Source organism: Gemmata obscuriglobus (assembly GCF_008065095.1).
GTDB lineage: Bacteria > Planctomycetota > Planctomycetia > Gemmatales > Gemmataceae > Gemmata > Gemmata obscuriglobus.
The window spans coordinates 4366288-4421507 of sequence record NZ_CP042911.1 but is presented as its reverse complement, the minus strand read 5'-3'; the positions used below and the strand labels follow the sequence as shown (position 1 = coordinate 4421507).

The following is a 55220-nucleotide window of genomic DNA, read 5'->3' as shown; positions in this document are numbered from 1 at the left end:
GAGCGCGCTGGTCGGGAGCACGGTGGCCACGTCCTTGTACACGTTGTCCACGTTGCCGCCCGGGGCGGTGTACTGGGTGAGCGCCAGGGCCCGCTTGAGGATGATGCCGAGCTTCAGGTTGCACGCCAGCACCAGGTTCCCCGGGGCCGGGTCCCAGCCCTCGTGCACGAACAGCTCGTCGTCCACGTCGTTGGCCTTGGGCAGCTTGAACGACCGGAACCCGTTGATCAGCTGCTCGACGATGGCGTAGCACTCGGCCACCGTCGGGGTGTCGCTGATGGTGAGCTGGATCGCGTCCCACCAGAACCCGTACCCGAGCCCGAACCGGCAGTCCACCCAGTACTCGTACTCCTTCTGCTTCCGGGCGTTGGCCTCGTCCGCGTCGGTGTCCAGCGCGCTCAACGGCTCGCGGTCCTGGAACAGCACCGGCTTGACCACCGGGTTGTCGGTGATCAGGGCGATGATCTTGTGCGTCTGCCCGTCGTTGGACGCGGCGTCGAACGTGTCCAGGTTGTCGCCGGTGCCGAACAGGTGGCTGTTGGCGAAGAAGTTGGTGCCGTCGAAGCACTTGGTGCTGGCCCCGGCCGCGAGGTGCGCCAGGATCAGGTGCCCGGTGTCCTTCTTGGCCCGGGTGGGGAGCCCCTGGATGGTGCTCATGTACCCGCCCGTCTGGTCGTCGTCCACGTCCTCCTTCTTGACCGACACGCCGACCCGGAACGTCTTGTTGGCGACCGTGTACTCCTTGTTCACCAGCCGCGCGAACGGGGTGTACCCCTTGAACTCGGTGAGCCGCGGCAGGTTCGACATGTACGTGTGCGTCTCGACCTTCGACTTGCTGTCGAGGCGGAACGTGAACGGCTCGTGGTTGGCCGGGAACGGCTTCTCGTCGGCGGCCAGCTTGCCCTTGGCGAACTCGGCGCGGGCCAGCGCGGTGAACTGGGTCACTTCCACGGGGACGTCTCCGGCTTGGGGCTTGCGGGTGGGCGGGGCGGTTACGCGATGTCGCGGTTCAGCACGACCCACTCGGTGCCGGTCGAGACCAGCTCGGCGCAGTCGTAGCGGGCGTCGATGGTCGCCAGGGTGGCGCCGTTGTCGATGGTCTCGGCGGCGTTCCCGTCGAGGGTCGCGGCGGCCGCGTCGGCGGTGGTCTTGACGAACGTGAGCCGGTCCCCGGCCTGGGTGTCGGCCACGGCCGGCAGGGTGATCGTGTACGCCGCCGTGTTGGGGACGATGATGACCTTGTTCAGGTCGCACCGGGTGAGGCTCTGGGCGCCGGTCGCGGCCAGCACCCGGGTGACGCCGTACCGGGCGTGCGCGGCGACCCCGTCGTAGCACAGCTCGACCAGCGCGATGCCCGGGGCCACGATCTCGACCACGTGGCCGATGAAGTTGCCGAACGTGGTGGCCGCGGCGCTCAGGGTGCCGGTCTGGTCGTCGAGCGCGTACACCTTCTTGCCGAGGTCGGTGACCGCCACCCCGGCGATCGACACCTCGAGCCGGTACGGCATCTCGATGTCGAGGTCGAGCTCGGGGGTCCCGGCGGTGCCGGCCGGGAGCAGCGGGTTCCCCTCGTTGCCCCGGACCACGCCGGCGAACACCCAGGACTGGCTGTCGTCGCCCTTGCACAGGTACCCGGTCACGTCGGTGCCGACGAGGGCGTGCTGGTAGTACCGGGTGGCGGCGCCCAGCGTCTCCGAGGACCGGCGGATGAACCGGTCCTGGATGCGGACGACGCGCTTCTTGACCCGGTCGGTTGCGTTGGCCACAGGATCGCTCCCGGTTAAGTGGTGGTCGGAGGGGTGCGGGCGCCGGCACCGGCGGCGGGGCTCAGCGCGCCCCGTACTCCTTGGCCGTGATCCGCGGCTTCTTCTTCTGCAGCTCGGCGAAGCTGGTCACGTACTGCTCGCGGTGGGACTCGGGCACGGCCGCGGCGGCGAACTGCTTCACCTTGGCCAGCTCGGCCTCGCCGCTGAACTCGCCGGCGGGCGGGCCGGCGGCGAACCGCTCGCCGAACTTGACCGTCACCGGCATCTGCGCGAGCTGGGCCTTGCGGGCCTCGTAGGCGGTGAGGTTGCGGGTCCGGCCGTTCTCGGTGAACCGGTGGACGGCCCGGGTGTCGTCGAGCCCGAGCAAGAGCGGCAGGTACGCGGCCGTCACCTGGGCCGGGGTGGCCCGGCCCTCGGAGACGAGCTGGTCGCAGAACTTCGTCGCGTCGTCGCGCTTCCGCCGCTCGTTGCTGACGCGGAGCCGAGACAACTCGTTGTCCAACGCGGCGTTCAGCCGCTTCGCCTTGATCGCGAGTTCGCTGTTCACGGTGACGCCCCTGCGGGTGGCGGGTTTGGGCCTGGGTTTGCGCCGCGGCTCGCTCATCGGGACGGCGGCCGGGGCCGGCGCGGGGGCCGCGGGCGGTGCGGGCGGGTCGGCGGTGAGCTGGGCGTACAGGGCGCGGAGCTGGTCGTCGGGCATGGCGTCGAGCGCGGCCGCGTCCTGCCCCTGCGCCACCAGGTCCGCGATCATCTCCTCGCGGGTCACGGCCGCCGGGTCCGCCATCGTCTCAACGGGTTCCTCGCCCTCGCCCTCGGTCTCGGTGCTTTCGCCGATCACTTCCTCGTACAGGGCGCCGAGCTCCTCGTCGCTCATCCCCTCGAGCTCGGCCGCGTCCTCGCCCTCGTCCACCAGGGCGGCGATCATCTCCTCGCGGCTCGGCTCGGCGAACATCCCGGTGGCCGGCGCGGGGGCGGGGTTCGCCGGCGGCGTCGGAGTTCCGGCCCCGGTGGGGAGGTTCTTGACCAGGTCCGCGAGTGCCTCGTCGGTCATCGCGTCGAGGGTGGACTGGCTGATCCCGGGCATGTCCGCCTGGATCGCGGCGATCATCGACTGGCGGTCCATTCTGCTCGTCTCCGCGAAGGTGATCAGGGCGCCGCGGCGGCCCCGGACGGTGTGCTCCCGGATCCGCACCCCGGGGCGCTCGCTGAACCGCATCGGCGCGGGCATCGGCTCGGGCCGCGGGAGCGGCCCCAGGCGCTTCACCTGGGGCACCTCGCCGCCGAGGTAGCTGAACTTGCGCAGCACCTTGCCGTACTTGCGGCCGAAGTCGTCGAGGAACGAGTCGTAGATCTCGGCCGAGCCGAACCGGTACTCGCCGCTCTCGATCTTCCGGGCCATCGCCTCGGGCACGTTGACCACGTTCCCCTTGAGGATCACGTGGCCCGCGTGCTGCGGGTCCGGGACGGCGCGGAGGCTGTTGGGGTCGACCCACCCGGCCGCGGGCTCGTCGGTCGGGACGAACTCGCGCCACCCCTCGTCGTCCTCGTGCCCGGGGGCCGCTGGCGGGGTGTGCAGCTTCGCGCCGCCCGGGCCGAGCTTGCGCCCGGCCTCGGCCATGTTCCGCACCCAGTGCGGGAACCAGCGCCGGCCGCGGTACACCCCCGACGCGAACAGGTTCACGTCGCGGAGCATGTAGTAGCGGGGCTGGGTCGCGGTGCGGGGCTGGGTGGCGGCGCCGGGCATGCCCCCACTGTGCGCGGGAGGGTTGCCCGGATGAAAGAAGACCAAAAAAGAGTTGGGCCGCACCAATCGGTGCGGCAACGCGTCGGCTCTCATCACTCCTTCGTTTGCTCTAACTAAATCGCCATTGCGTCCTCGGACCCGAAGCACCACCCACCACGTGAGGGCTCTGATGAACCGGCTTTGTTTCTGCGTGCTCGCGGCGCTCTTCACCACCTGCGTTTCCTTGGGCGAAGAGCAGCCGAAGGCCGTGAAGGACGAACTCAAATTGCTGGAAGGTGAGTGGAAGGTCGTCAAAGCCGAGAGCGGCGGAAAGGCGGTCAAATCGAAGTCGGTTGTCGTGTACACCGCGGACGGGAAGTCCTCCATTTCGGACCCCAACTCGGGGCTGCCGCCGCTGAAGACAACGATCGCGCTCGACCCAACGAAGAAGCCGAAATGGATCGACGTGACGAACGCCCGGGGCCGCACCGATAAGGGCATTTATGAGTTGAACGGCGATCAGATGAAGGCCGTGTTCCGTGCCGGCGGGGACCGACCGACGGAGTTCAAAACGGAAGCCGAGGGCGAGGTGATGTACACTTACGAGCGGGTCAAACCCAAGTGAGGGTCGTACCGAGTCAAACGGCGGTCTCGACCTCAAGGGCGACCGCACCTCGACAGCTGTCGTCGCGATGCGACTAACCGCGGCGCCGACCGTGAGATCAGCCCGCCAGCGCCCGGCACAGCGCCCGCACGCCTACCAAGCGCCCGCGCAGTTCCGCGAGCACGGCCCGCTCGCTCATGTGGGCCGTGCGCCCCTTCGCTCGTGCGCCCGGGTCGAGCAGGTCGAGCGTCTCGCCCACCCAGGCCTTGAGCTTCTTCACCGCGTCCTGGGTCGAGTCCGGGGCCTCGCCCGTCACCTCGCGCGCGAGCGGGGCCAGCCTCCGCGGGAACTTCCGGGCGTAATCGTCGATCTGCTTTTCCGCGGCTTTCAGAGCGGCCCGGGCCGCGGTCGTTTCGTAGTTCCACCCCAGCGCGCGGCCGGTGGTGATGCCGTCGTCCACGCTCTTCTTCAGCGCGGGTAGGTCCGGGCTGCCGTCGGCCCGGGGCGGGACCGCGGGCGCGCCCGTCGCGGTCGCGGCCGCTTTCACCCGGCCCGCCGCGGCGCCGGCGCGGTTCGTGGCCGGCCCCTTGGGCGCCGGCCCGACGCGCGGGGGCTGACGCACCACCGCGTGCGGGTCCGCGACCTTCTTCTTCGGGTCGAACTCCGGGGCCGCCGCAGGCGGCTTCGGTTTCGCCGGCGGGGCGGGTTTCGGTTTGGCCGCGGGTGCGGGCGCCGGCACCTCCTTCGGGACCGCGGGCAGGCTCGTGTCCGGGAGCGTGGGCGACGGCTTCGGCCCGGCCTTGAGTTCCGCCTCGGCGGCCTCGGCCCGCTTGCGGAGCGGCTCCAGCTCGGCGGCCGGGAGCTTCGCCCGGACCGCGGCGTCGTAGGAGTCGCGCGCGACCTTGGCCTTCATCGTCAGGATGCGCTCCTGCTCGCCGGGTTTGGGCCCGCCCTTCCCGGCCGCGGGCGCCTTCGGCCCCTTCGGCGCGGACCGCTTCTCACCTGGTTTGCGGCCCTTGAGCCGGTTGAACACCTCCACTGTGAGCGACCGCTTCCCGCTGGGCGACACCATGCGGAGACCGGCGGCGGTGTTCTTCTGGGTCCAGTCGTCGAAGCCGGCGAACGCGTCCCACACGTTCGCGGCGCACGCCCGGAGCGCGAGCAGGTCGGTCAGGTCAGGCACGGCGTACCCTCCGCGAAGCGCCCACCAGTCCCCGGACCGGTTCGGCCATCCGGGCGAGCGCCGCGGCTCGCTCCTGCGCGTCGTCGTCCTGGGCGGCCAGTGCGAGGGCCGCCAGGATCGGCTCGTCGTCGATCGGGATGTCCGACGGCTTGCCCTGACGCGCGAGCAGGGCGCGGATCCGGGCCTTGATGAGCGGGACCGGGTCGAGGTCCGCGGGCTGGGCCTCGGCGAACCCGGCCCGCTTCCCCCCTTTGGCGGGCCGCTTGGCCGCCTTGAGGATCTTCTTCCCGCCCCAAGCCCCGAGCTTCCCGCCGAGCCCGCCCCCGACGGCGGTGCCGAGCGCGAGCCCGAGCGGGCCGCCCAGGGCACTGCCGGCGATCGCGCCCCACGCCATCCCGTTGAGCCCGGCGAGGATGCCCACCGCCCCGGCCGTGGCCTTCTTCAGGAAGTCGGCCACCTTCGCGCCGAACCGCTGCTTGTCCCGGCCGTGCTGGGCGGTGATGTACGCGCTCTCCGCGGGCGTCGGGTCCGGGAGCTTCTGACCGCCGGGCAGCGGCGGGGCCTTCACCGGCGGCGTGATCGGCCGGGTGTAGTCGACGTCCGCGGCGTACGGCCCGAGCCTCTGGCCGCCCGCCCGGACCCGGTCGTACGCGGCCCGGTTCGCCGCGGCGGACGGGTCCCCGGACCGCGTTTTCTTCTTCCTCTTCGCGGGGGCGGCGATGGCCCGGGGGCCGGCGGGCGCGCTGCCGCCCTCCGGCGCCGCCCAGGCGGCCGTTCCCGTGGGCCAGCCGGCGGGCGCGGCCTCTGAGGCGGACGGCTTCGGCGCCGCACCCTTTGGCGCCGGGGCCTTTTTTGCCCCGCCCTTCGCCTCGCGGCTACCGACCCGCTGCTGGTGGCGCTGGTAGGCCTCGTTGGATAAGACCCTGCCTCCGGCCGATTTCCACTTGCCCCCGTCGATCTGCTGCCACTTGACAGCGGCAAAGCAGTGCACGAGCAGGTTCGAGGCGCGGAGCAGCGGGTGCTGTACGGTGCGGTTCATGGGCGTTGCTCCCTCATCTCTTGGATCTTGGCCCGGAGCATGGCGTTCTCGTCCGTCAGCAGGCTCAGCGCCCGCACGTCGCCCGCGGGATCGCACCGCGTCTCCAAATCGTGGATGTACCGCCGCACGGGTTCCGGGAGGGCGTTCACGTTGTCCGGCGTTGGCGTCCAGTGCGGATCGACCACGGCTACCAGCTCCTTTCCACACGGATCCCGCTCATCAGGTGCTTCGACACCGGGGCGAAGCTGCACCGGCAGTTCCACACCCGCGAGCCGCGCACCGCGGCGAACGGGACGCTCGTCGGGAAGTACTTGCCGATCTTGGGACGGTGGTCGTCGCCGGTCCGGTCGTCGAGGATCCCCAGGTACTCCCAGGCCGGGAACCGCTCCTGCATGTCCGGGTCCGCGATCTCGTCCTGGGCGCCCTGGTTGTACGCGTCGAGCACGTTGGTCCGCACGACCATGTCCGCGTACTGCGGGTTCGCCACCGACACGCCGGCGTCGTCGAGGACCTGCTCGACGTCCGGCACCGCGCCCGCCCCCGTTTGCAGTTGCTTCAGGATCGCCGCCTTGACCTTCTCGAGTACCGTCTGATCCGACGCCACCGCGAGCGTGAACGCGTGCCGGTCGAGCTTGGCGCCGTACCGCGCCGTCCCCCCGCCCAGCGTCGGCACGAGGCGGCGGAAGTACTCGAGCGCCGTCGTCGGTTCGAGCACCGGGACCGCGTCGGCGAAGTCGTGGAACGGGTCGTCGGTGCCGGCGTCCGCGAACGCCACCCGCTCGGCCATCTCGGCCCGCCGGCGGATCCGCGCGCGGCCCATCAGGTCGGCGCTGGCCACGCACCGCGCCAGGGCCTCGGCGATCTGCCCGAGCTCCTGGTCGTCGAACAGCACCGGCGCCCCGAGCGGGTCCCCCGAGGCGAGCAGCCGCCGCACCGCCGACTCGCTGGCCGTGGCGAACACCTCGGCCCCGTCGGCCCGGGCGCGGGCCAGGAGCTGCGCGGCCCGGGCGCCGTCCGGCCCCGCGGGGGCGAACGCGTCCCCCTCCGCGAACCGCGCGAACGCCGACGTTTCGGAATTTCGAGAAGCCGAAAGTCCGGCGCCGTCAGTCAAAAAGTCCCGGACCTCGCTTCGCCACGACCGGAGCTGCTCCGGGGTCGCTGCCGGATAGCACGTTTCGCACTGCGGCGAGGGTTTTGGCCCGGAGCTGGGAGCGCCCGGCGTTGGTGGCGTCGGCATAGTGCACCGCGTACTCGTTCAGGAGGTCGGAGAGCGGCCCCTTGAGCCGGGCGCCGCGGTCGAAGTCGTCGAGGGCCGCGTCCGCGCGGTCGGCGATCGTGCGGTTCTGCTCGGTGGCGAGCCGGTTGCCGGCCACGGACTCGAGGGCCTGGGCGCGGCGCACGCTCGCCCCGAGCCGGAAGTCCTTGGCCTCCTTCGCCAGCTCGGCCCGCACGTACGCCTTCAGCTCGGCGCGGTGGAAGTAGACGCTCTCGTCCTGCTCGATCGGGCCGAACAGCGACTCCTGCGTGCGGCTCACCTTGGGGGCGTCGCGCATCTCCTGGGCCATCGCCTCGACCACCCGCGGGCCCGCGGGCCGCCCGGTCCGCTCCTCCTGCTTGGCCAGCGCCGACAGGAGCCGCTGCTGGTCCAGGTGGTCGTCCAGGTGCCGGGCCACCGCGGCCGCGCGGTCCGGGTCGAGGGACCCGTGGGCCACCTGGCGGAACAGGTCCGGGGCGAGCTTCACCAGGTCGGCGGCGTCCCGCGCCACCTGCCCCTTGAGCGAGATCCCGGCGGCCGCGAGGTCGGCGGCCGAGCGGCCCGTGTCGCGCAGGAACTTGGCCGCGTCCACCGCGGTGCCCCGGCCCTCGGCGATGTTGATCAGCGCCCCCTTGGCCCGGGCCTCTTCCGCCGTTTTCGCGGTCACGTACCGGACGCTCACGTCGCGGGCGCCGGTGCGGTTCGCGAGGTCGAGCCGGTGGTGCCCGTTCACCACGTACGTCCGCCCGTCGGCCGGGTCCTTCCAGACCGCCAGCACGCCCGCCAGCTCCGGGTCGAACGTGGTCACGTGCGCGAGCTCGGTGCCGACGCCCCGGGCGTTGGTGTTGAGCTTGAACTGGAACCGGCCCGGGTCCACCGCCACCCGCCCGGGCGCGACCTGGTACACCCGCCCGGGCTGCGGGCTCGCCGGCGGCGCGAACGGCGACCGGCCCGGTGCGGGCGCCCGCACCCCCGCGGCCCCCGGAGCCGGGGTGCCGCCGCGGCGCGCGCTGAGCTTCTGGAACGCGTCCAGGGTGAGCGACCGCTTGCCGCCCGGCGACACCATCCGGTCGCCCTGCCGGGTCCACTCGTGCCACGCGAACGCGTGCACCCGCTCGGAGTGGGGCACCACCTCGTCGTTCCCGGTGGCCCGCATCCCGGCGTCGGCGGCCTTGCGCCCGATCTTGCGGCCCAGGTACACGGTGCCCGCGACCGCCGCGGGGGCGGCGAGGAACCCGGCCAGCGGCGGGATCAGCCCGGCCCCGGCGGCCAGCACCGGCGCGGCCATCACGGCGGCCCCGCCCACCAGCGCCGCGCCCCACCACAGGAACGGCCGGGCCGCCCGCCCGAGGCGCGAGTTCGCCAGCCATTTGGCCGCGCCCCAGCCGGCCCGGACCGCCTTCGGGGTGAGCCGCAGGGTTTCGCGGGCGAGCGCCAGCAGCCCCTGGCCCGTGCCGACGGCGGTGGACACGGCGGCGTCGGCCGCGTGCCCGGCCAGGGTGCGGGGCACGGCCAGCGCGGCCCGGCCCGCCGCGGTCACCGCCCCGGCGGCCCCGGAGATCAGGTTCGAGGCGGTCTGCCGGTCGTGGGCGCCGGCACGAACGACGTCGCCCACCACCTCGCCGGCCAGCCGCTTGGCGGTCCGCGGGGCCTTGACCGCCGCCCGCACCAGCCCGCCGGCGAACCGCCCCAGCGCCCCGACCACCAGCTTCGCGCCGCCCGCGGGCAGCTTGGCGAGGTACCCGCCGAGCTTGAGCGCGAGGTCCCCGGCCGCGTCCACGTCCCGGCCGAGCGTGTCCTCCAGCAGGTTGCCGACCTCTTTGCGCTGGCCCTTCGGCATGCCCCGGGCGGCGTCGAGCCACGTGGACCGGATGACGGGCCGCACGGCCTCCGGGAGCGGCCCGAGCTTCTTCAACTCGGCCGCGGCGTGCGTCACCGCCTGCTTCCCGGCGTCGGCCACCTTCGCGGCCGCGGCGGGATCGCTCCCCGCCCGGGCGGCGGCCGGGGCGAGTTCGGCGGCCTGCGCGGTGACGGCCTTGCGGATCCGGGTCCGGTTGATCTTCACGAGCCGCGGGGCACGCGGGTCCGCGGGGCCGTCCTGGGCGTCGCGGCGGGCCTGCTGGGCGACCACCTCGCGCGCCCGCTCCGGGCTCACGCCGCGCTCGACCGTGCGCTTCACGCCCCCGCGCGGGCCGACGGTCTCGAACGTCAGGGTCCGCGGGGCCGTGGCCCGGCGGCCGACGCCGGCCTGGCGCTCGAGCGCGGCCCGGGCCCTGTCCCCATAAAGAACCTGCCCCTGATGCTCCGCGGTACCGACGGCCTTCACGCCCCCGGACCGGGTCCGCGCCGGCTGCCACCCGAACACGGCCCATTCGAGCCCCTGCTCCGCCGCCCGCTCGGCGAACGACTCGGCCTGCGGGGGCGCGTCCTCGTCGAGCGCCGCGGCGGTCGCCTCGTCCAGGTACTCGAGCAGGTCCGCCAGCAGCGCCGCGAGCTGCTCGTCGGTCAGGTCCACCGGGCGGCCGATCGCGCGTTCGGCCTGCTCGCGGAACGCGACCACGAACCCGAGCGGGTCGTCGCCGGCGGCCTCGGCGAAGAACTTCCGCTGCGACGCCTGCCCCGGGCCGCGGTAGAAGTCCCGCCCGCCGGCCCGGTTGTTCGCGTTGCGGGCGGCGCCCACGGCCGCGCTCGGCCCGGCCACCATGCCCGCCCGGGCGGCCTTCAACTTGGCCCGGGCCTCCGCGCGGGCCACCGCCTTCGGCCCGCGGGTCTTGAGCAAGAGGGCGCGCTTCGCGCGGGAGAGCAGCCCGCCGGTGTTGGTGCCCAGGTCCTGGGCGCGGCGGGCCTCCATCGCGGCGTCCGCCTTGCGCACCGCGGTCCCCGCCCCGCGCGTGCCGCGGAGGTTGTTCCAGCGGCCGTAGAACGGCGCCTGGACCGCCTTGCGGATGATCCCGGACACGGCCCCGGACAGGTACGTTTTCGCCCCGGCCCCGAGGAGCGCGGTCGCGGTCAGGCCCTTGCCCGCGACGGTGCCGACGGCCAGCCCCGCGACGCCGGGGGCGCCCGCGAGCCCGGCCAGGGCCAGCGCCCCGCCGACGGCCGCGGTGCCGAGGGTGAACGACAGCGCCAGGGTGCCGGCCTCCATCACCAGCGCCTTGCCCAGCCCGTGGATCTTGTAGTTGCGGTAGAAGTCCGGGGCCGCGGCCTTGAGCACCCGCTTGACCGCCTTCCGGGTGGCCGCGCCCTTCTGCCCGCGGATCATGGCCTGGATGGCGATCGAGCGGGCCTCGTCCTTGAGCGCCTTGCCGAACCGCTCGAGGGGCGCGCCGACGGAGTCGAGGAGCGGCACCCGGCGGATCGCCTGCCCCAGCTTCTCGGCGGCCCACCCCGCGCCCTGGACCGTGGACGACCCGCCGGCCAGCCCGAGCGCGGCCGCGTCCCCGGCCGTCCGCGCCGCCGCCTTCGCGCCCCGCCCCGCCGCGGCCGCGGCCCGCCGGGCGGCGAGCGCGCCCCGGGCGGTCGTCGGCGCGGGAGCAACGGAGGCGGGCGTCGGAGCGGCCGGCGCCACGGGCGACGCGGGCGGTTTCGGCGCGGCCGGGGGCTCCGGCGCGGCGGGCGCCTGGGGCGGTGCGGGCGCCCGCACCGGGGCCGGGCCGGCGCCCCGGGCCTTCGGCAGCGCGCCGCCCGCGCGGGTCCGGGAACTCAACCGCTGGAACGACTCGAGTGTGAGCGACCGCTTCCCGCTGGCGCTCACCATGCGCGGGCCGGCGGGCGTGTTGGTCTGCTTCCAGTCGTCCCAGCCGAACACGTGCACCCGCTGTTCCGCGAACGGCACCGCCGCGCCACCGCCGGCGGACGGGTCGCCGGGCGGGAGCATTGCGGGGTCGCCCCCCATCGACGGGCCGGGCGGGAACCCACCGCCCATGCCGCCCATGCCGCCCATGCCCATGCCGCCCATCGGGTCGGCGCTTGGGCCGGGCAGCTGGAGCGCGTCGTCGGGGTCGTTCGGGTCCGCGAGCTGGAGGCTGAACGCCTTCGCGTAGTGCTTCTTGGACAGCGCGTTCGGGCCGGTGAACCCGATCGCCTGCGCCCCCTGCACCACCTGGAGCAGCTCGAGCAGCTCCTGGTTGCTGGCCGCCCCGAAGGTGAGCTTGGGGTACGCCCCGCCGGCCGGGTACGGGTAGTTGAAGTCGACGAACTTGGGGGCGAGCTGCTTGTTGACCGCGTCCGTCACCAGCGCCATCAGGAGCCACGGCACCAGGTCGGCGATCGACTTCTGGACCTTCGAGTCCCCGCGCAGCTCGGGGGCGGCGCTCACCAGGCTCTGGAGCGTGGCGAACGTGATCCCGCTGACCACCTCGTCCCGCTTGCTCTCGGCGAAGCTCTTGTAGTCGGGCTCCGAGGCGGCCGACAGGTTGATCGCCTCGATCCGCACCCCCTCGGGCACGGCGATCCAGGTGGCGCTCTTGGCCTTCCGCAGCGCGTCCTCCAGCGCCGGCTTGTCGTCGTCGCTCTGGTACGTGCCCATGAGCATGCCGGCCATGCGCTTCTCGTGGTGGATCACGCGGAGCTTGTCCACCGTGTCCAGCATCCACCACGCGCCGTACGCCGGGCGGTACGCGGCGAGCCCGAGCGGCTCGTCGAACACCGTCATGTACCGGCTGAACACGAAGTCCTCAATGGGGTACGCGGGCTGCTCCGGCGCGCGCCGGGCCTGCACCCACTTCACGTTGCCGAACGTGTCGCCGCCCAGCCGCACGTCGCCGCACGTGTCGTCGGTGTCCTTGGCCGACAGCTTGGTGCAGACGATGTGCTTCGCGAGCTTCCCCTGCCGGCCGGGGTTCCAGACCGGCTCGGCGAGCGAGTGCCCCTCGCTCCCGAGCGGGGCGCAGACGGCCCGCACGACCGAGATGATGCCGCCCGCCAGGTAGTCCTCGATCATCGCCTTGAACGCGTCCGCCTGCTCCTCGCTCTCCGGGTTCCCGGGCTCCGACGCCTGCACCTGCCAGTCCTCGGCCGCGACCGTCAGGATCGCCGGCTCCCAGGCCGTCGCGACCCACGGGCTGCGGCGCATGAGCCGCATGGCGGCGCGGATCTCGGGCGTGTCCCGGGTGCCCGAGTCCAGGTACGGGTGGAACCACACCTTGCCGGCGATCCCGCCGCTGTAGTTGACCGGCACCTTCTCGTCCGACGACGGGCGCGGCCGCCGGCGGGACTGCTCGATCTGGGCCTTGGCCGCCGCGATGACCCGGGCCGCCCGCTCCTCGGGGGTGGCCACGGCCGGCGCGTAGGTGCGGCGGTACGCGGGGAACAGGCTCGCGAGGCGGGACAGGACGGACGGCACGGGAGGGCCTCGCGGCGGATGAGAGGGGTGCGGCTCGGCCGGGTGCGGCTACTTGCCCGGCTTCTCGGCGGGCCGGGCCGCAAGTTGCTTCTCCAGTTCGGCGACCTTCCTGGTCAGGTCCGCGATCTCCTTGCGCCGCCCCTCGTCCACCTGGGCGGCCGTGTCGGCGTACGTCTTCTGCTGCGCCGCCTCGGCGCGGAGCCGCTCGACCTCGTCGCCCAGCACCCGCGCCTGCCGCCGGAACTCGTCCCGCTCGGCGCGGAGCTCCTGCAGCTCGGTCTCGTCCGGCTCCGGGGCGGCCGCGCCGTCCACCGCGGCCAGCACCCGGCCGCGCTCGTCCGTGAACGTGACGGTGCCCGCGTTGGCCCGGCCGTTGTAGTGCCGGGCGGCGTGCTGCCCGAGCGCGTCCGGGAACCGCCCGGCCCGGCCCGCGTCCGGGCTCCACTCGGTCACCTGCCCGGTGCCGGTGACGACCTGGACCCCGCTGCCGTCGCTCGACAGCCGCGCGTCCAGGCTCACCGCGTAGTGCACCTGCCCGCCCTTCTCCCGCCTGATCGACACCGCCATGACCCGCTCCGTGTGGGGCGCGCGCGGGCAGCACGCCGCCCGGAAACGCTGGAAGTAAGTGCGTTCAGTGTGGCGAGCCGGGTTGCCCGGATGAAATGACGAGCGGCGCGACGGGTGATGTGCCGGCGGAACGAGACGGACGAACGGGCGCGCGGGCACTGGACCGAAAAGAAATGAGGGTCTTGAGCGCAGGCGACGACGCCGGTAGACTTCTGGGCGTGCCGGCTCGGGCGGCGCGGAAGAACGCGTCGGCTCGCACGAGTGGGGCAATTGTTACCGGGCGAAGTATCGAAGTGCTCTTCCCGTTCGCGCGAGCCGTTACCGTGTTATTGTGCGAGCCGTGAAGGCCGAGTCGAAGTTTCGCACGGCCCATTACCCCGTTATTGCGCATATTGTGAAGACGCCCTTCACACGGTAACGATAAGGCCGGTCAGTAGTTCGGTTCCCGGCGCGTGGTGCGCCGAGTGAAATAGTCCCGTGTTATTGTGCGAAGCCTCGCACACTAAACACTGGTTCGGCAACCATCGCGTTCTGGATCGCGCGTGCGGCGGTGTGCGTGTGGTCCGCGGTGGTGAACCGCGCGCGTCGGGCTTCGCGTGGTGCCGGTCGGGTCTGGCGCGACTCATCGCCGCGAGCTTGCGGTTGGGCGTGGCCTCCGATGTGTCGGGACACGGCGGTGCGGGTCGGTGGTGCTCCGCGTGTGGCCCGTGGGTGGTCGGCGCGGCTCATCGCCGCGAGGTGCGGTGGTGGGCGGCCTCCGGTGTGCCGGGACACGGCGCGTCGGGTCGGTGGTGCTCCGCCCAGCCGCGTCGGTGCCGCGGGCTCTGCGGATGCGCGGCGCTCGGCGTGCGACCCCGAACCGCCGAGGGCATCGAGCCGAACCCGGCGCTGCACCTGACACCGCCCGCTGACTTGTGACGCACCGCTCATCGTGTGATGGCGGTGCAGGTGAGCTTTATGTTCGGCACCCGACGCTGCTGGATCGCGCGTGCGGTGGTGGTGGGCGCGTGGTCCGCGTAAGTGAACCCCGGGTGTCGGGCTTCGCATGGTGCCCGTGGGTGCGGGCGCGGCTCACCGCCGCGAGGTGCGGGTGGGCGTGGCTGGCAGTGCCTTGGGACACGGTGGTGCGAGTCGGTGGTGCTCCGCGTGGTGCCGGTCGGGGTTGGCGCGGCTCACCGCCGCGAGGTGCGGTGTTGGGTGGCCCCCGGTGTGCCGCGGCACGGTGGTGCGGATCGGTGGTGGCTCCGCGGATGTGCGACGCGGGCGCGGGCTCCGCGGAACCGCAAATGCCAGCGCAGAAGCCGAACCGGGCGCTGCACCGGACCGCTGTAAAGTGCGTACTTCGGTGACCGTGTCGCGGCGTGCGCGGCCGGTGAGCTTATTGTTCGGCAAGAAGAGGGTGAGGATGGCGCGCGGCACTTTGACTGATCGTGTCGGCGAACTGGCCGACGCCGTCCTCGCTGACTGGCGTTGGGTACGTGACGACCTCAATGTTTCTGTCCTCGGTATGCTCCTTTACGGGTTCGGGGTGGATACCGGGCGGGCGATGGGACTCGCCGTGGCGGATGTCGATGCGGCCGTGTTGCGGTGCATGATTGAGCGGGTCGGGGCGGCCGCCAAGTGGAGCGGCGGGTTGGTCGAGGAGGCGAACGCCGCCGCCCGCAGCAAAGCCCACCACCCCGGCCACCACGAGTTGATCGGGGTCGGCCGCACGTACTACGGGGTCTCCGACTGGCGGGTGCTGGTCGATAACGTGTATGCCAACTTTACCAGCGTCCGCCGGCGGGCCGGCCTACCCGAGTTGACCGTTCCGGTGTTCCTCAATCCGCTGGCTATGCTCCTACGCGCTCGGGAGAGGCAGAAGGGGGCGCCGCTTACCGAGGCCGAGGTGCTGGAGGTCCGGGATACGGCGGCGTGTACCTCCATGCCGTTGTCTCAGGCCGAGCGGTTCTACGCCTCGCTGGATGCACAGATGCCGATCCCGCGCCTGCACCCAGAACGCCTTTGGGAGCAGTGGCAGGCGGTGCGGGAGCAGATTGGGTAGCAAAGACAGCCGAACCCGGCGCTGCACCTGACACCGCCCGCTATACTGCGACGCACCGCTGACGGTATGATGGCGGTGCAGGTGAGCTTTATGTTCGGCCACCCAGAGCCGCGCGAGTGCGCGTGCGGCGGTGTGCGTGTGGTCCGCAGTGCATCAGGCGGTGGTGTGGCGCTCTGCGTGGTGCCCGTGGGTGCCGGGCGCGGCTCGTCGCCGCGAGGTGCGGTGGGCGCGGCCGGTGGCGGGTGCGGACACGGCGTTTCGGTTCGGTGGTGCTCCGCGTGCCGCCCGTGTGTGGTTGGCGCGGCTCGTCGCCGCGTGTGGCGGTGGGCGTGGCCTCCGGTGTGCCGGGACACGGCGGGTCGGGTCGGTGGTGGCTCCGCTCGGCCGCGTCGGTGGGCGGGCTCCGCGGATGCGCGGCGCGGGGCGCAGAAGCCGAACCCGGCGCTGCACCTGACACCGCCCGCTGACTTGGGACGCATCGCTCCTTGGGAGGGGCGGTGCAGGTGAGCTGTTCGTTCGGCACCCAGAGGGCGCAAGAATGCGATCCCGCGTCGCGGTCCTGGCGGTTGCCACCACCCTCTCGGTCGTGGCCGTCGTAGCGGTTCGTCAGCGGTCAGCCGCCCCACCTGAGGCCATCGCGGCAACAGAGCGCGTGGCCGCCGCGGTTGTCGCCTCGGATCGCACCGCGCTGGCCGCCGAGCCGCTGCTCCACGGGCACGCGGGAACGGTCGATTGGCTCCTCCAACATCAGCCGGCTCTGGTCGGTGGGTACCGTGTGTCGGTCGTCCGGAATGGGGCCAGTGGTTATCACCTGCTTTCCGAGGAACTGGTGTCGCACCTGGGCGTAATTGACACGCCGACGGGTACGGTGAGCCTGGGCTTCCGCTCAACCGCGGACGGCGCGCTGGAGTTCGTGACGGCTTCGTTTTCGGACTTCCCAGCAGCTCGATAGGAGCCGAACCCGGCGCTGCACCTGACACCGCCATCTGACTTGTGACGCACCGCTCATCCGGTGATGGCGGTGCAGGTGAGCTGTATGTTCGGCACCCCGAGGGCGCTGGATCGCGCGTGCGGCGGCGGTGTGCGTGTGGTCCGCGTGAGTGAACCCCACGCGTCGTGCTCCGCGTGGTGCCGGTCGGGTCTGGCGCGGCTCACCGCCGCGAGGTGCGGTTGGTCGTGGCCGGGTGCGGGTGGGGACACGGTGATTGCGGGTCGGTGGTGCTCCGCCGATACGGGTCGGTGGTGGGCGCGGCTCATCGCCGCGAGGTGCGGTGGTGGGTGGCCCTCGGTGGGCCGGGACACGGCGGTTCGGGTCGGTGGTGGCTCCGCGGATGCGCGGTACGAGCGCGGGCTCCGCGGAACCGCAACGGCCCGCGCAGAAGCCGAACCCGGCGCTGCACCTGACACCGCCATCGGCCACCGTTGTGATGCTCACTCGATCCTGGCGGTGCAGGTGAGCTTGTTGTTCGGCCACAGAGGGCTTGCATGTGAACGAGCGACTGCGGCAACTCCTTGTCGCGGCGTGGCACGCCTGCCCTGAGGAGGAACGCCACCCGCCGGCCGCCGAGGGCGACCTGCGGGCGTTCGAGGTCGAGTTCGGGACGATCCCGCCAGCGTTCCGCGAGTACCTGACGGTGTGCGGCGGGCGCGTGGGCGGTGACGGCGAGTGGATCGACGGGCTGCCCGAGTTGGCCGATTCGCACCGCCAGTTCCGAGCGGACAACGAGTTCTGGCACATGCGAGGAGTGTTCATCATCGGTTGGGATGGCGGCGGCAACCCGTTCGGCATCGAGCTCTCGTCCGGGCGAGTGCTGGTCGAGGATCACGACTTTGGCGGCATCCACGAGATGGCCCCTTCGTTCCCCGCGTTCCTGGCCGCCGGGTTATCCCCAAACGCCGAACCCGGCGCTGCACCTGACACCGCCGGCTGATTCGGGACGCACCGCTCATCCGGTGAGGGCGGTGCAGGTGAGCTTTATGTTCGGCCGCCGCCGTGAGGTGGTTGCATTCGCCGCGGATCGGCGGGCGGTCGTAAGGTTGTCGCCACCTCCCCCCTGGTGAAGGCGACCGGCGAGGGCCCGCCGATCCGAGCGGCCTGAGGTCGCATGGTGATCTCCCGCCGTGCGATGTCCCCGGTGGGCTGAGCTCATCCGGCGGCGGCCGAACCCGGAGCTGAGCTGCAAGGCTCACTCATCCTCTGGCGGAAGGAGGCGGCCGTCGGCCGAACCCCCCGCTGGAGCTGACCAGCCGTCGCGGGAGCAAGGGGAGACCGTCCTGAGAGGGGCGGCTTGCAGCTCAGCTCCTGGTTCGGCAAGCAGAGGGCGAACGGTGGCAGAATGGCGACGAAGAACATACCGGCACGGATTGACAGTTGCCGCTATCCTGTTCTTCGGCGGATTACTGCTCTCGCAGATGTGGCCTCTGTCGCTGATGTTCACCGGTCTTGGCGCTGTGGTGGGGGCTATCGCGGTAGCAGTCGGGGTGCGACGGGCCGTGTGCCTGTCGTGTCGCCGGGTGTCGATCCTGGTTGGACCGAGCCTCACCCGTTGCTCGTTCTGCGGCGCCCGGCTTCCGGGCACGTCGGAGACTTGAACAGAGGCTTGCCTCGGCGGACTTCGGCGGCCAGGCGGGTGCAGCAGATGCGCGGTCGCGGCTCCGCGGACGCGCGTCGGTGGTGGCTCTACGGATGTGTGTCGGTGGAGCGGGCTCCGCGGAACCGCTACGGCCGACGAAGAGCCGAACCCGGCGCTGCACCTGACACCGCCCGCTGATTCGGGACGCATCGCTCATCCCATGATGGCGGTGCAGGTGAGCTTTCTGTTCGGCCACAGAGGGCTTGCATGTGAACGAGCGACTGCGGCAACTCCTTGTCGCGGCGTGGCACGCCTGCCCTGAGGAGGAACGCCACCCGCCGGCCGCCGAGGGCGACCTGCGGGCGTTCGAGGTCGAGTTCGGGACGATCCCGCCAGCGTTCCGCGAGTACCTGACGGTGTGCGGCGGGCGCGTGGGCGGTGACGGCGAGTGGATCGACGGGCTGCCCGAGTTGGCCGATTCGCACCGCCAGTTCCGAGCGGACAACGAGTTCTGGCACATGCGAGGAGTGTTCATCATCGGTTGGGATGGCGGCGGCAACCCGTTCGGCATCGAGCTCTCGTCCGGGCGAGTGCTGGTCGAGGATCACGACTTTGGCGGCATCCACGAGATGGCCCCTTCGTTCCCCGCGTTCCTGGCCGCCGGGTTATCCCCAAACGCCGAACCCGGCGCTGCACCTGACACCGCCGGCTGATTCGGGACGCACCGCTCATCCGGTGAGGGCGGTGCAGGTGAGCTTTATGTTCGGCAACAGAGGCAGTGCGAGATGCGGCGGTGGAAGTGTGTCGTCGGCTTGCTCGCCCTGGCCGCGTTGCTGTTGGCCCGCGGGTGCGTGGCCGGGTTCGTCGCGCTCGACCGGTATCTCGACCCGTTCGACGACCGCCCATTCAGCCCGGCGGCGTGGGCGGCCGCCGACGAGCGGGGGCGGGGGCCGATGGCCCGTGACGCCATCCGCCACCTGCCCGCTGGGACGCCCAAAGAGCGTGTGCGGGAACTGCTGGGCGAGGGCGAGCCACCGTCGCGTGACCCGCGGGGGCCGGTGGACGGGTACGGCGTTCGACTGGACCACCCGGAGACGTGGGTGTACTGGCTGGGATGCTGGAGCGGCCTCGGCCCATACGGCTTCGACGACGCCTTCCTGTACGTTCACTTCGGCCCGGATGGTCGGGTCGTGGCGGCCGAGGTCAACGGCGGGTAGCTGGGGGCTGCGCAGATGCCGAACCCGGCGCTGCACCTGACACCGCCCGCTGATTTGTGACGCGTTGCTGACGGTATGATGGCGGTGCAGGTGAGCTTTATGTTCGGCAGCGGAGGTTGCGCGTGTCCCAGAAAGCCGCGCTCACGATCCTGCATGTGGTGATGGGTGCGCTCATCACGCTCGGCGGGATGCAGGTAGCCGGGTCGATCGCGTCCGAGCAGCCGTTGGGTGCGCTGATGGTGCTGGCCGTGTCGGCCGTCATGCCACCACTGATCGCAACCCGCGTGGCATGGGCGAGTGGCTTCGCGGCCGGGCGTGTCGTCAGGAACACTCGAGGCGCCGAACCCGGCGCTGCACCTGACACCGCCATCTGATCTGCGTTGTGTTGCTCACTCGATCCTGGCAGTGCAGGTGAGCTTTATGTTCGGCAACCAGAGGCGCAGATGTGGTGTTCACCCGGCAAGAACTGATCGCCGAGCTCCCTCGCGTTGCAGCCACTGATTCTCCGCGACTGGAGGTTACGCAGTTCGAGGGCCAAGACTTCGTCTCACCGGACTGCGAGGAGTCCATCTGGGCGTTCCTCGGTTGGAAGCGTGACTTCGCCAGTGGTCTCCGGTTCTGGATGGAGGCACTTCAGGCGCAGGGTTGGTCGGGCAGGGAGACGTACTTCCGGCCATATGCCGAAGCCGGGCTCTGCGAGCCGATCACCGCGCATGAGTTCGCCCGGCTGGTCGCGGAGTACGGCAGCGGGCTGCGTCGGCCCCTCCCGCCATACCTGGTCGAGTTGACCGGATATCGGTCGGGCCTGCGGATGTACGCGGACTGGAATGACGTGGCGGCGGTGGCGGCGGTGGCCGAGACGTTCGTAGCGTTCTTCTGGTCCACAACCGCGTAGGTGGCAGTGCCGAACCCGTCGCTGCACCTGACGGCGGGCTCAAAGCCGCCCGCCGCAGGTGAGCTATTTGTTCGGCAACCATCGCGTGCATGAGGGCGCGCGTGCGGCGGTGTGCGTGTGGTCCGCGGTGGTGAACCGCGCGCGTCGGGCTTCGCGTGGTGCCGGTTGGGGCTGGCGCGGCTCGTCGCCGCGAGCTTGCGGTGGTTGTGGCCGGGTGCGGATGGGGACACGGTGGTGCGGGTCGGTGGTGCTCCGCTGAGACCGATCGGTCGCGGGCGCGGCTCATCGCCGCGTGTGGCGGTGGTGGGTGGCCCCCGATGTGTCGGGACACGGCGCCGTGGTTCGGTGGTGCTCCGCCCGGTCGCACCGGTGGGCGGGCATCCGCGGATGCGCTGCGCGGATGTGAGCGAGCCGAACCCGGCGCTGCACCTGACACCGCCCGCTGACTTGTGACGCACCGCTCATCCGGTGATGGCGGTGCAGGTGAGCTGTTCGTTCGGCTACCATCGCGTGCATGAACGCGCGTGCGGCGGTGGTGGGCGCGTGGCCCGCGGTGCGTAAGACGGTTGTGTCGCACGAGGTGCCGGGTGTCGCCGCGGCCCCGGTTGAGATGCAGCGGCGGGCCGCACGGCACCGCGCATGTCGCGGCCTCGGGCACGGCCGATGCGCGGCGCCGGCGCGGGCTCCGCGCAGCCGCGTGCGCAACGGCGCAGAAGCGAACCGCGGTGGTGCGCGCGCCGAACCCGGCGCTGCACCTGACACCGCCACGGAGTTCGGAACGCATCCCTCCCTTGGAGGGGCGGTGCAGGTGAGCTGTTCGTTCGGCCCTGGGGGGCACGCGGTTGGACAACTGGCCCGACGCGAAGATCCGCTCGACGGCGCTCTGGTACATCGGCAAGCACGCGATCAGCACGCCGGAGTACCGGTACACGCTGGTCGGTGACGCCCACCCGGAGGCGCTGGCCCGTGCCGCGCTACAGCCGGGGGAGTTGGTCATCGTCAGCTTCTTCCTCGCAGCGGACGGCTGGTTTCTGCTCACCACCCGGCGGGTGCTCGGTGCCTATGCTGGCCGGGAGGTGGCGGCCGCCACCCTCGATGTCCGCGACACCTGGTTCGGCGACTTCAAGACCGGCGGGCGGGTGGGGCTGGGGGTCATGTGGCTTCGGCTCGCCGGGAGCGACGAGGCCGTCCTCCAGTACGAGACGTGGCGGGCGTCGATGGCCCCGATCTACTACTTCCGGTACTGGGCGATCAAGTACCCGGTACTCGACCAGCTCGCGGCCGAACCCCGCGCTGCAGCAGATGGCGGGGGTGTGTAGGGTCTCCGTGACGTGGAGCTCAGCCGGGCCCCGCCGCTACTGAGCTTCCTGTTCGGCCACCATCGCGTGCAGGAGCGCGCGTGCGGTGGTGGGCGCGTGGTCCGCGTGAGTGAACCGCGCGTGTCGGGCTCCGCGTGGTGCCGGTCGGAGCGGGCGCGGCTCGCCGCCGCGAGGCGCGGGTGGGGACACGGTGGTTCGGGTCGGTGGTGCTCCGCGTGGTGCCCGCCGGTGGTCGGCGCGGCTCGTCGCCGCGAGTTGTCGGTGGGCGTGGCCCTCGATATGCCGGGACACGGGGCGTCGGTTCGGTGGTGCTCCGCTCGGCCGCACCGGTGGCCCGGGCAGGGCAAACGCACTCAATCCTCGGGATTTTTCAGTAGTACCTGTTCGAGGTAGGTATTATCCCATCCGGCCTTGAGTCGCCGGTTCTTGATCCCACATTTGGCGTTTGCCTTCTTCAACATCGCCAAGGCGATCTTGCGCACGAGGGCCATATTCTGCGGGCCGTGCCCTTCACGGAGTCGGTGGTCGTCTTCTCGGAACGCGACATCCAGCACCCAATGGCATGAATTCTCGATGCACCAATGAGCCCGGATCCACGTTTGGAACCGCTTGGCCGATGCCTTCCGCGAGCTGATGTAATACCGCACCTCGTCGCTCGTCCTACCGGCGACCGTGCGGCTGCTGACGAGCACCACGACGGACCGCAACCGGGGCCACACATTCCGGTCCCGGATCGACTCCAGGTCGTCGATCACGAAACAGAACCGCATCTCCTCGCGCCCGTGGCCCGTTCCTTCGTTGAGGTCGGTCGAGCGGCCCGCGTAGCTCGCCTCTAGGGCCCCCTCGGCCAACCGCTGGATGTCCTCGAGCAGCCGCGGCTGGTTGTCCTTGACCGCCAGCAGGTAGTCCCCCTTGGCGGCCACGATCTGCTGGGCGATGTCCTTCTGGGTGCCCATCGCGTCGATGCTCACCAGGGCCCCCGCGAGGTCCAGCCGCTCCAGCAGTTCCGGGATCGCGGTGATCTCGTTGGACTTCTCGTCGGTCTTCACCTGGGCCAACGTGAGGCCCAACTGCTGAGCCCATGCGCTGACGATGTGTGTGGCCTTGCGAGCCCCCGTGCCGGTGACCCGCTTGGACCCCCGCATGGTCTTCCCGTCGATCGGGATGTGGGGCACCCGGAGGCCCTCGGCGGCGTCCGCGACCCACGCCCGGAAGCACCGCCCGAACGCCTCCGGGCGGACCAGCGCGAACACCCGGTTGAGGGTGTCGTGGGACGGAATCCCGTTGCGCAGCGTCAGCCCCAGCCGGTCCCGGAACCAGGACTCCTTGGCCCGCGCGAACTCGGCGATCGACACGAAGTCATCGGCCCCGACGATCGTCCCACAGGTCACGATCATGAGTACATCAATCAAGTCGTGGAAGCACTTCAACTCGACCCGCGGATCCGGGATCTGGGACAGGTACTCGATTAACGGGCGTGGGCCGGGGGCGGCACTCATCGGCAGACTCCGAGGCGGTGAGGGCGCGCCAGAATCATATGGAGGCGGGGCCGCACATGCGCAGGAGGCGAGCGATGGCCGCTCGATCACACGCCTCAAAATTAGCTAGAATCCAGCGATTCCTAGGGGATTGAGTGCGTTTGCCCTGGTGGCCCGGGCATCCGCGGAGCCGCGGCGCTCGGCGTGTGCCCGGAACCGCGGAGGTCCGCGCGCCGAACCCGGCGCTGCACCTGACACCGCCATGCGGTATTGCGACGCACCGCGGCCCGGGATCTCGCGGTGCAGGTGAGCTGTTCGTTCGGCAACCCCAAGGCGCTCGATCGCGCGTGCGGCGGCGCTGAACGTATGGTCCGCAAAGGTGAACAGTGCGTGTCGGGCTCCGCGTGGTGCCCGTGGGTGTGTGGCGCGGCTCGTCGCCGCGAGGTGCGGTGGGCGCGGCCGGTGGCGGGTGCGGACACGGCGTGTCGGTTCGGTGGCGCTCCGCGTGGTGCCGATCGGGTCTGGCGCGGCTCGCCGCCGCGAGGTGTGGTTGGGCGTGGCCGGGCGCGGGTGGGGACACGGCGGTTCGTGTCGGTGGTGCTCCGCGTGGCGCCCGTAGGTGGCGGGCGCGGCTCATCGCCGCGGGTGGCGGTGGTGGGTGGCCTCCGATGTGTCGCGACACGGCGCATCGGGTTGGGGGTGCTCCGCCCGGCCGCACCGGTGGCACGGGCTCCGCGGAGCCGCGGTGCGGCGCGTGTCGCCCGGAACCGCGGAGGTCAGTGAGCCGAACCCGGCGCTGCACCTGACACCGCCATCGGCCGCAGTTGTGATGCTCACTTCATCCTGGCGGTGCAGGTGAGCTGTTCGTTCGGCAACCATCGCGGGCACGATCGCGCGTGCGGCGGTGGGCGTGTGGTCCGCGTTGGTGAACCCCGGGTGTAGTGCTCCGCGTGGTGCCCGTGGGTGGCGGGCGCGGCTCGCCGCCGCGAGGTGCGGTTGGGCGCGGCCGGGAGCGCGTGGGGACACGGCGGTGCGGGTCGGTGGTGGCTCCGCGTGGTGCCCGTGGGTGTCGGGCGCGGCTCATCGCCGCGGGTGGCGGTGGTGGGTGGCCTCCGGCGTGCCGCGGCACGGCGCGTCGGATCGGTGCCGCTCCGCTCGGCCGCACCGGTAGGCGGGCTTCCGCGGATGCGCGGCGCGGATGTGAGCAAGCCGAACCCGGCGCTGCACCTGACACCGCCATGTAGTCTGGATGGCACCGCTCCCTGGGAGGGGGCGGTGCAGGTGAGCTGTTCGTTCGGCAAGAGAGGGCTTAGGCGGTGGCAGACCTGTGGCGGGACTGGCCCCACCGATGGTTCGGCTTCTTCTGCTGGGAGTCCACGCAGGACGATGTGTTCCCGTCCCTCGGTCGTCTCCTCGATGCGTCCTGGCAGGTGGCGGACCGAGCGGAACTGCTGGAGTACCTGCGGCAGACGCCGGTGTGCTGGTCCACGCAGCCGAGCTACTGCCCATGTTCGCTGTGCGGCGAGTCGCTGACCGACAATGCGACCTGGCGGTGGGATGGGGAGTGGCTCTGGCCGCACACGCTGGCGCACTACGTCGAGCGGCACGGGCTGCGGTTGCCCGACGCGCTCGTCGCCCGGATCCGCGGCCGGGGGCATGTGCCGCCGCAGCTCCGAGCTTGCGACTTGGACGCAGCGTGGCGGGTCAACGCCACTATCGACGAGGTCGCGGCCGGGCGGGAGCCGCCTGCCGAGTAAAGGCCCGCCGAACCCGGCGCTGCACCGGACCGCTGTAAACTACGCACTCGGTAGACCGTGTCGCGGCGTGCGCGGCCGGTGAGCTATTTGTTCGGCCACCCCGAGGGCGCAGAGCGTGCAGTCGCTGGAAGAGGTCGAGACATGGCTCGGGCGACCGCTGCCGGAGCCGTACCGTTCCTTCCTAGCGGGGACCGCCGTGTCGTTCCTCGCGGCCAATGGGCGAACGCTGGTGTACGGTCGCAACGCCGTAATGGAGCGGAATGACACCTATGAGTCGCGAGCGTACTGCCCAGGGCACCTGATGATCGGCGACAACAGCGGCGGGGCCGCGCTCGTGCTGTCGCTCGCGGACGGGCAGGTCCACAGCGTCGGCATGGGGGCAATGACGCCGGACTGCTTTGAGCCAGTAGCCCAGAGCTTTACGGCGTGGCAGGCCGCGGATTTCCTGTGCGCGGAGTAAAGGCCCGCCGAACCCGGCGCTGCACCTGACACCGCCGGCTGATTTGTGACGCCTCGCTGGCGGTATGATGGCGGTGCAGGTGAGCTTTATGTTCGGCAACCCGAGGCCGTTGGCGGATTACCCATGAAGGCACTGTCCATCGCCCTCGTGTTGACAATCACCGTCGCCGGTGCTGCTGCTGGCGGTGAGAAGTACACCTCGAAAGAGGGGCAATTCGCGATTGCCTTCCCGAAGGGCGCGGAGGCCAAAACGCACAAGAATGAGAAGGGGCGCGCTTCCCTCGACGCCGTGCTCGTGGAGAGCCAAGGCACGCTTCACGGGGTGGCCTACGGCGAGGTGCCCGCGGCAGAGCTAAAGAACCTGGGCACGTTCTACGACTCAGTTGAGAGTGGGCTCGTCAAGAGGACCGGGGCGAAGGTCACCGAGCGGAAGGAGGTCACGTTCGGGCCGGACAAGTTGCCCGCGCGGGACCTGCTCACCGAGAGGGACGGGGTACATGGCCGTCTCGTGCTGGTCGTCAACGGCACCCGCATCTACGCAATCATGGTTCGGGGTTCAAAGGAGTTCGTCAGCTCGACGGAGGCCGCTGCGTTCGTCGCCTCCTTCGAGTTCAAATAGGGGCGGCTCGCTTGGCGTGCCGGGGCCTTCCATTCGCAAGCAGCGAAAGGCACGCCGAACCCGGCGCTGCACCTGACACCGCCCGCGGATCTGGGACGCACCGCTCATCCGATAATGGCGGTGCAGGTGAGCTGTTCGTTCGGCCACCCGAGTCGCTCGATCGCGCGTGCGGGCGGCGCAGAACGTGTGGTCCGCGTGGGTGAGCCCCGCTGGTCGGGCTCTGCGTGGTGCCCGGGGGTGATGGGCGCGGCTCACCGCCGCGAGGTGCGGTTGGGCGCGGCCTCCGGTGTGCGGCGGCATGGTGATGCGGGTCGGTGGTGCTCCGCGTGGTGCCCGTGGGTGGGCGGCGCGGCTCGTCGCCGCGAGGTGCGGTGGTGGGTGGCCTACGGTGTGCCGCGACACGGTGGCGCGGGTCGGTGGTGGCCCCGCGGAACCGCGACGCGGGCGCGGGCTCCGCGGAAACGCAACTGCCAGCGCAGAAGCCGAACCCAGTAGTTTCAAGTTGGGCGATTTATGAGTAGCGGGCCGCATGGGTTTACCGGTCAATGGTGGTTACCACGCCTCCACTGTCGGAGCCCCCATGCGACCCAAACGTCAGTCTATCCGAGCCACCCCGGCCCACGCCACCCGGCACCTCCGTCCGGTCCTGACCGACTGGCTCGGCCGTGCGGTCCAACTGCCCAAGCGTCGCCGCACCTGTACACCCGAGGTGGTGTGGCGGGTGGTGCTGTTCGCCGCGGCGTTCGCCCGCTCGGTGGCCGCGGCCTGTGCCGCGATCGCCGACGCCCCGTCCGGGCAGGCCATCTGGGATTGCTTGTACCTCACGCTGCCCAAGCGGCGCCGCACCCTCGAGCGGCGGTTGCGGCCGGCCCTCCACGCCCCGCTCGGCAAGCGGAAGCGGGCGGCTCGGGTCGCGATCGACTACCACCGGATCGGGTACTTCGGGACGCCGAACCGGGACACCACCCGGTCCAAGGGGGCCGGCGGCACCCACACGTTCCACACGTACGCCACCGCGTGCCTCGTCGGGGGACCGGACCGGTACACGCTCGGGTTGACGGCCGTGGGCGAGAAGGAGCCGATGACCGCGGTGCTCACCCGGCTGTTGGATCAGGTGACGGCGGCACGGGTTACGGTCCGGGTCGCGCTGCTGGACAAGGCGTTCTTCTCGATCGCGGTGATGCGGTTGCTCCAGGCGCGGGGTGTGCCGTTCGTGATCCCGGCCGTGGTCCGGGGCCGCAAGCCCCGGCCCGGGGTGAAGGGGGTCGGGTTGCGGGCCGTGCGGCGGCGGGGCGCGGGTCGATATGCGTACACCCACGCGGATCGGGGCACCTCGGTGCGGGTGCACGTGGTGATCGCTCACAAGAGCTACCGGTACCGGCGGACCGGGGGCCGGCGGAGCAAGAAGTTACTGTACGCGGTGTGGCGGGTGAGCGGGAGCCCGGTGGCGATTCGGGACCTGTACCGGACCCGATTCGGGATCGAGAGCAGCTACCGCCAGTTGGGGCAGGTTCGGCCCCGGACCTCGACCACCGATGGGGTCGTGCGACTCCTGTGGGTGGCCGTCGGGCTGATCCTGCGTAACGCCTGGTTGTGGTCCCGCTCAGCCCGCGGCCTCGGGTGGACACTGGCGGCGGTATGCCTGATACTGTTGGCCGATGGGCTGGCACCTACAGATGGCGAAAATAAGTCCATTACTACTGCACGATCGGCCAACAAAACCAAGCCGCCAACTTGAAACTACTGGAACCCGGCGCTGCACCTGACACCGCCCGCTGTATTGTGACGCACTGCTCATCGTGTGGTGGCGGTGCAGGTGAGCTGTTCGTTCGGCAAGAGAGGGCTTCCGGGTGGCCGTGACGTGGAAGAACGATGTGGCTCGCGATCGACTGGAGTCGTGGTTCGACCGCTTCCGGGACCGCATCCTGGGTTCGGTCGAGAGCCGCGAGGTGCCGACGCGGTACGGGCCGAATCAAGTGCTACTCGCCGGTCGCACTGATGGTCCGCCGCTCGTCTGCCTGCATGCCATGCGGACCGGCTCGGCCTTCCTCGTTGCCGAACTGAGTCCCCTCCTCGAACGGTTCCGCGTCGTTGCCCCCGACCTGCCGGGCCAATCGGTCCGCGGTCTGCAAGTGAAACTACCCCTGACCGACGACTCCCACGCCCGGTGGCTTGGGGACCTGCTCGACGGGCTGGGCCTCGGTGCGGTGAACCTGTTCGGGGTGAGTTGGGGCGGGTTCGTCGCACGGCAGGCCGCCTCGGCGGCACCCGAGCGGGTCTGCCGTCTGGCCCTGCTGGTCCCCGCCGGGATCGCCAACGGCTCACACTGGAAGGGGCTGACCAAGATGGCCCTGCCGATGATCCGGTACCGGGTGTGGCGGACGGAGCGGAACCTACGGCGGCTGCTCGACCCGCTGTTCACAACCTGGGACCCCGACTGGGCCGGGTACACCGGCGACGCCATCCGGGACATGCCGTTCGACTTCCGCATCCCGCCGCTAGCGACCGACGACGAGCTGCGGCGGCTGACAATGCCGGTGCTGGTGCTCGGGGCGGCCGACGACATCTCGTTCCCCGGCGCGGCGGTCGTGGGGCGGGTGCGGGCGATCGTCCCGCACGCCGACGGTGAGGTGATCGCCGGGTGCAAGCACTGCCCGCCGACAACGCCGGAGTTCCGCGGCTGGCTGGCTGCCAAGCTCGCCGCCTTCTTCGAGTGAGACGCAGGCGCCGAACCAGGCGCTGCACCGGACCCGGCCACGTAGTCGGTTTCCCGTGGCTCCCTGCGCGTCTCTGCCGCACACTGGTGTCGCGGCCGGGCCGGTGAGCTGTTCGTTCGGCCACCCCGAGCCGCGCGAGCGCGCGTGCGGCGGCGCTGACGGTGTGGTCCGCGAAGGTGACGCCCGCGCGTCGTGCTCCGCGTGGTGCCGATCGGGTCTGGCGCGGCTCGCCGCCGCGAGGTGCGGTTGGGCATGGTCCGTGATGTGCGGCGACACGGTGGTGCGGGTCGGTGGTGCTCCGCGTGGTGCCCGCCGGTGGTGGGCGCGGCTCATCGCCGCGGGTGGCGGTGGTGGGCGGCCACCGGTGTGCCGCGGCACGGCGCGCAGGGGCGGTGGTGGCTCCGCTCGCACGCACCGGTGGGTGGGCTCGCGCGGATGCGCGGCGCGGACGTGAGCGAGCCGAACCCGGCGCTGCACCTGACACCGCCCGCTGATTCGAGACTCGCCGCTCATCCGGTGATGGCGGTGCAGGTGAGCTATTCGTTCGGCAGGAAGAGGGCGCGGATGGGGAACGTCCGGCTGAGAACGGTGACCTATTCGGACCTCTCCGCTTTGCGGCACGAAGTGGCGGTCGTCGATGGCCCGCAGTTCCAACCTCCCGAGTTCCTCGTCGTTCGCTACTTCGGCTCCTATCGCGATGGGTCCGAGGGCACGCCGGACGCCAAGTACATCCTCGCCGCGTCCGCAGCCGCCCGGGAGGCGTGGTGGTCACGGTGTACCGTCCTCGACTTCCGTGAGCTCGTGTACCGCTGGGGAGACAACATGGCGTGGGTCACTCAGATCGGGCGCGATGGGGTGACCAAGCTCCAGTGGCCGCTCGCCATCGTGGTTGGGGACGGTTGTCGTGATGCACTCCGGTCACTGTTGCGGGACGAGTATGCGGGTCTGTGCGTGGAGTCGCTGGACGAGGCGTTTACCCTCTGCCGAGTTAAGGCTGAGGAGCATGAGCGACAGCTCAAGCAGTGGCGGCCGCGGGCCGAACCCGGCGCTGCACCTGACACCGCCGGCTAACTTGTGACGCATCGCTCATTCGATGATGGCGGTGCAGGTGAGCTCTTTGTTCGGCAAGACGAGGCATGCGGATGTCGTGGCGAGCCGGAGCCGAGCTATTCGCGGACGTGTGGCCGCTGATCCAAGCCCGTGTCCGCAACAAGCGGCAGCGGCAGGAGGTTACCGCGGGCTTGCTTCGGCTTCTGGTCGAACACGACGTTGATCCGTCGGACGTAGCGGATGTACACCCGGAGGTCCGGGCGGCCCTTGCGGCGATCGGTGCCGAGGTACCGGAGTCCGTAACGGACGCACCGGACGAAGCGGTCGTTGGCTGCATCCGTCAGCTCGTCGCCACGGACGCCAAGAATCGGGCGGCGGCAGCCGAGGCCTTGCGGCACTTCGTTCCTGAAGCCCGCGAGCCGAATGATGCTGCCGCAGCCGCACTGCCAGCGCTCGCCGGACTGCTGCGCGACCCGGTGCCAAAGGTTCGGCGTGAAGCAGCGATGTCAATCCGGGTTCTGGTTCGGGCCGGATGCCCTCTCCCGGCCAACGTCGTGTCGAACCTCCGGGCCACCACATGGGATGACGAAGTTGTCGCGAGTCGGATACGCGAGGCACTGGTCGCCGCAGGTCGTTAGGCCGAACCTGGCGCTGCACCTGACCCAGCCACGTGATTGGTTTCGTGCTGCTCGCCGGCGTGTCGTTGTCGTGATTGGTGTGGTGGCCGGGCCGGTGAGCTGTAAGTTCGGCCACACAAGGCTGCATGAGCGCGCGTGCGGCGGCGGTGGGCGCATGGTCCGCACCGCGTCCGACGGTCGTGTGGTGCTGCGCGTGGTGCCCGTCGGGGCGGGCGCGGCTCATCGCCGCGAGGTGCGGTTGGGTCTGGCCTCCGGTGTGCGGCGGCACGGCGCGTCGGGTCGGTGGCGCTCCGCTCGGCCGCACCGGTCCCGCGGGCACAGCGGATGCGCGGTGCTGAGCGTATGGCCCGGAACCGCCGAGGGCATCGAGCCGAACCCGGCGCGGCGCTTGACACCGCCATCTGATCTGGGACGCATCGCTCATCGTGTGATGGCGGTGCAGGTGAGCTTTATGTTCGGCCGCGCCGCGAGCTTCACGCGACACACGCTCCGGTGTGGTGGGCGTGTGGTCCCCAGCACGGTAGGCGGTTGTGTCGCACGAGGTGGCTTGCATCGCCGCGGCCCATCGGAGAGAATGTGGTGGCCGCACGAGTCCGCGCGTGTCGCGGCCTCGGGCTCTGCGGATGTGCCCCGGTGGCGCGGGCACAGCGGATGCGCGGCGCTCCGCAGAACCGCAGAACCGCAGTCGTGGCGCGCGGACGCGATCCGCGGAGGTGCCCCGAGGCCGAACCCGGCGCTGCACCGGACCGCTGTATACTGCGCTGTTTTTAGACCGTGTCGCTCACACCGCGGCCGGTGAGCTTTATGTTCGGCAACCAGAGGGGAATGCGCGGATGGAATCGCCCAAGGTCCGATGCGCTAACTGTGGGTTCCTCTCCGGGAAAGTGGATCACGACCCCGAGTTGAAGCTCGTTGACTTGGAGTGGCGCCGCACCGGCAAGTCAACCTCTTTTCCTGGTGCTCGACATTCGCCGTTCTGTTTCCACGGCCACGCCGGACCCGAAGAGGATTACAAACGCCAGTTCGAGGATACGCGGGACAAGCAGAAATCGTATGTAGCCGCCATCAACTCAGAGCGAGCATGTTCCGATTACTGTGCATTTGAATCTGGGCACAGTCCAAAGGAGCATGCCGAAATGATTACCGCAAGAGAGGTCGCGCGAGAAGTGCAAGAGAAGAACGCGACCGAAGCCGACAAAAACCGCGCTCACCAAGCCGCCGAAGCCGAGAAGGCGCGACAGTGGCAGAATGAACGCGACCGCAAGCAGGACGAGAAGGATGAGAAGAACCGCCAGTGGCAAGAAGCCCAAGAGAAGGATCGCCGCGCGTGGCAAGAGTCGCAAGAATCGAAGCGAACGGCTCAGGATTACAGCTACAAGAAGCGTCTCGCGGTCATCACGGCAGTTACCACAGTCCTTCTCGCGGGCATCGCCTCGGTCGTGGCGTTCTTCGGCGGTCGCTACTTCGCAGAGATTGACAAGCACAAACAAACACCGAATACCCAAGCCGCTCCGCAGTCATCAAGCATGCCCTGATCCCAATCCGCCGAACCCGGCGCTGCACCTGACACCGCCATCGTCAGCAGGTGCGAGCCTAAAGGGGGCATGGCGGTGCAGGTGAGCTGTCCGTTCGGCCACCGGAGGGCGCAGGGCGTGCAGTCGCTGGAAGAGGTCGAGACATGGCTCGGGCGACCGCTGCCGGAGCCGTACCGTTCCTTCCTAGCGGGCACCGCCGTGTCGTTCCTCGCGGCCAATGGGCGGACGCTGGTGTACGGTCGCACCGCCGTGATGGAGCGGAATGACACCCACGAGTCGCGGGCGTACTGCCCAGGGCACCTGATGATCGGCGACAACAGCGGCGGGGTCGCGCTCGTGCTGTCGCTCGCGGACGGGCAGGTCCACAGCGTCGGCATGGGGGCAATGACGCCGGACTGCTTTGAGCCAGTAGCCCAGAGCTTTGCGGCGTGGCAGGCCGCGGGTTTCCTGTGCGCGGAGTAAAGGCACGCCGAACCCGGCGCTGCACCTGACACCGCCATGTAGCTTGGATGGCATCGCTCCCTTGGCAGGGGGCGGTGCAGGTGAGCTTTATGTTCGGCCACCGGAGGGCGACACGTGAGTGCGGACGTTCTCGAACCACCGCCTTTCGAGGCTAATTCGCGACCCGACCGCGAGTTCCTCTTCCCGCCGTCCGTATTGGATATCTTGGCGTCGCCGGAGGAGGTCGAAATTCTGTCCGTCGACCCTCACCTGCCCGATCACGACGGGAGCGACGAGGATGAGGAGTACGACGACCCGCCGATGCGAGAAGGTCCAGGGTTCATTCGAGGGTATCGTATCCGCGGCGTCGCTCGGGTGCCAACCGCAGACCGGAGGCGTGCGGTCGGGCAGGCGCTTGTCGCGGCCAACCGCGAGGGCCTCGGGTGGGCGCTGTGCTTCGACCCGCACTACGCGGTCCGCGCCTCCCGCGGCGGTCAGGTCGCCGAGTTCCTGATCTGCTTCTGGTGCGGCAACGTCCGCGTAGTCGGGCCGGGTTCGCATGCCCAGACGTATCCAATCGGGCAGTCGGCCGCCCGGCTCCTGCGGCGGGAGTTGCGGCGCGGCGGAGTCGGGTGGCTGTGGTTTTGGCGGCGTTGGCTGGGGTGACCCGCGGGCGAGCAAAGGCCTGCCGAACCCGACGCTGCACCTGACACCGCCATCGGATTTGTGACCCATCGCTCATCCGGTGAGGGCGGTGCAGGTGAGCTCATTGTTCGGCCATAAAAGGTGAGGTATGCGGAAGCGCTTACTGTTCATCGGCGCGTGCGCACTCTCCTCCGCCGTGGCTGCCGCGGTCCTGTGGTGGGGTGTGCACGCGATGAAACCACCACCTCAGGCCTCGGCACAGGAGCCCGACTCGGAAGTGGAGCAATTGATCGCCCGATTGCGCGAGCCGGCCGGGCGGGTGCAGTTCTTCGGCACGCTCATCCCCGGCGGGGAAGTGCTGCAGTTCTCCCCGCCGATGAAGGAGCTGATCCGGCTGGGTGCTCGCGCACTCCCGGCGCTCCACCGGCTCGTGGGTGAGGAGGCGATCCGGAACGAGGTTGTTCTGGTACTCGGTGCGATCGGCGATCGCGAGACGGTGCCGCTGCTGATCGACGCCTACCCCACCGACGACGTGCGCGGCCTCGGGTCGGATGATCCCCGCTGGGTCCGGGTCATGTGCTTCTCGTTCGCGCTCCCGTACCTGACCGGCCAGCAGATCGGGCGAGATCGCAGTGGCGCAGACTTCGATCCGGAGAACCGGCAGCTGTGGCGGCGGTGGTGGGCGGTATACGGCTGGGGGTTCAGTGTGTCGGCAGACAAGCCTAACGCTACGTGGGTACCTCACTACCCGTCGCCGTAACGCAGAGCCGAACCCGGCGCTGCACCTGACACCGCCATCTGATTTGGGACGTACCGCTCATCCGGTGGTGGCGGTGCAGGTGAGCTGTTCGTTCGGCACTGAAGGGCGGGAGTCGCATATGGGGCAGCAGTTCACGCGCGAACTCATGGCCGAGTTCGAAGCCGTTAGCGGCGACGGGACGACATACACGGTCAAGGCGCATCGGAACCGAGCCCTGCCCGGCGCGGCGTTCGACATCGGTGAGCCGAGCGCCGACCCGGCCGCGTGGCAGTACACCGCGTCCGTCAAGGGCACAAACGTCGGCCTACATGCCCGGCGACTCGCCAAAGGCCGCTACGAGCTCATCGACTCGAAACTGGCGCTCGCGACCTCGGACCCGCGTGAGCCGTGAGGGTGCGGGTCCGGGTCTTCCGGCGTCACCTGCAGAAAACACGCGACCGCCCGGAACCGGACCTTCGCCGCCCCGCCGTCGGGGGACTCGACCGGCCCCCCGCACAGACTGAAGAAGGCGGTCACCGTGGCACCACCGACCGACGTGTCGCCGTCGAACTCGACCCGCACGGGCATCGGCACCCGTTGCCAAGTGCCGCACAGCACCCACAAACGGCCCCTATCGACTTGGATCTCGCCGCGGGAGCAGTCGGCGTCAACGGCATACACGCGGCCCATGAAAGTCCTCCCTCAGCCCCGGCCGAACCCGGCGCTGCACCTGACACCGCCCGCTATACTGCGACGCACCGCTGATTCGATGGTGGCGGTGCAGGTGAGCTGTATGTTCGGCCGCCCGAGGTAAGCGTGGACGATAGCCTGATCCGCGACGGAACGCTCGGGCCGGTCCTCTGGGATGAGGAATGGCGGTGGTGGAGATTTCGTGTCGGGGCATTTGGTGGGCGGCGTGTGATGGGGTACATCTTCCCCACCGATCAGGCGGTGCCGATGTCCGGCGTCGAGTTCGAAACGATTCGAGGGCACGTCGCGTGGATCTGCGAGAACGAGCCCACAATGCTGAAACTCGTAGTAGATCGGATGTACTCTTGGTGGGAGCGGACAGAATGGGCTGAGGAGTTAAGATCGTCCATCACCAACCCGGAATTGTTCCGAGAGCAGCTCCAATTGGAATGCGTCCACTTCAAAGGTGACGTGGCCGAGGTGGGTTATGGCACGGGCGACCTGATGAATGCGCACTCGTTCTGGATCATCTTCAACCAGCCCGGCTTGCTGCCAGAAAAAGTAATGTGGGGTTAAAGCGCGCCGAACCCGGCGCTGCACCTGACACCGCCATCTGATCTGGGATGCACCGCTCATCCACTGATGGCGGTGCAGGTGAGCTGTTCGTTCGGCCACACGAGGGCGCGATGCTCGACATCGGTGTTGGCGACGCTCCGTACCAGGCGTCGGACCCCGACGAGCCGTCGCTGGGGTTCGAGGGCGACGACGGGTACTACTGGTTCCTGCACCCGCTATTCGAGCGGCTGGCGGCCGAGACAGGCCAGTACATCGACCTGTACGGTTGCGCCCTGTTCGCCGGCCCGGACCTGACCGCCCTGACTCGGATGCTGGCCGACGCCCGCCGATTGGTGGAGGCGCAGGCCGAGGCGTGGGAGGTGCAGACCGCGGTCGTCCCGGTGTTGCACCGGCGGGTCGGGCGGGGCGAGTTCCTCCGGCTCCTCTCAACGTGGGAGCGCGCGGCCTCGCGGGCGCAGGAGTCTGGCCGAGCCGTGATCTGCTTCGGTGACTAGCAAAGGCACGCCGAACCCGGCGCTGCACCTGACACCGCCCGCGGATTCGGGACGCATCGCTCATCCGGTGATGGCGGTGCAGGTGAGCTTATTGTTCGGCGGCAGAAGCCGAGGCCGTGAATGGTCCATTTCGCATAGCCCTTGTGGGAGGGTTGATCCCCATGCCTCGGCCCCTGTTGGCATTCGTTGTTTTCTCGCTGTCCGCCTCGCCGGGCATGGCCAGCGACTTGAAGGCTGTCATCTACGAGGTTCAGTCCGTCACTGTCCCCAGCGGGAAGCACGCCGGTGCAGACGGATTTCTCCTCCGCGCTGAACCCCAAGAGGGAGAGAAGGACGGCAGGACCGTCACCGTGCCTGACCTGAAGAGCGTCCGGCTCACCATCAATGGTAAAGCGGCTACACGGGCTGAGGTCATCGGGTGGGTGTCCGATCAGAGGTATCCGCGCGTCGAAGTGACGACCGATCCCCAAAAGAATGATGCGCCAGTTCAGCTCCGCTTCTACGGCTGCCCGCCGGAGTCGCGGGGGAAGAAGTCCGACAAGTGACGCGGTGGCGGGGTGGGTCGCAAAGGCACGCCGAACCCGGCGCTGCACCTGACACCGCCATCTGTTCCGGGACGCATCGCTGACTGTATGATGGCGGTGCAGGTGAGCTGTTCGTTCGGCAACCAGAGGCGTAAGCGGTGGACGAGGGCAGCCGCAACGTCGTCGCGTTCTTGGGTGCGTTAACGCAGGCCCAACACACGCTCCTGCAGTTGGCGAACGACCTCGCCGATGGTGGCCTCGTCGCCGACCAACATGAGCCGTATATCCGCATCAGTATGCACGCCTGGCGGTATTTAGAGATCGGGGTCGAGGTCGATACTGCCGTCTGCCGCCGCTACAATCTCCGGCTAACGGTGGACTGGTCTGAAGATCAGTGGAAGATCCAGACGGGCGCAGCCAGCCAAGTCGTTCGTGGTGCTGTATGGGATGCCGAATCGTATCTCCCCGATCAACTCGGGCTGCCGGTACGGTCGGCGACCACACTCGATGGGTTCGCCGTCGAGCTTCGCGAGGCGACCATGAGCGGTTGCCATGCTCTCCGGCAACTACTCGCGTCCGGCAGAGTGGCGGCCCAAGAGGCCGAACCCGGCGCTGCACCTGACACCGCCCGCTGAGTTGTGACGCACCGCTCATCGTGTGATGGCGGTGCAGGTGAGCTTTACGTTCGGCCACCCTCGCGTGCTGGAGCGCCCGTGCGGCGGTGTGCGTGTGGTCCGCGTGGGTGAACCCCGCGCGTCGGGCTCCGCAGAGTGCCGGTGGGCGCGGGCGCGGCTCGTCGCCGCGAGGTGCGGTTGGGCGTGGCCGGGATGCGGGTGGGGACACGGCGGTTCGGGTCGGGGGTGCTCCGCGTGGTGCCCGCCGGTGGTCGGCGCGGCTCATCGCCGCGAGGTGCGGTGGTGGCCGGCCTCCGATGGGCCGCGACACGGCGCGTGGGGTCGGTGGTGCTCCGCTCGGCCGCATCGGTGCCGCGGGCATCCGCAGATGCGCGGCGCGGGGCGTGTGCCCCGGAACCGCGGACGTGAGCGAGCCGAACCCGGCGCTGCACCTGACACCGCCGGCTGATTCGGGACGCACCGCTCATCGTGTGATGGCGGTGCAGGTGAGCTTTACGTTCGGCAACCATCGCGTGCAGGAGCGCGCGTGCGGCGGCGGTGGCGTGTGGTCCGCGTGGGTGAACCCCGCGCGTCGGGCTCCGCGTGGTGCCGGTCGGTGCTGGCGCGGCTCGTCGCCGCGAGGTGCGGGTGGGCGTGGCCGGGTATGGGGACACGGTGATTGCGGGTCGGTGGTGCTCCGCGTAGTGCCCGTGGGTGGTCGGCGCGGCTCGTCGCTGTGTGTGGCGGTGGTGGGTGGCCTCCGAAGTGGGGCGACACGGCGCCCGGGGTCGGTGCTGCTCCGCTCGGCCGCGGTGGTGGGCGGGCTTCCGCGGAACCGCGACGCTCGGTGTGCGCCCCCGAACCGCGGTGGTGAGCGAGCCGAACCCGGCGCTGCACCTGACACCGCCATGTAGTTTGGATGGCATCGCTCATCGTGTGATGGCGGTGCAGGTGAGCTGTTCGTTCGGCCACCGGAGGGCGCAGGGCGTGCAGTCGCTGGAAGAGGTCGAGACATGGCTCGGGCGACCGCTGCCGGAGCCGTACCGTTCCTTCCTAGCGGGCACCGCCGTGTCGTTCCTCGCGGCCAATGGGCGGACGCTGGTGTACGGTCGCACCGCCGTGATGGAGCGGAATGACACCCACGAGTCGCGGGCGTACTGCCCAGGGCACCTGATGATCGGCGACAACAGCGGCGGGGTCGCGCTCGTGCTGTCGCTCGCGGACGGGCAGGTCCACAGCGTCGGCATGGGGGCAATGACGCCGGACTGCTTTGAGCCAGTAGCCCAGAGCTTTGCGGCGTGGCAGGCCGCGGGTTTCCTGTGCGCGGAGTAAAGGCACGCCGAACCCGGCGCTGCACCTGACACCGCCATGTAGCTTGGATGGCATCGCTCCCTTGGCAGGGGGCGGTGCAGGTGAGCTTTATGTTCGGCCGCAGGAGGCGCACTGTGACCGAAGCGGAGTGGTTGTCCGCGGATGACATTTGGCCGATGAAGAACTACCTGTGGGAGACCGGGAAATACTCGTCTCGCAAGTACCGCTTGGCTGGGTGTGGCATCTACCGGTTGATTCGCAGCGGCACCTTCAGCGACCAAGAATCTCGGCTTCTCGATCTCGCGGAAGCCTTCGCCGACGATCCGAGCTTCGCCGTTCAGGTGCGTGCGTACGCCGACAAGGCCGATGAAATCCCAGGCACGTTCCCGTTCGAGGTCTGCTGGCCACCCGATCATGGCAGGTACGGCTCGGAAACTGTCGCAAGGGTGGTTTCGTTCATGCAAGACCGACTCGCGGATCAATGGTGGGAGTTACACCCCACCCAAGACGATGATGAGGACGAGGCGCAAACTGAGGCGGGACGGTGTTACCGGAGGCAAGCCAACGCGGTCGGGGCAACTATCCTCCGCGAAGTTCTGGGCAACCCATTCCACCCCGTCGACCTCGATCCCGAATGGCGCACACAGAAGGTGTTGGCGTTCGCTCGGCAGATGTACGAGTCGCGTGAGTTCTGCACCATGCCGATTCTCGCTGACGCGCTTCAAGACGCGGGCTGTGACTCCGACGACATCCTCGACCACTGCCGCGGCCCCGGCCCGCACGTTCGCGGCTGCTGGGTGGTGGACTTGGTACTCGGCAAGGAGTAGCATCGAGCCGAACCCGGCGCTGCACCTGACACCGCCCGCTGACTTGGAACGCACCGCTCATCTGGTGGTGGCGGTGCAGGTGAGCTGTTCGTTCGGCGACGGAGGGGGGATAGAGGTGGACCCAGAACGGCTGCCACACTGGTTGCGGGTGGCCTTTGCCGTGCGGTGCGCCCGCCGCGTTCAGCCGCTGTTCGCCGAGGCGTGGCCGGATGCCGCCCCAACCCGAGTCGCAGCTGTCGACCGGGCCATCGCGCTGGCCGAGCAGTCCGCGGCCGAGCGGCAGGCGTGCGGCGGGCTGCGGGCGGCGTACATTGATGCCCTTGCGGCGGCCGGTCGGGCGCTGATCCCGTACCACTACCCGGTGCCGCTGGAGCCCGACGAGGCGGAGCACGACCCCGGCCCGGCCGGCCCCGAGGCGGCGCTGGTCGCGTCGTTCGCCGCGAAGGTGGCGGAGCACGCGGCGAAGGCGGCGGAAGCCGCGGCGGGTGAGTCGGCACGGCCGGCCCGGGAGGCGCTCGGGTTCGCCCTGGATGCGATCGGAGCCGCCGGCCGTCCCGGGTTGGTGAAGGTGCTAGAGGCCGACTTCGAGGCCGCCGTTGGGTCGGCCCCGCGTCGACGCTGGTGGCGGTTCTGGTGAGTGCCGCAGGCGCCGAACCCGGCGCTGCACCTGACACCGCCGTCTGACTTGGAACGCACTGCTGCTCGGGACGCCGCGGTGCAGGTGAGCTTTATGTTCGGCGTCTTCTGAGGGCATTCCCATGCGCACATCCGGTCTGCTTTCCGTAACCTCGCTCTGCCTGCTGGCGATCGGGGGCCGTGCGGACGAGCCCGCCACAGCGCGAGGCTACTACGAGCGCGCTCTTGCCCACGAGCAGAACAGGCGCTACACCGAAGCCATTACCGATTACTCAAAGGCCATCGAACTCGACCCCCAGTTCGTGGAAGCCTACTTCAGCCGCAGTTCGCTCTACGCCGGCCATCCCGCTCTCGACAAGCGAGAGTATGCGAAGGCGGTGGCCGACTTGACGAAGATCCTGGTGATCGATCCCAAGGGCTTCAGTGCTCGGTTCAATCGCGCCCTCGCCTATGAGTCCCTGCGCGAGTACGACAAGGCCATCGCTGACTACACCAAGGTGATCGAAGGCGGCACCGATTTCTCCAGGAACGGAGACGGCAAAGACAAGTGTCTGGCGCACACACATCATTACCGGGGCCGCGCCTACCAGTGGTACAAGCAGGACAGCATTAAGGCCGTGGCCGATTACACCGAGGCTCTGCGGCTCGACCCGGAGATGGAAATGGTGCATTACCGGCGGGGCCAAGCGCGCCACGCGCTGAAAGACTTTGCCAATGCCCAGGCCGACTTCGCGAAGGCGCTGACGCGTGATCCCGACTATCCCAACCTCCTCAACAGTTGGGCGTGGCAGCTGGCAACGTGCCCCGACCCCAAGTTCCGCGACGGCAGGAAGGCGTTGGAATACGCCAGTAAGTCGAATGAGAAATCCGGAGGAAAGCGACCGGAGTGCCTTGATACGGTGGCGGCCGCCTACGCGGAGGCTGGTCAGTTCGATGAGGCAATCAAGTCGCAAAAGAAAGCGATCGAGTTGCTCGGCCCCAAGGCGGATGAACAACGGAAGGCCATGCAGGCGCGATTGAAACTCTACGAGGCTGGTAGGCCCTTCCGCACAGAATAACTGTGGGACACGCCGAACCCGGCACTGCACCTGACACCGCCGGCTGATTCGGGACGCATCGCTGCTCGGGATGTGGCGGTGCAGGTGAGCTGTTCGTTCGGCACCAAAGGCACCCGGAGGTGCTCGTGGCGGTCGTCACTATCGCTGAGGCGGCGGGTATGTCGCTGTCGCTGTCGCCCGACCCAGACCTGCCGGGCGTACTGGTGGCGTGGCTCCGCGGAACGGCGTTCGAGGCCGCCGTGTCCGTTGATCCCGACGCCGAGCCCGCCTTCCCTGGGATGGGACAGCTCGGCGACTTCCTCATATCGGCGGCGGGTGTCGCCGCCGGCCGCGAGCGGCAGTGGACGGCGAGCGGGGAGGACTTTACCCTACGGGCCGAGGCCGGGGACGACGGCCGGGTGCTGCTCGGCGTGTACATGGGCTCGACCTCCGACGACGCCTGCTGCTGGCAAACGGACGCCACGCTGAGCGTCGTGCGGGCGGAGTTGCGGCGTGCCGGGGCGGCGCTGGCTGAGTGGAGCCAAGCAGAGTCCTAACCCGGCGTAACGTTGACCGGCGGTGTCGCTTGCCTCATTTGGCGGCTCTGCTGACGGGGCGCGGCCGATTCAGTCCCGAGCAAGGCGAGCCGAACCCGGCGCTGCACCTGACACCGCCATCTGATTCGGAACGCACCGCTCATCCGGTGATGGCGGTGCAGGTGAGCTGTATGTTCGGCAACAGAGGGCGCTGATGGCAGCGGATGAGGTGGTCCCGCACATCGGCATCCGGTCGCTCGCCGGCATGGTGCGGCTGGGCATGACCCGCGCGGAAGTACAACCCCTGCTCGACCAGGATCGCGACATCCGGGTGGATTTCCGCGGTGATCCACCGGTGGTGGCGTTCGTCGAATCGCCCAAGCACTGGGGATCGTTCGAGGGCATCGACCTGTTCGAGGCCGGGGCCGACGAGGTCATCGCCGAGATCGCCGAGCGGCTCGGGTTGGCGCCAGAAGTGTACCGGCCAGGGCGGCACTCGTACTACTTCCCCGATCTGCGCATGGGCCTGTGGCGGAGTTGCGTGTCGGACGAGGACGGCGACCAGGGCTTCACGTTCGACAGCGTGAGCGTCCACGCGCCGGGGTACTACGATCCCACGGGACTGGCGTTCATCCGGCATCAGGGCGGGCTGCCTCCGGAGCAGAGGCACGCCGAACCCGACGCTGCACCTGACACCGCCATCTAATTTGTGACGCACTGCTCATCCGGTGATGGCGGTGCAGGTGAGCTATTTGTTCGGCCACAGAGGAGTCCACCGGATGGCGGAACCGCAGCCGGACAACTGGCTCACCCGAGTCCGCCAGCGAGCGGAGTCGGCGGCAACTCGCCCAGTTGACTGGTGGCCGGACGCGGAGTACGTCCCGTACCTGGAGGCCGAGCAGCAGCTGTACGCGTGGGTGCTCGTCAAGATCGGCGGTGTTGAGCCGGACGAGGCTCACCGCCGAAGCGTGGCACGGTTTCACTACGAGCCGATGGACAAGCGCGGGCTGATGACGCACGCGGGAGCGTGGCGGATCGCGATGGCCGACCTGTTCGGCAACCACACCCGGCAACCGGAGGAGTTCGGGTTGGCTGCCGAGTACGAGGCCGAGGTGCGGCGGCTGTTTCACCGCGACGTGTAGGTGGCCGAGGCCGAACCCGGCGCTGCACCGGACCCGGCCACGTCGTCTGTTTCCCGTTGCTCCCTGCGCGTCTCTGCCGCACACTGGCGTCGCGGCCGGGCCGGTGAGCTTCATCGTTCGGCAAGCAGAGGTAGAGCGATGACGAAGCACGTTAGCTCGGGCTTCTTGGTCGCGCGGCTGCTCCTTGCCGCCATGATGGCCGCGGCGATCGGGTGGCCGCTCGTCGTAGCCTTCGCCTTCGCAAGTATGACGGGTGTGTCCCCGAGCGGCAGCGCCCAGTGGTGGGCTGCCGCTCTTGAGCGGTTCTTCTTCTCGTCCGAGTCAGTGGTTGTGTGGCTGCTGTCCGCTCTGCTGCTGGCGTGCGCCGGGATCGGTGCCCGCGACCTCGCGGTGCTCCTCTACCGCATCGGCGGTGGACTCACAACCGCCCTCACCCGCTCGCCATGTACCCCCGACCCGGTCCCGCCGACGAAGGGACCGGTCGGTTAACCACATGCAGCGCCCAAGAGGCCGAACCCGGCGCTGCACCTGACCGCGTCAAATGCGTCGTTTCCTGACCGTTTCGCTCACCCCGCGGCAGGTGAGCTATTTGTTCGGCCACCGGAGGGCGCAGGGCGTGCAGTCGCTGGAAGAGGTCGAGACATGGCTCGGGCGACCGCTGCCGGAGCCGTACCGTTCCTTCCTAGCGGGCACCGCCGTGTCGTTCCTCGCGGCCAATGGGCGGACGCTGGTGTACGGTCGCACCGCCGTGATGGAGCGGAATGACACCCACGAGTCGCGGGCGTACTGCCCAGGGCACCTGATGATCGGCGACAACAGCGGCGGGGTCGCGCTCGTGCTGTCGCTCGCGGACGGGCAGGTCCACAGCGTCGGCATGGGGGCAATGACGCCGGACTGCTTTGAGCCAGTAGCCCAGAGCTTTGCGGCGTGGCAGGCCGCGGGTTTCCTGTGCGCGGAGTAAAGGCACGCCGAACCCGGCGCTGCACCTGACACCGCCATGTAGCTTGGATGGCATCGCTCCCTTGGCAGGGGGCGGTGCAGGTGAGCTTTATGTTCGGCACCCAGAGGGCTTCCGTGGTGGGGCTGGTGGATTGGCACGCTCTGGCCCAGAAACTCGGCACTCTTCGTGATGGTGGCGAAAGTGGCGGCTCGGACTTGGGCCGTCAAGCGCTGGAGTTGATCGTCGGTGTTGATTCCCTTCGATCCGCCGTGGACTATTACGTCGCGGGCGCACCGGGCAGCGAGTTGGCCCGCTCAGTGCTTGCCCTCTTAAAGCCGTTATCAGCGATGGAGCGGTGCCTGGAGATTGCTCGCAGTGAGGCGGACGCAGAGTCCCGAAGATCAGCCGTCGAGCTGCTTCGGATGGTTGCCGACGGAAGAGGGATCGCTTGGGCGGCTGAATTCCTCGGCGATGAAGATGAGGGCGTGCAGGTGTGGGGTGCAGGGATCGTTGACCAACTGCTCTGGTCCGGCCTCGCAGACCCCGAAGATTGCGGTCAAATTCTGGAAGCAATGGCGACGCATCCCAACGTCGGAGTCCAGCGACAGGCGGCGTTCGTGCGCTCTTTCCTAGCTTCTAGGCAAAAGGCAGCCGAACCCGGCGCTGCACCTGACACCGCCATCTGATTCGGGACGCATTGCTCATCCGGAGATGGCGGTGCAGGTGAGCTGTATGTTCGGCGGCAAAGGCGGGTCGTCGAGGAGGCGGACCAAAGGACGTGAGATGAGCTTTTTTGCTCGCACCCGCGCACAAATTTTCCTTGGCCTCCTGGCGCAGCTTCGGCCGGAGTGGCTGATCGTCTTGGTCATGTACTACCTCTTTGTCGGGGGCGGCCTCTGGATCGTTTTCGACGGCCGATTACGAGCCGATCTGGTCAGACCGATCGTTAACGGGATCACCGCTCCAGTTGTCCTGCTGAGTACAGTCTGGTATGTCCGGTACTTGGTCTCCTGCCTGTCGCAGTGCCGGCTCTGCCTGCGAAAGGACGAGGTCATCATTCGAGGTTTAACGCCAGGTGGCTTGGCCGGTCGCTTCATCGAGCAACGATACCACACAGACAAGTTGAGGGCCGTCGCCGTCGGCGAACTGCAAAACGGTTCGGGACAACTCCTCGCGCGAGCTGACGGCTTCAGCATGGTAGGGTTCATCAAGAAGGGGCGGATGCACGTCACCGACAGGAACGGTCGGCAGGTGACCTTCTGCCTCGTGCATGTAGCGTTCGACCAAGGTGCGCTGCTCTCGTTCGTGAACGAGCTCAGCAGGCGTGGCGTTACCGTTCAAATGGCCGTTTAACTCGACGGGCCGCGCCAAGCACCGGTTGTCGAGCCGAACCCGGCGCTGCACCTGACACCGCCGGCTGATTTGCGACGCATCGCCCCTCACACCCCGTTCCCGCTGGCGAACACGCCGGCGGGCGCCCCGCCCACCGCGCTCGCGTCCCGCTCGTCGGGCACGCCGATCCCGGCCGCGTCCCCGCCCCCGCTGTGCTCCGCCAGCCAGCAGCACAGCGCAACAGCCATCACGATGTCGTCGTGCTGGCTCTGCTCGGCCCCGAAGGTCACGTTCTTCGACTTCGTCACGTGCTCGCGGAACGCCTGCAGTTCCTTCTCGAACCGCCCGATCAGCGGCAGCGCCCCGCGGGTGTTCGGGGCCTGCCACTTGAGCAGCTCGTTCTCCAGCAGCACGACCAGCGTCGAGACCAGTTCCTTCTTTGGCACGTGCCAGGAGCGGTCCTTGGTCTCGTCGGGCGTGCTGATCGAGTGGCCCGCGGTGATGCACACGGGGTGCAACCGGGCCTTCACCTTGGCCGCCATGACCTGCTCGATCACCGCCATGCCGACGCCGGTGTAGTCCGCCGCGAGCGTCGTCCACGTCAGCGCCGGCTGCTCGTACAGCGCCTTCACGTCGCCGATCACGGACCGCTCGCCGGGCCGGGTCGCGGTGTACCGCGTGCCCAGGTCCCAGCTCTGCAGCCACCGGACCGAGTAGCTGAACCGCCGCTTCGCCACGGGGCGGTCGAGCTTGCGGCGCCCGACCGTGGCCAGGACGCTGAAGTCCGCGGCCTTGCCGAGGTCGAGCCCGCTGAACAGCTTCTCGGGGTTCACTCCCACAGCCCGCCCCTCGGAACCACGTCGTAATCGTGCCGGCCGTCGTCGCGGCCCCACGGGTCCGCCCGCCGGTCCGGGTCGGACGTGGGCGGGTTCGGGTTCACGACCGCGCCGCCAGCTGCTTCGCCAGGGCATCGGTCTTCGCGGCCTGGCCCTGCTGGTACGGCATCCAGGTGCAGTACGGCCCGCCGCCAGGAGGCACGCTGCTCGCGGAGAGCAGCGGCACCGACGTGGGCGGGTTCGGCACCGGGTTACCGCTCGCGTCGAAGATCGCGAGGTTCACCACCGTGTCGCTCCACACGTGGGCGACGAGCGCCGGCAGCGGCTGATCGCTCGGGGCGCGGTCCGCCGGGAAGAACCACACCACCCGCCCCACGGTGGGCGTAATGACGGACGGGGGCGTGAAGGTGCTCGGGGGCGACACCACGTTGTCGAGGCGCGAGCGCACGAACAGGCACGCGGCGCCCTTCAGAACGGCCAGGAGAATCGCTTTCACGTTCGGCACGGTCGGGGCCCTCGGCGGACGGAGCGGAGGTGCGGGCGCCCGCACCAGACGAGCCCAGTGTGCGGGAGGGGGTTGCCCGGATGGAATGGTGTGGTGCGATGGGCCAACTACTGCCGAGCACTGGAATCAGCCACCTGGCCTGACTTTTATCGCCCTAGAGGGGCAATGCCATATTTTATGAGATTATAATGAGTAGATGGATTTCATAAATAAAATCACCTCGCGTGCGTAACAATGGGTAGTGGTTGGCGGCAACAGAGACCCGCCAACTCGGTTCGATTATCTGACTTCGATCTAGCATCGAAGTCAATGTTTAGGAGGAGAGCTATGCCGTTCTGGGGCGCAGTCCATCAGGCTCGCGAGATCATTGAGGCGGAGCGGAAGCGGGGTGGCGACGAAGCCGCCGATCAGGCCGCCCACAGTGTTCTCGGGTCACAGCTCGGTGCGATGGGTGGCATGATGGCCGGAGCAGCGGCCGGTTCCGTTGTTCCGGTTGTCGGAACGGTCGTCGGGGGTGTGGTCGGTGCCATCATCGGCCTCGTCAGTGGCAGTGAGGACAAATGCCTGCTCGACAATGTAAAGACCGCTTCCGGTCTCTACAACACGAAGTAAATACTTCGGCCGACATTCATTACGCCCCCAGGTCGAACAGGGGCTCGATCCCTTCGGACCGGGCCCCGTGGATCACCGCCTGACTGAACACCGCGTCGATCGAGTCGAGGAACCGGAGGAAGTACTCCTGCTGGAACCACCGCTCGCCCAGCTCGGCCCGCTCGTCCTCCAGGAACTCGGGCGTGATCCGCGGGATCTGGCTCGCCGGCACCGCGGTCCGCTGCCACGGCTCGTGCAGCTTCGACCGCCGCTTCAACCCTTCGGCGCTGTCGTCCCAGATGTCGAAGAACCAGCCCTGGTTCCCGAACGGCGTCGATAGCGTGAGCAACTGGCCCTTCGACACCGCGAGCATCGGGCGGACGCTCTTGTACAGTTCGTCGCTGACCCGGCTCCCCTCGTCGATCACGACCAGCCGCGGCGCGCTGAACCCGACCACGCCCTCCTGCGAATCGGGCAGGCTGATGACCCGCGACCCGTTCGCCAGCTCGAGGCTCGTCTTCGTGTCCGCGAGCTCGGCCACCGGGCTCCCCAGCGCGCGGTAGAAGTCGCGCACCTTGCGGAGCATTTCCATGCTCTGCCGCATCGTGGGGCAGAACACGAGGCAGTCGGCCCGCGGGTACAGGAGCGCCTCCCGCACGACGCGGGCCGCGGTCGCGGTGCTCTTACCCGCCTGGCGGGAACAGAGGAGCGACTCCCGCTTCCCCGGGCTCGTCAGGAACCGGGCCTGCCACGGGTCCGGCCGCCACCCCATCGCCGTGAACGGGAGCGTCGGGTCCGCCCGCAGCCGCTCCAGCGTCTCCCGCGACCCGCACCGCATCCGCGCCGCCGCTTGCGCCCGCAGCTTCGCCACCTGCGCCCGGAGGCTCGCGATGCTCGCCATGCGCCTGCCCCGCCAGTTGCGCCTTGAGGCCCTCGATCTGCTCCTGCAGGTCCGCCACCATCTGCCAGTTGGCGAGCTTGTCCAGGGCCACCGTCGCGGCCCGCACCTGCACCGCCGGCGGCGCGGGCGGCCCCAGGTTCCGCTTGATCGTCGCCACCGCGTTCCGCCCGATCTCCTGCAGGTCCGTGCCCACCGCGGTGAACGCCTGATCCGTAACTATCTTGCGAACATACGATAATCTTTGTTTGAACGCCGGGTCCTTGAGCCACTTGAACAGGCTGGCCTCGGACACCTTGGCCTGCTCGGCGGCCCCTTTGACCGTGGACGACCCGAGCAGGGCCACGATGGCGAGTTCCTGCCGGGCGCTCAGTTTGTCCTCGCCCGTGCCCGCCACCGGAGGCTCCAGAATCCTCTTGTTTCCGCTACTGATGATGCCGCCCCGGGTTGCCCGGATGAAAGCCGCGGGAAGGCGGGGTTTCGATTCACGCGCGAAGTGCGAGCCGGGGGCGGGGAGGCCCCTATAAGGGATATTTTGAGTGGTAAGAAATTACTCTCTTAAGACCCCTTATAGGGCCTCTGGACTCACGCACGTGGCGCGCGAAACGAGAGGTGCGGGGGCATGAAACGAACGCGAGCCGGCGCACCGCTGGGGTGCCCGGCTCTGCGGGTGAACGAGATGTGGTGCGGATCAAATCCCTCCGAGCAACTCCGGCGAAGGATCGACTCCGACGTACGGGCCGGGTCCCATCATGCTTTCCGGCAGCGGCCCGGGCCACGCGAACCCGGCCATGAAGTGCAGACGCGTGAGCACCGCCCAGGTGGAGTGGGCGAACCGCCGAACGAACTTGTCACGCGCGAAGCCCTCCTCCATCCGATCCGGCTCCGATGCCTCGATCGGGGCGGCCGCCGTGCCCGCCCGGTCGAGGCGCTGAGTCAACGGCGGCCGGAGTTCGCCACGCAACCGCCAGCCGTCGTCGCTCTCGATGCTCAGCACCAGCCCCGGCAGTTCCAGCAGTTCGACCCGCTGGAGCGGACAACTCCCAAGGATCTTCTCGCCCGCGAGCTCCCACTGCTTGGCGCGGACCCGCACCCACGTGAGGCACCCGCGCTCGTAACCGGCCGCGGTCGTCCGGGCCCGCCCCGATCGCCGCCGCTCCCGACGCTCGGCCGGGGTCTCGTTCGCCACCTTGGGCGGGATCGTCGCCACGTGGATCCGGTCCGGGGCCGCGGTCTCGTTGTCCCAGGCCCATTCGGTGGCGTTCCAGCCCCACCCGAGTACGTGCTGCAACTGCACCGCGATGACCTCGGGCGCCGCCTCGGCTTGGTCCCTCAGGGCGTCGAAGAACATCCCGTCCTCGACCACCTCCTGGCCGCGGAACCGGGCCAGCGTGAGCCCGGCCCACAGGAACCGCCCGTGCAGCCGGTCGAACGCCCCCGGCTGCTCGCGGAGCCAGTCCGCGTACGCGGCCCGCGCGGTGTCGTCCGCGGGGCTCTCGAGGATCGCGCTGAGGAACCCGGCCCGCTCGCTCATAGCTGCAGCTCGAACTTGAAGGTCTCGGCACTCATGGCGGTCCGCAGCATCTCTGTGATCAACCCCAGCTGACCGGGCTGGATCACGAACGTGACCGGCTTCTTCGCGCCGCTCGGGGTGACGGTGACCTGCACGCCCTGCGGGATCTTCTCGATCTTGATCATCATGCCGCGTTCCTCACCAGGAGCACTTCCTCATTCGCCGCCGCATTGGTTTGCTTCCGCCCGGTGAACCGGTGCCAGGTCCACAGCGGTTCCGGGTACAGTTCGCGAATCAGCGGGTGGTCATAGTACCGCACCACGATTCGACACGTCTTGAAGCCGGCGAGCTCCTTCGCGAGCCGCCGCTGATCCGATTCGCCGAAGCCGAACTTGTACGCGTCGCCCACCTTCGGGAACGGCGGGTCGAGGTACAGCGCGTGCCCCGCCAGATCCTTGACCGCGGCGAGGAACTGGAACACGTCCAGCCGCACGAAGGTGCAGGCCCGCATGATCGCGGACCACTCGACGAGTCCGGCCGTTGCATTGCGGAACCGGGTCGCGGAATCCCCGCCGCCGGCGTCCCAGCGAACGCTGAAGGAGCTCGTGAACTCGTTCCGAGTGCCCGCGCAGCCGTTGCGAGACATCCACGCGCACACGAAGTAGTCACAGGCCCAATCAAGGTCCACGCTGTTCCCGATCAAGCCGCCCTCACCGAACCAACCGTCGTCGAAGGCCCCCTCCCGTTCGGCGCACCGCTGCTGAGCCGCTTTGAGGACATCGGGGTGGTACGGCAGTCCGTCAAGCCGCTCGACCAACTCGGCGCGGAGGCAAGGGTTCGCGACCACGGCCGCGAGGTTCAGCACGTGGGGGTGCAAGTCCCCCACTACCACCGTGGGCGCCTGAATGTGCAGCAGCTCGCTCATGCCGCCGGCGAACGGCACCCCGACCCAGCGGCACCCGGCCAGGGCCGCCCCCACGTTCTCCGCGAGGGTGCGGTTGCTGCCGAACCACGGTGCGAGTGCGGTGACCTTGCTCATTCGTCCCCCGTTTCCGTCCGCGACCACAGGATCAGGCCGACGTGCACCGGGCCGCCGTGTGGGGCTTGCACCGTGGCCCGGAAGTGCTGCATCCGGCCGTCGGCGGCCGCGACCTCGCGCCAGTTGGGGAGCGCGGCGTCGAGCCCGGCCCGGACGTCCCGCAGCACCGCGGCCCGGGGCTGGTTGCAATTGATCGTCGGCAGGACCAGGCCCAGCGCCGCGATCAGGTCGTTCAGGCTCATGCCGCGGCCCCCACGTTCCAGTCGCCCAGGTACACCACGTGCCGGACCGGCCCGCGGCCCCAGGCGCCCACCAGTTCGGCCAGCCCCACCCGGCACACGCCCGCCGCCCCGAGGTCGACCGGCGTGGCCGGCTCGACGACGCGCAGGATCAGGGTCATGCGGCACCCGCCTTCCGCTTGCCCTTCGGCTTCGGGGCCGCGGCGGCCGCGGGGGCGCCCTTCGCGCCCTCCCAGTCCACCAGCGCGTCGCCGGCCTGGTAGACCACGTCGGGCGGCACCCCGAGCTCCTTGAGCGCGGTGTACCGGTTGGCGGCCCCGTTCGGCCGGGCCGCGCCCCCGTCCCCGCGCTTCAGCCGCTCCACGACCGCGTCGAGGTCCGCGACGGTGTTCACGCCCTTGGTCGCGAGGTGGGCGGCGGCCTGCTCCGGGAAGTTCGGGACGCCGTCCCAGGTAGTGAGTGCGACCGGTGCGGGCGCCGGCACCCCGCCCCCGGCCGACTTCTTCTTGTCCTTCTTCTTGGAGGCCTTCGCGGCCTTCTTCTCGGCCGCGGCGTCCTGGGTGAGCGTCTTGCGGTCGATGCCGAACGCGGCGAAGAACGCCCGCTCCTCTTTGCTGACGTTGTCCCGGGCGTACTCGCTCGCCCAGCTCATGGTGCGGTAAGTGGCGGCCAGTTCGGCGACCAGGGCGATCAGGTCCCGGGGCTCGGCGAGCGTGAACGCGAGTGCGGAGACCGCCTCGCGGTGCGCGTGCGGGTCTTTGAGCGGGAGGCCCCGGCGCTTCGCCACCACCCGGCACACCTCGGAGCCGCCGAAGCTCGCGACCGTCGCGGCCACCTGCTGGAGGAGCGGGACCCCGCCCTGGAACACCGGGAAGCCCGGCGGGAGCTTTTCCTTGACCTGGGCCGCGACGAGCCCGTTCGCGACCGCGGCCGCGGCCCGGCCGAGTTCGGCCTTCTTCTTCCGCTCCCGCTGCTCCTTCAGCCACTTGTCGTTCGACCCGGACGTGCCCGGCCGCTCGCCGATCTTGTATTTCGCCTTCAGCACCGTGTCGGCGAGGTCCTCCTTGACCAGCTCGAACGGCTTCCCGGTCTTCGGCCCGACCGCGATCGCCACCTGGTCGTCGGCCACGTGCCCCTTGAGGAGCGCCCCGTACGTGCGCTTCTCCTTGTCCTGGTAGCAGGTCGCGGCCAGGTCGACGTACCCGGACCGGTAGGCGAGGGAGTCGTCGCCGTACCGGTTGAACAGCTTCTCGGCGTCCTTCTTCGGGAGGATCGTCTTGCCGCTCGCCTTCGCCGCCTCGACCACCCGCGTGTTCCACACCTCTTCCTTGGCCCGGTAGCACTCCGGGTCCAGGCACATGTCGGCCCGCACCTTGGCTTCCACCGCGTCCGGGTCGTTGCCCGCCCGCTTCGGGCACGCGTCGCAGCTGCCGACGCCCTCCAGCAGGTCGAGGGCCTGGCGCGGGAACGGGGCCGACTTCAGCTCCCGCTGGAAGTCAGACGCGAGCAGGTCCTTGAGCTCCCGGTAGGTGAGCGGTCCGTCGTAATCCCAATCGTCCGCCTCGGTCGGGTCCTCGCCGCGGTCAAAGTGGTCGGCGATAAGCGCGTCCACCTCGTCGTCGGGGTGGTGCCATCCCAGGATGGCGCACGCGGCGGCCCGCTTCCGGCTCGGCTCGCTGTGCAGCCCGGCCACGAGCACCGCGGACGCTGGCTTCAGCTTCCCGGCATCGATGGCGGCCAGCGCCCACTCTGGCAGCCGGGCGAGCTTCAGCACGCCCCGCACGTGGGCGATCTCGTTCTTGCGGCCGAGGAACTCCGCGAGCTGCTCGACCGTTCGCCCGACCGCCAGGGCCGTGTACCCGGCGACCAGCTCGCTCGTCCGCAGGTCCCGCGACTGCTCGCGGCTCACCAGCATCACCGCCCGCACCGCCTCGTCGGTCATGGGCCGCACGATCACCGGGATCTCGTTCGGCCGGGGGGCCATCCCGATATCCCCGCCCGCCTGATGAATGAGCGCCAGCGCCCGGAACCGCCGCTCGCCGTCGGCCAGCTCGTAGGCGGGCTCGCCGAGGTAGATCCAGGAGTACCCGTTCCACTCCGGGGCCGGCCCGCCGGCCCGGCCCACGGGCCGCACCAGCAGCGGCTCCTTCAGCCCGAGCGCCCGGATCGAGTCCGCCAGGGACGCGAGGTCCGCCGGGTCGAAGTGCCGCCGCACGTTGAACGGGCACGGCGCGACGGCCGCGAGCGGCACGTCCTCGACGATCTCCGGCCCGAACGTCGCCGGCGGCCCGACCGGGGGGCGCTCGGGTGCGGGCGCCCGCACCTCGGGGGCCGGCGCGGCAGCGGGGTTCGTCTTCTTGGCCATGACCGGCTCCTGCGTTCCGTTCGGGGTTCAATCGGGGATGGTGCGGACCGCCACGTCGCCGCCCGGCGTGGGGTACGCGACGAAGCGCGTCGGCCGGCCCCCGGGCCGGCGCACCAGGATCACGTAGTCGGGGCAGATGACTTGCGGCCCCCACCGCTCGAGCTCGCGCCGGATGAACCGGCGGGCGTACTCGTCGGCGGCGTGCCGGGGCGTTTCCGCCTCCAGCACCATCGCGTCGTCGCGGTCCTCGTGCTGCTCGTGCACCTTGAAGGTCGTCATCGCGGCCCTTTCTTCTTCTTGCGGCGGCGCGGGCGGCGGTTCGGGTCGCGGCCCTCCTCGAGCAGGAACCAGTCCCCGCCGCGGTCCATCAGCACCAGGGCAGCGGGTCGGGACCAGCCGGTGCCGTGGACCCGCCACCGCTCGTGGGGGCCGGCCCGGTACCACAGGACCCAGAGCCCGAACAGGGAGTCGGAGTCGGACACGGCGCGGGCTCCGGGGCGTCCGGCAGGAACCGCTGGCAGGCGATGCACGAGGAGATCAGGCAGCTCCCGGTGTCCAGCCCGCACAGCACGCACGGCCGGGTGAAGCACTTCCAGCACGAGCCGTGCTCGTCGCGGGTGCGCTTGCACTGCGGGCACGGGGTGCCGTCGATCGGGGTGTTGCGCGGGGCGACCATCAGAGGGACCCTCCGGGCCGCGTGGCCCGTTCGAGCAGCGCGGCCTGCCCCGCCGCGAGCGCCGCCTCGGCCTCGCGGGTGCAGGTCGCCAGGTTGCGGAACTCGATCGCGTCCCGCCCGTGCCGGGCCACCACCGCCGCGAACCCGTCCCCCGCCGACCAGTCCCCGGGCACCGACTTCAGCGCCGGCCGCCCCAGGTCGTCCGACTCCCAGCCCACCTCGGTTTGCCCGGTCGGCTGGTTGTCCCGGTCCAGCACCGGACGGCGCCAGAAGTTCTTCAGCCGGATGTGGCTCAGCTCGTGGTCCAGGGTCGCCACCCGCTGCCCGTACCGGAGGTCGTTCCAGGCGCCCGCGTCGATCAGGAGCTCGGCGTCGTGGGCCTTGGTCACCCGGTCCTTGAGGGACACGATCTTGATGCACGCGAGCACCGGGTACCCGCCGTGCTTCAGCGCCGGCCCCTTGTCGTTGGCCGCGAACAGGCACGCCACCTTCACCCCCGCGTCCCGCAGGTCCTGGTGCCACGAGCCCATCACCTCGGCCAGCAGCGCGCACACCTCGTCGTCGGCGATCGTGTAGGTCGTCGGCATGGGTCCGGGTCCGTGGGGCGGGCGTTTCTCGGATTGTTCGGATAGTTCGGCGGGGTCCGGAACTCACCCGGCCTCGCTCTCCAGCTCCGGACCGGCCCGATCAATCCGAACAATCCGAGAAACGTCGGGCGAGGTGAACACCTGCGGGCTGACCTCGTACACCGGCGTCGGGGGCCGGCCCGCGGTCCGCTCGGCCGGGGGCGGCACCACCCGGATCGCGTTGTGCGCGTCCAGCAGCTGGAGCGGGGCGTTCAGGTCCTCGGGCTTGCGGAACATCGGGTTGCGCCGGAGGCTGTCGAACAGCTCGGCCCGCTTGAACGTGGGCTGCCGGCGGTCGCGGAGCCACAGCAGGATCCGCTTGGCCCCGTCGAGCCGCGGGTCGCCGCCGCACGAGCGGTGCACCCGCCGGGCGTGCGCCCCGAAGTAGAACACCATCTCGGCCGCGGCCGTCACCCACTGCGCCTCGATGCACGCCGGCGGGTCCGCGGCGTCCGAGCCGGCCAGGGCGAGCAGCTGGAGCACCAGCGCGAGCCGGGCCGCCGAGCCCTCGAACTTGCCGTACGCGGACCGCATCCACGGCGGGAAGTCCGGGTCCGACATGGTGGCGGCCAGCCGGTCGGTGTACGCCCGCCACGCCTCGCGGCCCGCGTCGGACAGCGGCAGCACGTGCGCCCGGGGCCGCTTCTTGCCGAGGCCGGCCGGCTCCATCGTCATGCACCACAGGTTCTTCAGCACCTGCCCCCACTGACTCGACAGGGCGAACGGCACCTCGTAGAACCGCTCCCCGCGGGGCGGCAGCGCGGCCGGGTACGCCCACAGGATGCGCTCGGCCAGCCCGTCCCGGCGGTCGAAGAACTCGCGCACCACGTCCGGCTGGGTGGCCCCGACCATCGTGAGCGACGGGCGGGACACGTGGATCGCGGCCCCGCCCTTGCGGTGCACCGTGATCGGCTCCGAGTCGTACACCTCCAGGAAGAACGACCGGTCCGACCCGACCCCCTTCGCCTTGTACTGGTTCTGGGCGAGGAGCCAGCCCACGAGTTCGGGCTTGTACAGGAGCAGCCCGCGGGGCTGGCGCTGGAGCATCTCGCCGAGCTTCTCGACGGTCACGTCCGAGACGAACAGCTCCCCCTCGCCCTCCTTGTACATCTCGGGCAGCTCGTCCCCGTACTCGTCCCGGATCTTCTCCACCCGGTCCGCCTGCTCCTTCTGCATCGGGCGGATCACGTGCTTGATGGGCGGGGACTTCTTGGCGCTCGGGTCCCCCACCAGCGCGCAGAACAGCCCGGCTCCCTGGAAGAAATCGGCCTTCACCTTGGCGACGTACGAGGCCCCGATCGCGGCCGACGCGGCCGCCAGGGTGGCGAGCGCCGGGTAGTCGACCGGGCAGTACACCGACTCGGCCACCGCGCACACGTGCTCGGCGACGGCCGCCGGGAACGCGTGCAGCGGGAACGCCGGGGCCTCGTCGATCGGCGACTCGAGCGGGACGAAGTGCTCCCACTCCGCCGGGGCCGCCGGCTTGACGGTCGCGGTCGGGGCCGCCGGGGCCTCGCGCTTCGGCCGCCCGAACCCCTGCTGCGCGATCGCGGCGCTGGCCTTCGTGAAGTCGCCGCCGTGGTGCAGCTTCGCGAACGCGCCGAACTTGTCGTAGCACCGCCCCGCGTCGAGCCCCGGGATCGAGCCCGAGAACACGTACAGCGCG

63 protein-coding genes (2 of these 63 only partly in view) are annotated in these 55220 nt (G+C 69.8%); 37 read left to right on the top strand and 26 right to left on the bottom strand.

Going from position 1 to position 55220, the window contains the following annotated elements; all coding sequences use genetic code 11:
• The 3 genes from GobsT_RS37905 to GobsT_RS18425 all read right to left on the bottom strand — a co-directional run.
• On the bottom strand, positions 1-951 hold the 5' portion of the coding sequence (locus tag GobsT_RS37905; RefSeq protein WP_010046311.1) for a Mu-like prophage major head subunit gpT family protein. Its footprint begins 9 nt before the window's first position; 951 of the gene's 960 nt are visible here — the first part of the coding sequence; the start codon lies at positions 949-951; the stop codon falls past the left edge of the window.
• Between the two features lie 41 nt (positions 952-992).
• On the bottom strand, positions 993-1766 hold the full coding sequence (locus GobsT_RS37900) for a hypothetical protein (RefSeq protein WP_010046307.1): 774 nt from the start codon (positions 1764-1766) through the stop codon (positions 993-995).
• A gap of 61 nt (positions 1767-1827) precedes the next feature.
• A complete protein-coding gene (locus GobsT_RS18425; protein ID WP_010046306.1) occupies positions 1828-3510 on the bottom strand; it encodes a hypothetical protein in 1683 nt (560 codons plus the stop codon).
• 169 nt (positions 3511-3679) lie between these two features.
• Here GobsT_RS18425 and GobsT_RS18420 point away from each other — a divergent pair, with 169 nt between their 5' ends.
• Complete coding sequence (locus GobsT_RS18420) at positions 3680-4114, top strand: TIGR03067 domain-containing protein (RefSeq protein WP_010042873.1); 435 nt, start codon at positions 3680-3682, stop codon at positions 4112-4114.
• A gap of 97 nt (positions 4115-4211) precedes the next feature.
• Here the strand turns inward: GobsT_RS18420 and GobsT_RS18415 are convergent, their stop codons facing one another.
• Genes GobsT_RS18415 through GobsT_RS37895 form a run of 6 tightly spaced genes read right to left on the bottom strand, consistent with a single transcriptional unit; the run spans position 4212 to position 13481 of the window.
• Positions 4212-5276 carry a hypothetical protein gene (locus GobsT_RS18415; RefSeq protein WP_010046304.1) on the bottom strand — a complete coding sequence of 355 codons (1065 nt, stop codon included), beginning with the start codon at positions 5274-5276 and terminating at the stop codon, positions 4212-4214.
• The gene (locus GobsT_RS18410; protein ID WP_010046302.1) at positions 5269-6315 is read right to left on the bottom strand and encodes a hypothetical protein; all 1047 of its coding nucleotides are present in this window, start codon (positions 6313-6315) and stop codon (positions 5269-5271) included. The genes GobsT_RS18415 and GobsT_RS18410 overlap by 8 nt, the downstream gene beginning before the upstream one ends.
• Entirely contained in the window at positions 6312-6500 is a 189-nt protein-coding gene (locus GobsT_RS18405; protein ID WP_010046295.1) for a hypothetical protein, read from the bottom strand. The genes GobsT_RS18410 and GobsT_RS18405 overlap by 4 nt, the downstream gene beginning before the upstream one ends.
• A 2-nt stretch (positions 6501-6502) precedes the next feature.
• Positions 6503-7426 carry a phage head morphogenesis protein gene (locus GobsT_RS18400; protein WP_010046291.1) on the bottom strand — a complete coding sequence of 308 codons (924 nt, stop codon included), beginning with the start codon at positions 7424-7426 and terminating at the stop codon, positions 6503-6505.
• Entirely contained in the window at positions 7419-12914 is a 5496-nt protein-coding gene (locus GobsT_RS18395; protein WP_010046290.1) for a phage portal protein family protein, read from the bottom strand. Before GobsT_RS18395 ends, GobsT_RS18400 begins: the two co-directional genes overlap by 8 nt.
• A 48-nt stretch (positions 12915-12962) precedes the next feature.
• Complete coding sequence (locus GobsT_RS37895; RefSeq protein ID WP_162542151.1) at positions 12963-13481, bottom strand: hypothetical protein; 519 nt, start codon at positions 13479-13481, stop codon at positions 12963-12965.
• 1546 nt (positions 13482-15027) lie between these two features.
• Here GobsT_RS37895 and GobsT_RS39735 point away from each other — a divergent pair.
• The 8 genes from GobsT_RS39735 (at position 15028) to GobsT_RS18320 (ending at position 21529) form a co-directional block, all read left to right on the top strand.
• The gene (locus GobsT_RS39735) at positions 15028-15525 is read left to right on the top strand and encodes a hypothetical protein (RefSeq protein WP_232068381.1); all 498 of its coding nucleotides are present in this window, start codon (positions 15028-15030) and stop codon (positions 15523-15525) included.
• Between the two features lie 538 nt (positions 15526-16063).
• Entirely contained in the window at positions 16064-16477 is a 414-nt protein-coding gene (locus GobsT_RS18370; protein ID WP_010038145.1) for a hypothetical protein, read from the top strand.
• A gap of 535 nt (positions 16478-17012) precedes the next feature.
• Positions 17013-17456 carry an SMI1/KNR4 family protein gene (locus tag GobsT_RS18360; RefSeq protein WP_010036179.1) on the top strand — a complete coding sequence of 148 codons (444 nt, stop codon included), beginning with the start codon at positions 17013-17015 and terminating at the stop codon, positions 17454-17456.
• Between the two features lie 911 nt (positions 17457-18367).
• Positions 18368-18811: an SMI1/KNR4 family protein gene (locus tag GobsT_RS18345; protein WP_010036179.1), complete on the top strand. Its 444-nt coding sequence runs from the start codon at positions 18368-18370 to the stop codon at positions 18809-18811.
• Positions 18812-18883: 72 nt separating this feature from the next.
• Positions 18884-19315, top strand: coding sequence for a hypothetical protein (locus GobsT_RS18340; RefSeq protein ID WP_010036156.1), 432 nt, complete (start codon positions 18884-18886; stop codon positions 19313-19315).
• Between the two features lie 122 nt (positions 19316-19437).
• Positions 19438-19689 carry a hypothetical protein gene (locus GobsT_RS18335; protein WP_010036135.1) on the top strand — a complete coding sequence of 84 codons (252 nt, stop codon included), beginning with the start codon at positions 19438-19440 and terminating at the stop codon, positions 19687-19689.
• A gap of 71 nt (positions 19690-19760) precedes the next feature.
• A complete protein-coding gene (locus tag GobsT_RS18330; RefSeq protein WP_010038141.1) occupies positions 19761-20210 on the top strand; it encodes a hypothetical protein in 450 nt (149 codons plus the stop codon).
• A gap of 842 nt (positions 20211-21052) precedes the next feature.
• The gene (locus GobsT_RS18320; RefSeq protein ID WP_010038138.1) at positions 21053-21529 is read left to right on the top strand and encodes a hypothetical protein; all 477 of its coding nucleotides are present in this window, start codon (positions 21053-21055) and stop codon (positions 21527-21529) included.
• Between the two features lie 353 nt (positions 21530-21882).
• Here the strand turns inward: GobsT_RS18320 and GobsT_RS18310 are convergent, their stop codons facing one another.
• Positions 21883-23028 carry an ISAs1-like element ISGob5 family transposase gene (locus tag GobsT_RS18310; protein ID WP_010033957.1) on the bottom strand — a complete coding sequence of 382 codons (1146 nt, stop codon included), beginning with the start codon at positions 23026-23028 and terminating at the stop codon, positions 21883-21885.
• A gap of 1295 nt (positions 23029-24323) precedes the next feature.
• Between GobsT_RS18310 and GobsT_RS18295 the strand changes: the two genes are divergently transcribed.
• From GobsT_RS18295 to GobsT_RS18265, 6 genes are all read left to right on the top strand, one after another.
• Positions 24324-24764 carry a hypothetical protein gene (locus tag GobsT_RS18295; RefSeq protein WP_010036124.1) on the top strand — a complete coding sequence of 147 codons (441 nt, stop codon included), beginning with the start codon at positions 24324-24326 and terminating at the stop codon, positions 24762-24764.
• 115 nt (positions 24765-24879) lie between these two features.
• The gene (locus GobsT_RS18290) at positions 24880-25224 is read left to right on the top strand and encodes an SMI1/KNR4 family protein (RefSeq protein ID WP_010038134.1); all 345 of its coding nucleotides are present in this window, start codon (positions 24880-24882) and stop codon (positions 25222-25224) included.
• 123 nt (positions 25225-25347) lie between these two features.
• Positions 25348-25842 carry a hypothetical protein gene (locus GobsT_RS18285; RefSeq protein WP_010038132.1) on the top strand — a complete coding sequence of 165 codons (495 nt, stop codon included), beginning with the start codon at positions 25348-25350 and terminating at the stop codon, positions 25840-25842.
• A gap of 580 nt (positions 25843-26422) precedes the next feature.
• Complete coding sequence (locus GobsT_RS18275; RefSeq protein ID WP_010033494.1) at positions 26423-27580, top strand: transposase; 1158 nt, start codon at positions 26423-26425, stop codon at positions 27578-27580.
• 136 nt (positions 27581-27716) lie between these two features.
• Complete coding sequence (locus GobsT_RS18270) at positions 27717-28559, top strand: alpha/beta fold hydrolase (protein ID WP_148087790.1); 843 nt, start codon at positions 27717-27719, stop codon at positions 28557-28559.
• Between the two features lie 252 nt (positions 28560-28811).
• Positions 28812-29630, top strand: a complete 819-nt coding sequence (locus tag GobsT_RS18265) for a hypothetical protein (RefSeq protein WP_232068380.1) — start codon at positions 28812-28814, stop codon at positions 29628-29630.
• 95 nt (positions 29631-29725) lie between these two features.
• On the opposite strand, the gene GobsT_RS18260 is transcribed toward GobsT_RS18265, so the two are convergent.
• Positions 29726-30007 (bottom strand): hypothetical protein, encoded by a 282-nt coding sequence (locus GobsT_RS18260; protein ID WP_010038125.1) that lies wholly within the window; start codon positions 30005-30007, stop codon positions 29726-29728.
• Between GobsT_RS18260 and GobsT_RS41110 the strand changes: the two genes are divergently transcribed.
• The 6 genes from GobsT_RS41110 (at position 29999) to GobsT_RS37890 (ending at position 34019) form a co-directional block, all read left to right on the top strand.
• Entirely contained in the window at positions 29999-30247 is a 249-nt protein-coding gene (locus GobsT_RS41110) for a hypothetical protein (protein WP_417936407.1), read from the top strand. The two genes, GobsT_RS18260 and GobsT_RS41110, sit on opposite strands and share 9 nt — an antisense overlap.
• Before the next feature lie 833 nt (positions 30248-31080).
• Complete coding sequence (locus GobsT_RS18250; protein WP_148087609.1) at positions 31081-31782, top strand: hypothetical protein; 702 nt, start codon at positions 31081-31083, stop codon at positions 31780-31782.
• 69 nt (positions 31783-31851) lie between these two features.
• Entirely contained in the window at positions 31852-32244 is a 393-nt protein-coding gene (locus tag GobsT_RS18245; protein WP_010038120.1) for an SMI1/KNR4 family protein, read from the top strand.
• 114 nt (positions 32245-32358) lie between these two features.
• Positions 32359-32889 carry a hypothetical protein gene (locus GobsT_RS18240; protein ID WP_010038118.1) on the top strand — a complete coding sequence of 177 codons (531 nt, stop codon included), beginning with the start codon at positions 32359-32361 and terminating at the stop codon, positions 32887-32889.
• A gap of 211 nt (positions 32890-33100) precedes the next feature.
• The gene (locus GobsT_RS18235) at positions 33101-33628 is read left to right on the top strand and encodes a HEAT repeat domain-containing protein (RefSeq protein WP_148087789.1); all 528 of its coding nucleotides are present in this window, start codon (positions 33101-33103) and stop codon (positions 33626-33628) included.
• A 118-nt stretch (positions 33629-33746) separates the two neighbouring features.
• Positions 33747-34019 (top strand): hypothetical protein, encoded by a 273-nt coding sequence (locus tag GobsT_RS37890; RefSeq protein ID WP_010038114.1) that lies wholly within the window; start codon positions 33747-33749, stop codon positions 34017-34019.
• Here GobsT_RS37890 and GobsT_RS18225 read toward each other — a convergent pair.
• Complete coding sequence (locus GobsT_RS18225) at positions 33962-34297, bottom strand: hypothetical protein (RefSeq protein WP_010038112.1); 336 nt, start codon at positions 34295-34297, stop codon at positions 33962-33964. The genes GobsT_RS37890 and GobsT_RS18225 overlap by 58 nt on opposite strands.
• Before the next feature lie 126 nt (positions 34298-34423).
• Between GobsT_RS18225 and GobsT_RS18220 the strand changes: the two genes are divergently transcribed.
• The 15 genes from GobsT_RS18220 (at position 34424) to GobsT_RS18145 (ending at position 44287) form a co-directional block, all read left to right on the top strand.
• Positions 34424-34873 (top strand): hypothetical protein, encoded by a 450-nt coding sequence (locus GobsT_RS18220; RefSeq protein ID WP_010038110.1) that lies wholly within the window; start codon positions 34424-34426, stop codon positions 34871-34873.
• Between the two features lie 110 nt (positions 34874-34983).
• A complete protein-coding gene (locus tag GobsT_RS18215; protein ID WP_010038107.1) occupies positions 34984-35367 on the top strand; it encodes a hypothetical protein in 384 nt (127 codons plus the stop codon).
• A 161-nt stretch (positions 35368-35528) separates the two neighbouring features.
• The gene (locus GobsT_RS37885) at positions 35529-35912 is read left to right on the top strand and encodes a hypothetical protein (protein ID WP_010034030.1); all 384 of its coding nucleotides are present in this window, start codon (positions 35529-35531) and stop codon (positions 35910-35912) included.
• Between the two features lie 137 nt (positions 35913-36049).
• Entirely contained in the window at positions 36050-36526 is a 477-nt protein-coding gene (locus tag GobsT_RS37880; RefSeq protein ID WP_010038105.1) for a hypothetical protein, read from the top strand.
• Positions 36527-37354: 828 nt separating this feature from the next.
• Entirely contained in the window at positions 37355-37837 is a 483-nt protein-coding gene (locus tag GobsT_RS18195) for an SMI1/KNR4 family protein (protein WP_232068378.1), read from the top strand.
• Between the two features lie 89 nt (positions 37838-37926).
• Complete coding sequence (locus GobsT_RS37875) at positions 37927-38643, top strand: hypothetical protein (protein ID WP_232068377.1); 717 nt, start codon at positions 37927-37929, stop codon at positions 38641-38643.
• Positions 38644-38758: 115 nt separating this feature from the next.
• A complete protein-coding gene (locus GobsT_RS18185) occupies positions 38759-39280 on the top strand; it encodes a hypothetical protein (protein WP_010038098.1) in 522 nt (173 codons plus the stop codon).
• Between the two features lie 121 nt (positions 39281-39401).
• Positions 39402-40337, top strand: a complete 936-nt coding sequence (locus GobsT_RS18180; protein ID WP_010038096.1) for a tetratricopeptide repeat protein — start codon at positions 39402-39404, stop codon at positions 40335-40337.
• Positions 40338-40462: 125 nt separating this feature from the next.
• The gene (locus GobsT_RS18175; protein WP_010038094.1) at positions 40463-40873 is read left to right on the top strand and encodes a hypothetical protein; all 411 of its coding nucleotides are present in this window, start codon (positions 40463-40465) and stop codon (positions 40871-40873) included.
• A gap of 193 nt (positions 40874-41066) precedes the next feature.
• Positions 41067-41558, top strand: coding sequence for a hypothetical protein (locus tag GobsT_RS18170; RefSeq protein ID WP_010038090.1), 492 nt, complete (start codon positions 41067-41069; stop codon positions 41556-41558).
• 73 nt (positions 41559-41631) lie between these two features.
• A complete protein-coding gene (locus tag GobsT_RS18165; protein WP_010038089.1) occupies positions 41632-41994 on the top strand; it encodes a hypothetical protein in 363 nt (120 codons plus the stop codon).
• A gap of 138 nt (positions 41995-42132) precedes the next feature.
• Positions 42133-42483: a hypothetical protein gene (locus GobsT_RS18160; protein ID WP_010038088.1), complete on the top strand. Its 351-nt coding sequence runs from the start codon at positions 42133-42135 to the stop codon at positions 42481-42483.
• A 52-nt stretch (positions 42484-42535) separates the two neighbouring features.
• Positions 42536-42955, top strand: a complete 420-nt coding sequence (locus GobsT_RS18155) for an SMI1/KNR4 family protein (protein WP_010038087.1) — start codon at positions 42536-42538, stop codon at positions 42953-42955.
• An 80-nt stretch (positions 42956-43035) separates the two neighbouring features.
• A complete protein-coding gene (locus GobsT_RS18150) occupies positions 43036-43620 on the top strand; it encodes a HEAT repeat domain-containing protein (protein ID WP_148087787.1) in 585 nt (194 codons plus the stop codon).
• A 97-nt stretch (positions 43621-43717) separates the two neighbouring features.
• Positions 43718-44287, top strand: coding sequence for a hypothetical protein (locus tag GobsT_RS18145; RefSeq protein WP_010038084.1), 570 nt, complete (start codon positions 43718-43720; stop codon positions 44285-44287).
• Between the two features lie 86 nt (positions 44288-44373).
• Here GobsT_RS18145 and GobsT_RS18140 read toward each other — a convergent pair whose 3' ends face one another.
• Together GobsT_RS18140 and GobsT_RS18135 are read right to left on the bottom strand one after the other, a co-directional pair.
• Positions 44374-45105 (bottom strand): hypothetical protein, encoded by a 732-nt coding sequence (locus GobsT_RS18140; protein WP_010038081.1) that lies wholly within the window; start codon positions 45103-45105, stop codon positions 44374-44376.
• A gap of 97 nt (positions 45106-45202) precedes the next feature.
• A complete protein-coding gene (locus GobsT_RS18135; protein ID WP_010038075.1) occupies positions 45203-45607 on the bottom strand; it encodes a hypothetical protein in 405 nt (134 codons plus the stop codon).
• A 327-nt stretch (positions 45608-45934) separates the two neighbouring features.
• Here GobsT_RS18135 and GobsT_RS18130 point away from each other — a divergent pair, with 327 nt between their 5' ends.
• Positions 45935-46219: a hypothetical protein gene (locus GobsT_RS18130; RefSeq protein WP_010038073.1), complete on the top strand. Its 285-nt coding sequence runs from the start codon at positions 45935-45937 to the stop codon at positions 46217-46219.
• Between the two features lie 19 nt (positions 46220-46238).
• Here GobsT_RS18130 and GobsT_RS18125 read toward each other — a convergent pair whose 3' ends face one another.
• The 12 genes from GobsT_RS18125 to GobsT_RS18080 form a co-directional block, all read right to left on the bottom strand.
• Positions 46239-46970 carry a terminase large subunit domain-containing protein gene (locus GobsT_RS18125; RefSeq protein WP_232068477.1) on the bottom strand — a complete coding sequence of 244 codons (732 nt, stop codon included), beginning with the start codon at positions 46968-46970 and terminating at the stop codon, positions 46239-46241.
• On the bottom strand, positions 46882-47493 hold the full coding sequence (locus GobsT_RS38830; RefSeq protein ID WP_010038067.1) for a coiled-coil domain-containing protein: 612 nt from the start codon (positions 47491-47493) through the stop codon (positions 46882-46884). The genes GobsT_RS18125 and GobsT_RS38830 overlap by 89 nt, the downstream gene beginning before the upstream one ends.
• Positions 47494-47787: 294 nt before the next feature.
• Complete coding sequence (locus tag GobsT_RS18115; protein ID WP_010038063.1) at positions 47788-48630, bottom strand: TIGR02996 domain-containing protein; 843 nt, start codon at positions 48628-48630, stop codon at positions 47788-47790.
• Positions 48627-48797, bottom strand: a complete 171-nt coding sequence (locus tag GobsT_RS37870; RefSeq protein WP_157506636.1) for a hypothetical protein — start codon at positions 48795-48797, stop codon at positions 48627-48629. Before GobsT_RS37870 ends, GobsT_RS18115 begins: the two co-directional genes overlap by 4 nt.
• Entirely contained in the window at positions 48794-49648 is an 855-nt protein-coding gene (locus GobsT_RS18110) for a DNA adenine methylase (RefSeq protein WP_010038059.1), read from the bottom strand. Before GobsT_RS18110 ends, GobsT_RS37870 begins: the two co-directional genes overlap by 4 nt.
• Positions 49645-49890, bottom strand: a complete 246-nt coding sequence (locus tag GobsT_RS18105; RefSeq protein ID WP_010038058.1) for a hypothetical protein — start codon at positions 49888-49890, stop codon at positions 49645-49647. Before GobsT_RS18105 ends, GobsT_RS18110 begins: the two co-directional genes overlap by 4 nt.
• Entirely contained in the window at positions 49887-50048 is a 162-nt protein-coding gene (locus GobsT_RS37865) for a hypothetical protein (RefSeq protein ID WP_010038056.1), read from the bottom strand. Before GobsT_RS37865 ends, GobsT_RS18105 begins: the two co-directional genes overlap by 4 nt.
• Entirely contained in the window at positions 50045-52252 is a 2208-nt protein-coding gene (locus GobsT_RS18100; protein ID WP_010038053.1) for a ParB/RepB/Spo0J family partition protein, read from the bottom strand. The genes GobsT_RS37865 and GobsT_RS18100 overlap by 4 nt, the downstream gene beginning before the upstream one ends.
• Before the next feature lie 27 nt (positions 52253-52279).
• The gene (locus tag GobsT_RS18095; RefSeq protein WP_010038048.1) at positions 52280-52531 is read right to left on the bottom strand and encodes a hypothetical protein; all 252 of its coding nucleotides are present in this window, start codon (positions 52529-52531) and stop codon (positions 52280-52282) included.
• Entirely contained in the window at positions 52528-52734 is a 207-nt protein-coding gene (locus tag GobsT_RS18090; RefSeq protein WP_010038046.1) for a hypothetical protein, read from the bottom strand. Before GobsT_RS18090 ends, GobsT_RS18095 begins: the two co-directional genes overlap by 4 nt.
• Positions 52735-52927: 193 nt before the next feature.
• On the bottom strand, positions 52928-53515 hold the full coding sequence (locus tag GobsT_RS18085) for a putative metallopeptidase (protein WP_029600806.1): 588 nt from the start codon (positions 53513-53515) through the stop codon (positions 52928-52930).
• A gap of 63 nt (positions 53516-53578) precedes the next feature.
• Positions 53579-55220 carry the 3' portion of a DUF3987 domain-containing protein gene (locus tag GobsT_RS18080; RefSeq protein ID WP_148087786.1) on the bottom strand. Its footprint extends 821 nt past the window's final position, so 1642 of the gene's 2463 nt are visible here — the last part of the coding sequence; its start codon lies off the right edge, out of view — the gene reads right to left on this strand; its stop codon occupies positions 53579-53581.

Bases quoted from the DNA above. Each gene is read 5' to 3' on its own strand.
- GobsT_RS18085 (WP_029600806.1), bottom strand. From the start codon at position 53,515: ATGCCGACGACCTACACGATCGCCGACGACGAGGTGTGCGCGCTGCTG.
- GobsT_RS18125 (WP_232068477.1), bottom strand. From the start codon at position 46,970: ATGGGGTGGCGGCCGGACCCGTGGCAGGCCCGGTTCCTGACGAGCCCG.
- GobsT_RS18095 (WP_010038048.1), bottom strand. From the start codon at position 52,531: ATGACGACCTTCAAGGTGCACGAGCAGCACGAGGACCGCGACGACGCG.
- GobsT_RS18225 (WP_010038112.1), bottom strand. From the start codon at position 34,297: ATGGGCCGCGTGTATGCCGTTGACGCCGACTGCTCCCGCGGCGAGATC.
- GobsT_RS18340 (WP_010036156.1), top strand. From the start codon at position 18,884: ATGCGGCGGTGGAAGTGTGTCGTCGGCTTGCTCGCCCTGGCCGCGTTG.
- GobsT_RS39735 (WP_232068381.1), top strand. From the start codon at position 15,028: ATGGGACTCGCCGTGGCGGATGTCGATGCGGCCGTGTTGCGGTGCATG.
- GobsT_RS18155 (WP_010038087.1), top strand. From the start codon at position 42,536: ATGCGTCGTTTCCTGACCGTTTCGCTCACCCCGCGGCAGGTGAGCTAT.
- GobsT_RS18425 (WP_010046306.1), bottom strand. From the start codon at position 3,510: ATGCCCGGCGCCGCCACCCAGCCCCGCACCGCGACCCAGCCCCGCTAC.
- GobsT_RS18165 (WP_010038089.1), top strand. From the start codon at position 41,632: ATGGCGGAACCGCAGCCGGACAACTGGCTCACCCGAGTCCGCCAGCGA.
- GobsT_RS18420 (WP_010042873.1), top strand. From the start codon at position 3,680: ATGAACCGGCTTTGTTTCTGCGTGCTCGCGGCGCTCTTCACCACCTGC.
- GobsT_RS18265 (WP_232068380.1), top strand. From the start codon at position 28,812: ATGGTCCGTGATGTGCGGCGACACGGTGGTGCGGGTCGGTGGTGCTCC.
- GobsT_RS18285 (WP_010038132.1), top strand. From the start codon at position 25,348: ATGAAGGCACTGTCCATCGCCCTCGTGTTGACAATCACCGTCGCCGGT.
- GobsT_RS18245 (WP_010038120.1), top strand. From the start codon at position 31,852: ATGGCGGTGCAGGTGAGCTGTCCGTTCGGCCACCGGAGGGCGCAGGGC.
- GobsT_RS18275 (WP_010033494.1), top strand. From the start codon at position 26,423: ATGCGACCCAAACGTCAGTCTATCCGAGCCACCCCGGCCCACGCCACC.
- GobsT_RS18115 (WP_010038063.1), bottom strand. From the start codon at position 48,630: ATGAGCGAGCGGGCCGGGTTCCTCAGCGCGATCCTCGAGAGCCCCGCG.
- GobsT_RS18235 (WP_148087789.1), top strand. From the start codon at position 33,101: ATGAAACCACCACCTCAGGCCTCGGCACAGGAGCCCGACTCGGAAGTG.
- GobsT_RS37890 (WP_010038114.1), top strand. From the start codon at position 33,747: ATGGGGCAGCAGTTCACGCGCGAACTCATGGCCGAGTTCGAAGCCGTT.
- GobsT_RS18160 (WP_010038088.1), top strand. From the start codon at position 42,133: ATGACGAAGCACGTTAGCTCGGGCTTCTTGGTCGCGCGGCTGCTCCTT.
- GobsT_RS18145 (WP_010038084.1), top strand. From the start codon at position 43,718: ATGAGCTTTTTTGCTCGCACCCGCGCACAAATTTTCCTTGGCCTCCTG.
- GobsT_RS37895 (WP_162542151.1), bottom strand. From the start codon at position 13,481: ATGGCGGTGTCGATCAGGCGGGAGAAGGGCGGGCAGGTGCACTACGCG.
- GobsT_RS18215 (WP_010038107.1), top strand. From the start codon at position 34,984: ATGCTCGACATCGGTGTTGGCGACGCTCCGTACCAGGCGTCGGACCCC.
- GobsT_RS18110 (WP_010038059.1), bottom strand. From the start codon at position 49,648: ATGAGCAAGGTCACCGCACTCGCACCGTGGTTCGGCAGCAACCGCACC.
- GobsT_RS18370 (WP_010038145.1), top strand. From the start codon at position 16,064: ATGCGATCCCGCGTCGCGGTCCTGGCGGTTGCCACCACCCTCTCGGTC.
- GobsT_RS18105 (WP_010038058.1), bottom strand. From the start codon at position 49,890: ATGAGCCTGAACGACCTGATCGCGGCGCTGGGCCTGGTCCTGCCGACG.
- GobsT_RS37865 (WP_010038056.1), bottom strand. From the start codon at position 50,048: ATGACCCTGATCCTGCGCGTCGTCGAGCCGGCCACGCCGGTCGACCTC.
- GobsT_RS18180 (WP_010038096.1), top strand. From the start codon at position 39,402: ATGCGCACATCCGGTCTGCTTTCCGTAACCTCGCTCTGCCTGCTGGCG.
- GobsT_RS37885 (WP_010034030.1), top strand. From the start codon at position 35,529: ATGCCTCGGCCCCTGTTGGCATTCGTTGTTTTCTCGCTGTCCGCCTCG.
- GobsT_RS18130 (WP_010038073.1), top strand. From the start codon at position 45,935: ATGCCGTTCTGGGGCGCAGTCCATCAGGCTCGCGAGATCATTGAGGCG.
- GobsT_RS18170 (WP_010038090.1), top strand. From the start codon at position 41,067: ATGGCAGCGGATGAGGTGGTCCCGCACATCGGCATCCGGTCGCTCGCC.
- GobsT_RS18250 (WP_148087609.1), top strand. From the start codon at position 31,081: ATGGAATCGCCCAAGGTCCGATGCGCTAACTGTGGGTTCCTCTCCGGG.
- GobsT_RS37875 (WP_232068377.1), top strand. From the start codon at position 37,927: ATGTTCGGCCGCAGGAGGCGCACTGTGACCGAAGCGGAGTGGTTGTCC.
- GobsT_RS18410 (WP_010046302.1), bottom strand. From the start codon at position 6,315: ATGAACCGCACCGTACAGCACCCGCTGCTCCGCGCCTCGAACCTGCTC.
- GobsT_RS18100 (WP_010038053.1), bottom strand. From the start codon at position 52,252: ATGGCCAAGAAGACGAACCCCGCTGCCGCGCCGGCCCCCGAGGTGCGG.
- GobsT_RS18310 (WP_010033957.1), bottom strand. From the start codon at position 23,028: ATGAGTGCCGCCCCCGGCCCACGCCCGTTAATCGAGTACCTGTCCCAG.
- GobsT_RS37870 (WP_157506636.1), bottom strand. From the start codon at position 48,797: ATGATGATCAAGATCGAGAAGATCCCGCAGGGCGTGCAGGTCACCGTC.